The sequence below is a fragment of the Actinomadura miaoliensis genome (assembly GCF_039536785.1).
Taxonomy (GTDB): Bacteria; Actinomycetota; Actinomycetes; order Streptosporangiales; family Streptosporangiaceae; genus Spirillospora; species Spirillospora miaoliensis.
Genome location: NZ_BAAAZG010000051.1, coordinates 1 through 55,964, shown reverse-complemented (window position 1 = coordinate 55,964; position 55,964 = coordinate 1). Strand labels below are relative to the sequence as shown.

The 55,964-nt window shown below is 73.2% G+C and carries 55 protein-coding genes and 1 riboswitch; of the genes, 14 read left to right on the top strand and 41 right to left on the bottom strand.

Going from position 1 to position 55,964, the window contains the following annotated elements; all coding sequences use genetic code 11:
• Positions 1-7 precede the first annotated feature (7 nt).
• From ABD811_RS32220 to ABD811_RS32195, 6 genes are all read right to left on the bottom strand, one after another.
• The gene (locus tag ABD811_RS32220; RefSeq protein ID WP_344955325.1) at positions 8-523 is read right to left on the bottom strand and encodes an SCO6045 C-terminal-like domain-containing protein; all 516 of its coding nucleotides are present in this window, start codon (positions 521-523) and stop codon (positions 8-10) included.
• A complete protein-coding gene (locus ABD811_RS32215) occupies positions 520-1,344 on the bottom strand; it encodes an MbnB/TglH/ChrH family RiPP precursor modification enzyme (protein WP_344955323.1) in 825 nt (274 codons plus the stop codon). The genes ABD811_RS32220 and ABD811_RS32215 overlap by 4 nt, the downstream gene beginning before the upstream one ends.
• Positions 1,341-2,285, bottom strand: a complete 945-nt coding sequence (locus ABD811_RS32210; RefSeq protein ID WP_344955321.1) for a TIGR04222 domain-containing membrane protein — start codon at positions 2,283-2,285, stop codon at positions 1,341-1,343. Before ABD811_RS32210 ends, ABD811_RS32215 begins: the two co-directional genes overlap by 4 nt.
• Positions 2,286-2,404: 119 nt before the next feature.
• Complete coding sequence (locus tag ABD811_RS32205) at positions 2,405-3,043, bottom strand: response regulator (RefSeq protein WP_344955553.1); 639 nt, start codon at positions 3,041-3,043, stop codon at positions 2,405-2,407.
• Positions 3,044-3,131: 88 nt separating this feature from the next.
• On the bottom strand, positions 3,132-4,304 hold the full coding sequence (gene macS / locus ABD811_RS32200) for a MacS family sensor histidine kinase (protein ID WP_344955319.1): 1,173 nt from the start codon (positions 4,302-4,304) through the stop codon (positions 3,132-3,134).
• Between the two features lie 23 nt (positions 4,305-4,327).
• A complete protein-coding gene (locus ABD811_RS32195; protein ID WP_344955317.1) occupies positions 4,328-5,044 on the bottom strand; it encodes a lysophospholipid acyltransferase family protein in 717 nt (238 codons plus the stop codon).
• A gap of 330 nt (positions 5,045-5,374) precedes the next feature.
• On the opposite strand from ABD811_RS32195, the gene ABD811_RS32190 reads away from it, so the two are divergent.
• On the top strand, positions 5,375-6,265 hold the full coding sequence (locus ABD811_RS32190; protein WP_344955315.1) for a hypothetical protein: 891 nt from the start codon (positions 5,375-5,377) through the stop codon (positions 6,263-6,265).
• Positions 6,266-6,311: 46 nt separating this feature from the next.
• On the opposite strand, the gene ABD811_RS32185 is transcribed toward ABD811_RS32190, so the two are convergent.
• The 6 genes from ABD811_RS32185 to ABD811_RS32160 form a co-directional block, all read right to left on the bottom strand.
• The gene (locus ABD811_RS32185; protein ID WP_344955313.1) at positions 6,312-7,022 is read right to left on the bottom strand and encodes an endonuclease/exonuclease/phosphatase family protein; all 711 of its coding nucleotides are present in this window, start codon (positions 7,020-7,022) and stop codon (positions 6,312-6,314) included.
• Positions 7,019-7,972: an ROK family glucokinase gene (locus ABD811_RS32180; RefSeq protein ID WP_344955311.1), complete on the bottom strand. Its 954-nt coding sequence runs from the start codon at positions 7,970-7,972 to the stop codon at positions 7,019-7,021. Before ABD811_RS32180 ends, ABD811_RS32185 begins: the two co-directional genes overlap by 4 nt.
• A gap of 50 nt (positions 7,973-8,022) precedes the next feature.
• The gene (locus ABD811_RS32175; RefSeq protein ID WP_344955309.1) at positions 8,023-8,490 is read right to left on the bottom strand and encodes a hypothetical protein; all 468 of its coding nucleotides are present in this window, start codon (positions 8,488-8,490) and stop codon (positions 8,023-8,025) included.
• 72 nt (positions 8,491-8,562) lie between these two features.
• On the bottom strand, positions 8,563-8,997 hold the full coding sequence (locus tag ABD811_RS32170) for an SRPBCC family protein (RefSeq protein ID WP_344955307.1): 435 nt from the start codon (positions 8,995-8,997) through the stop codon (positions 8,563-8,565).
• 63 nt (positions 8,998-9,060) lie between these two features.
• Entirely contained in the window at positions 9,061-9,828 is a 768-nt protein-coding gene (locus ABD811_RS32165) for a metallophosphoesterase family protein (RefSeq protein ID WP_344955305.1), read from the bottom strand.
• A 57-nt stretch (positions 9,829-9,885) separates the two neighbouring features.
• Positions 9,886-10,590: a copper homeostasis protein CutC gene (locus ABD811_RS32160; RefSeq protein ID WP_344955303.1), complete on the bottom strand. Its 705-nt coding sequence runs from the start codon at positions 10,588-10,590 to the stop codon at positions 9,886-9,888.
• Positions 10,591-10,915: 325 nt separating this feature from the next.
• On the opposite strand from ABD811_RS32160, the gene ABD811_RS32155 reads away from it, so the two are divergent.
• Positions 10,916-12,709: an AMP-dependent synthetase/ligase gene (locus ABD811_RS32155; RefSeq protein WP_344955301.1), complete on the top strand. Its 1,794-nt coding sequence runs from the start codon at positions 10,916-10,918 to the stop codon at positions 12,707-12,709.
• 9 nt (positions 12,710-12,718) lie between these two features.
• Here the strand turns inward: ABD811_RS32155 and ABD811_RS32150 are convergent, their stop codons facing one another.
• From ABD811_RS32150 to ABD811_RS32115, 8 genes are all read right to left on the bottom strand, one after another.
• A complete protein-coding gene (locus tag ABD811_RS32150; RefSeq protein WP_344955299.1) occupies positions 12,719-13,333 on the bottom strand; it encodes a GNAT family N-acetyltransferase in 615 nt (204 codons plus the stop codon).
• A 53-nt stretch (positions 13,334-13,386) separates the two neighbouring features.
• A complete protein-coding gene (locus ABD811_RS32145; protein WP_344955297.1) occupies positions 13,387-14,040 on the bottom strand; it encodes an SDR family oxidoreductase in 654 nt (217 codons plus the stop codon).
• Between the two features lie 149 nt (positions 14,041-14,189).
• Positions 14,190-15,482: a DUF1996 domain-containing protein gene (locus tag ABD811_RS32140; protein WP_344955295.1), complete on the bottom strand. Its 1,293-nt coding sequence runs from the start codon at positions 15,480-15,482 to the stop codon at positions 14,190-14,192.
• Positions 15,483-15,514: 32 nt separating this feature from the next.
• Complete coding sequence (locus tag ABD811_RS32135) at positions 15,515-16,165, bottom strand: DUF4142 domain-containing protein (RefSeq protein ID WP_344955293.1); 651 nt, start codon at positions 16,163-16,165, stop codon at positions 15,515-15,517.
• 244 nt (positions 16,166-16,409) lie between these two features.
• Positions 16,410-17,903, bottom strand: coding sequence for a ferredoxin (locus ABD811_RS32130; RefSeq protein ID WP_344955291.1), 1,494 nt, complete (start codon positions 17,901-17,903; stop codon positions 16,410-16,412).
• Positions 17,900-18,691 carry a hypothetical protein gene (locus ABD811_RS32125; RefSeq protein WP_344955289.1) on the bottom strand — a complete coding sequence of 264 codons (792 nt, stop codon included), beginning with the start codon at positions 18,689-18,691 and terminating at the stop codon, positions 17,900-17,902. The genes ABD811_RS32130 and ABD811_RS32125 overlap by 4 nt, the downstream gene beginning before the upstream one ends.
• On the bottom strand, positions 18,675-20,714 hold the full coding sequence (locus ABD811_RS32120; protein WP_344955287.1) for a hypothetical protein: 2,040 nt from the start codon (positions 20,712-20,714) through the stop codon (positions 18,675-18,677). Before ABD811_RS32120 ends, ABD811_RS32125 begins: the two co-directional genes overlap by 17 nt.
• 219 nt (positions 20,715-20,933) lie before the next feature.
• Positions 20,934-21,566 carry a TetR/AcrR family transcriptional regulator gene (locus ABD811_RS32115; protein WP_344955285.1) on the bottom strand — a complete coding sequence of 211 codons (633 nt, stop codon included), beginning with the start codon at positions 21,564-21,566 and terminating at the stop codon, positions 20,934-20,936.
• A gap of 76 nt (positions 21,567-21,642) precedes the next feature.
• On the opposite strand from ABD811_RS32115, the gene ABD811_RS32110 reads away from it, so the two are divergent.
• Entirely contained in the window at positions 21,643-22,845 is a 1,203-nt protein-coding gene (locus ABD811_RS32110; RefSeq protein ID WP_344955284.1) for an MFS transporter, read from the top strand.
• A 573-nt stretch (positions 22,846-23,418) separates the two neighbouring features.
• Here ABD811_RS32110 and ABD811_RS32105 read toward each other — a convergent pair.
• The 5 genes from ABD811_RS32105 to ctaE form a co-directional block, all read right to left on the bottom strand.
• Positions 23,419-24,552, bottom strand: a complete 1,134-nt coding sequence (locus ABD811_RS32105) for a glycosyltransferase family 4 protein (protein WP_344955282.1) — start codon at positions 24,550-24,552, stop codon at positions 23,419-23,421.
• Positions 24,553-24,633: 81 nt separating this feature from the next.
• Positions 24,634-26,292, bottom strand: coding sequence for a cytochrome bc1 complex cytochrome b subunit (qcrB, locus tag ABD811_RS32100; RefSeq protein ID WP_344955280.1), 1,659 nt, complete (start codon positions 26,290-26,292; stop codon positions 24,634-24,636).
• Entirely contained in the window at positions 26,289-27,401 is a 1,113-nt protein-coding gene (gene qcrA / locus ABD811_RS32095; protein ID WP_344955278.1) for a cytochrome bc1 complex Rieske iron-sulfur subunit, read from the bottom strand. The genes qcrB and qcrA overlap by 4 nt, the downstream gene beginning before the upstream one ends.
• Positions 27,398-28,309, bottom strand: coding sequence for a cytochrome bc1 complex diheme cytochrome c subunit (gene qcrC / locus ABD811_RS32090; RefSeq protein WP_344955276.1), 912 nt, complete (start codon positions 28,307-28,309; stop codon positions 27,398-27,400). The genes qcrA and qcrC overlap by 4 nt, the downstream gene beginning before the upstream one ends.
• Positions 28,310-28,355: 46 nt before the next feature.
• Entirely contained in the window at positions 28,356-29,015 is a 660-nt protein-coding gene (gene ctaE, locus ABD811_RS32085) for an aa3-type cytochrome oxidase subunit III (protein WP_344955274.1), read from the bottom strand.
• 208 nt (positions 29,016-29,223) lie between these two features.
• On the opposite strand from ctaE, the gene ABD811_RS32080 reads away from it, so the two are divergent.
• Together ABD811_RS32080 and trpD are read left to right on the top strand one after the other, a co-directional pair.
• Entirely contained in the window at positions 29,224-29,646 is a 423-nt protein-coding gene (locus tag ABD811_RS32080) for a hypothetical protein (RefSeq protein WP_344955272.1), read from the top strand.
• An 86-nt stretch (positions 29,647-29,732) separates the two neighbouring features.
• Entirely contained in the window at positions 29,733-30,782 is a 1,050-nt protein-coding gene (gene trpD, locus ABD811_RS32075; protein ID WP_344955271.1) for an anthranilate phosphoribosyltransferase, read from the top strand.
• Positions 30,783-30,824: 42 nt separating this feature from the next.
• Here trpD and ABD811_RS32070 read toward each other — a convergent pair whose 3' ends face one another.
• The 3 genes from ABD811_RS32070 to ABD811_RS32060 all read right to left on the bottom strand — a co-directional run bounded on the left by ABD811_RS32070 (position 30,825) and on the right by ABD811_RS32060 (position 33,763).
• Positions 30,825-31,112 carry an Lrp/AsnC family transcriptional regulator gene (locus ABD811_RS32070; RefSeq protein ID WP_344955269.1) on the bottom strand — a complete coding sequence of 96 codons (288 nt, stop codon included), beginning with the start codon at positions 31,110-31,112 and terminating at the stop codon, positions 30,825-30,827.
• A 41-nt stretch (positions 31,113-31,153) separates the two neighbouring features.
• Positions 31,154-31,900, bottom strand: coding sequence for a rhomboid family intramembrane serine protease (locus tag ABD811_RS32065; protein WP_344955267.1), 747 nt, complete (start codon positions 31,898-31,900; stop codon positions 31,154-31,156).
• 72 nt (positions 31,901-31,972) lie between these two features.
• Entirely contained in the window at positions 31,973-33,763 is a 1,791-nt protein-coding gene (locus ABD811_RS32060; RefSeq protein ID WP_344955265.1) for a DEDD exonuclease domain-containing protein, read from the bottom strand.
• A gap of 191 nt (positions 33,764-33,954) precedes the next feature.
• Between ABD811_RS32060 and ABD811_RS32055 the strand changes: the two genes are divergently transcribed.
• The 4 genes from ABD811_RS32055 to ABD811_RS32040 all read left to right on the top strand — a co-directional run bounded on the left by ABD811_RS32055 (position 33,955) and on the right by ABD811_RS32040 (position 40,118).
• A complete protein-coding gene (locus tag ABD811_RS32055) occupies positions 33,955-35,349 on the top strand; it encodes an NYN domain-containing protein (protein WP_344955263.1) in 1,395 nt (464 codons plus the stop codon).
• A 271-nt stretch (positions 35,350-35,620) separates the two neighbouring features.
• Positions 35,621-36,532 carry a C40 family peptidase gene (locus ABD811_RS32050; RefSeq protein WP_344955261.1) on the top strand — a complete coding sequence of 304 codons (912 nt, stop codon included), beginning with the start codon at positions 35,621-35,623 and terminating at the stop codon, positions 36,530-36,532.
• 406 nt (positions 36,533-36,938) lie between these two features.
• A riboswitch (cyclic di-AMP (ydaO/yuaA leader) is annotated at positions 36,939-37,152 on the top strand.
• A 199-nt stretch (positions 37,153-37,351) separates the two neighbouring features.
• The gene (locus ABD811_RS32045) at positions 37,352-38,620 is read left to right on the top strand and encodes a hypothetical protein (RefSeq protein ID WP_344955259.1); all 1,269 of its coding nucleotides are present in this window, start codon (positions 37,352-37,354) and stop codon (positions 38,618-38,620) included.
• A 100-nt stretch (positions 38,621-38,720) separates the two neighbouring features.
• Positions 38,721-40,118: a M48 family metallopeptidase gene (locus ABD811_RS32040; RefSeq protein ID WP_344955258.1), complete on the top strand. Its 1,398-nt coding sequence runs from the start codon at positions 38,721-38,723 to the stop codon at positions 40,116-40,118.
• Here the strand turns inward: ABD811_RS32040 and ABD811_RS32035 are convergent.
• The 4 genes from ABD811_RS32035 to ctaC form a co-directional block, all read right to left on the bottom strand.
• On the bottom strand, positions 40,105-41,472 hold the full coding sequence (locus ABD811_RS32035; RefSeq protein WP_344955257.1) for a L,D-transpeptidase: 1,368 nt from the start codon (positions 41,470-41,472) through the stop codon (positions 40,105-40,107). The genes ABD811_RS32040 and ABD811_RS32035 overlap by 14 nt on opposite strands.
• A gap of 207 nt (positions 41,473-41,679) precedes the next feature.
• Positions 41,680-42,090 carry a cytochrome c oxidase subunit 4 gene (locus ABD811_RS32030; RefSeq protein WP_344955255.1) on the bottom strand — a complete coding sequence of 137 codons (411 nt, stop codon included), beginning with the start codon at positions 42,088-42,090 and terminating at the stop codon, positions 41,680-41,682.
• Between the two features lie 6 nt (positions 42,091-42,096).
• Positions 42,097-43,761, bottom strand: a complete 1,665-nt coding sequence (ctaD, locus tag ABD811_RS32025) for an aa3-type cytochrome oxidase subunit I (RefSeq protein WP_344955253.1) — start codon at positions 43,759-43,761, stop codon at positions 42,097-42,099.
• The gene (ctaC, locus tag ABD811_RS32020; RefSeq protein ID WP_344955251.1) at positions 43,758-44,543 is read right to left on the bottom strand and encodes an aa3-type cytochrome oxidase subunit II; all 786 of its coding nucleotides are present in this window, start codon (positions 44,541-44,543) and stop codon (positions 43,758-43,760) included. Before ctaC ends, ctaD begins: the two co-directional genes overlap by 4 nt.
• A 207-nt stretch (positions 44,544-44,750) precedes the next feature.
• Between ctaC and ABD811_RS32015 the strand changes: the two genes are divergently transcribed.
• Together ABD811_RS32015 and ABD811_RS32010 are read left to right on the top strand one after the other, a co-directional pair.
• Positions 44,751-45,917 carry a cysteine desulfurase family protein gene (locus tag ABD811_RS32015; protein ID WP_344955551.1) on the top strand — a complete coding sequence of 389 codons (1,167 nt, stop codon included), beginning with the start codon at positions 44,751-44,753 and terminating at the stop codon, positions 45,915-45,917.
• A 160-nt stretch (positions 45,918-46,077) separates the two neighbouring features.
• Positions 46,078-46,296 (top strand): sulfurtransferase TusA family protein, encoded by a 219-nt coding sequence (locus ABD811_RS32010; RefSeq protein ID WP_425549485.1) that lies wholly within the window; start codon positions 46,078-46,080, stop codon positions 46,294-46,296.
• A gap of 161 nt (positions 46,297-46,457) precedes the next feature.
• Here ABD811_RS32010 and ABD811_RS32005 read toward each other — a convergent pair whose 3' ends face one another.
• Positions 46,458-47,444 (bottom strand): carbohydrate kinase family protein, encoded by a 987-nt coding sequence (locus ABD811_RS32005; protein ID WP_344955247.1) that lies wholly within the window; start codon positions 47,442-47,444, stop codon positions 46,458-46,460.
• A 238-nt stretch (positions 47,445-47,682) separates the two neighbouring features.
• Entirely contained in the window at positions 47,683-48,045 is a 363-nt protein-coding gene (locus ABD811_RS32000) for a HesB/IscA family protein (RefSeq protein ID WP_344955246.1), read from the bottom strand.
• Between the two features lie 273 nt (positions 48,046-48,318).
• Here ABD811_RS32000 and nadA point away from each other — a divergent pair, with 273 nt between their 5' ends.
• On the top strand, positions 48,319-49,473 hold the full coding sequence (gene nadA, locus ABD811_RS31995; RefSeq protein ID WP_344955244.1) for a quinolinate synthase NadA: 1,155 nt from the start codon (positions 48,319-48,321) through the stop codon (positions 49,471-49,473).
• A 57-nt stretch (positions 49,474-49,530) separates the two neighbouring features.
• On the opposite strand, the gene ABD811_RS31990 is transcribed toward nadA, so the two are convergent.
• From ABD811_RS31990 to ABD811_RS31970, 5 genes are all read right to left on the bottom strand, one after another.
• Positions 49,531-50,301: a maleylpyruvate isomerase family mycothiol-dependent enzyme gene (locus tag ABD811_RS31990; protein ID WP_344955242.1), complete on the bottom strand. Its 771-nt coding sequence runs from the start codon at positions 50,299-50,301 to the stop codon at positions 49,531-49,533.
• 69 nt (positions 50,302-50,370) lie between these two features.
• Positions 50,371-50,940, bottom strand: coding sequence for a PspA-associated protein PspAB (gene pspAB, locus ABD811_RS31985; protein ID WP_344955240.1), 570 nt, complete (start codon positions 50,938-50,940; stop codon positions 50,371-50,373).
• Positions 50,941-50,942: 2 nt separating this feature from the next.
• A complete protein-coding gene (gene htpX, locus ABD811_RS31980) occupies positions 50,943-51,860 on the bottom strand; it encodes a zinc metalloprotease HtpX (protein ID WP_344955238.1) in 918 nt (305 codons plus the stop codon).
• Between the two features lie 175 nt (positions 51,861-52,035).
• Positions 52,036-52,314 (bottom strand): PspA-associated protein PspAA, encoded by a 279-nt coding sequence (gene pspAA / locus ABD811_RS31975; RefSeq protein WP_344955236.1) that lies wholly within the window; start codon positions 52,312-52,314, stop codon positions 52,036-52,038.
• Entirely contained in the window at positions 52,311-53,135 is an 825-nt protein-coding gene (locus ABD811_RS31970) for a PspA/IM30 family protein (protein ID WP_344955234.1), read from the bottom strand. Before ABD811_RS31970 ends, pspAA begins: the two co-directional genes overlap by 4 nt.
• A gap of 133 nt (positions 53,136-53,268) precedes the next feature.
• Here ABD811_RS31970 and ABD811_RS31965 point away from each other — a divergent pair, with 133 nt between their 5' ends.
• Positions 53,269-53,841 (top strand): DUF3043 domain-containing protein, encoded by a 573-nt coding sequence (locus ABD811_RS31965; RefSeq protein ID WP_344955232.1) that lies wholly within the window; start codon positions 53,269-53,271, stop codon positions 53,839-53,841.
• 112 nt (positions 53,842-53,953) lie between these two features.
• Positions 53,954-54,955, top strand: a complete 1,002-nt coding sequence (locus ABD811_RS31960; protein ID WP_344955230.1) for an aldo/keto reductase family protein — start codon at positions 53,954-53,956, stop codon at positions 54,953-54,955.
• A 52-nt stretch (positions 54,956-55,007) separates the two neighbouring features.
• Here ABD811_RS31960 and ABD811_RS31955 read toward each other — a convergent pair whose 3' ends face one another.
• Together ABD811_RS31955 and ABD811_RS31950 are read right to left on the bottom strand one after the other, a co-directional pair.
• Entirely contained in the window at positions 55,008-55,208 is a 201-nt protein-coding gene (locus ABD811_RS31955; protein WP_344955228.1) for a hypothetical protein, read from the bottom strand.
• Positions 55,209-55,249: 41 nt separating this feature from the next.
• Positions 55,250-55,964: DsbA family protein (locus tag ABD811_RS31950; RefSeq protein ID WP_344955226.1), on the bottom strand; the 715-nt coding region annotated here is incomplete at its 5' end.

Below are 55,964 nucleotides of genomic sequence, written 5' to 3'. Positions count from 1 at the left end.
CGCCGGATCACCGGCGCGTACCTCTGCCCAGCACCCTCACCCGCCCCAGGAGCTGCACCGCGACGCCTCCGGGGACGCGCCGCACGGCGGCCCGGCGGCGCCTCGGCTCGCCCTGCCCGTCGTAGGCCCAGCGGGCCTCGGCGAGGGCCAGGTCGAGGGCCGCCTCCGGCGGCAGCTCGGCGCGGTGGGCGAGGGCGAAGTCCCACGCGTCGCGGACCGAGCCCCGGGTGGGACGCCCGGCCGCCCACGCGGCGAACACGCGCGGCCAGTCCGTCCCGTACGAGGCTGCCAGGATCGGCCACACCCGCGCCACTTCCCCCGCCCGTTTGCGCAGGATTCCATCGGCGGCGGCGCGGACGGCGGCGGCGTCGAAGCCGCCGGGGACGGGCGCGCCGGCGGTCATGGCGCGCACCAGAGCCTCCTGGGCCGCCGCCAGCGCCGGATCGAAGTCCCCGGCCCCTCCGGGGTGACCGGCGGGCTCGGCGGGCTCTGGGTGGCCGGCGGGTTCGGCCTGACGGGTCACGTGACGCGCTCCATCCCGGCGGCGTCGGCGATCGCGTCCAGCTCGGCGCGCAGCTCGGCGGCCGGCGGGTAGCGGCCGTCGCGTTCCAGCAGCAGGCCGGGCGGGCGGTGCCGGGCGCACAGCTCGGCCACCAGGTCGACGACCTCGCCGGGCACCGGCGCGGTGTGGGTGTCGTGGTAGCGGCCGTCGTGCTCGGCGCCGCCCGCGACGTGGCAGTACGCGACGCGTTCGAGGGGCAGCCGATCGAACAGCGCGACGGGGTCCTCGCCGCGGTTGCGGGCGTTGGCGTAGACGTTGGCGACGTCGAGCAGCAGCAGGACGCCGGTGCGCTCCACCAGCTCGGTGAGGAAGGCGCCCTCGTCGTACTCGGCGTCCGGCCAGTCGAACAGCGCGGCGATCGGCTCGACGGCCAGCGGCACGGGCAGTTCGGCGCGGGTGCGCCGGATGTTGGCGGTGAGGGCGTCCAGTGCGGCGCGGGTGCGCGGCACCGGCAGCAGGTGGCCCGCCTCGATGCCGCCCGCGCGCACGAACGCCACGTGCTCGCTGACCAGCGGGGACCCGAGGGCCTCGGCGCACGCGGCCAGGTGCGCGACGCGTTCGGGCGCGACGGGCTCGGCGCCGCCGAGCGACAGCTTCACCCCGTGCGGGACGACGGCCACGCCGCGCTCGCGCAGGTCGAGCAGGTCACGGGGCGGATGCGCCGGGTGGACGCCCTCGGCGATCACTTCGGTGAAACGCAGCCCGGGAAGCTCCCGGACGAACGCGGTGATCTCGGGCCGCCAGCCGATGCCGACGCCCAGCGTGGTCAGGGCGGTGCTCATCCCCCGCATCCTCCGCAGCCGCCGCCGCAGCCGCCTCCACCGCAGCTGCTGCCGCCTCCACAGCTGCTGCTGCCCCCGCTACAGCCGCTGCCACCGCCGCCACCGCCCGCGGCGGCGCTCGTGCCGCTGCTCCGGACGATCTCCTCGGCGGTGGCGGCCTCCAGGAACCCGGGGGCCATGCCCACCAGCAGCACCGGGCCGAAGATCGCTACGCCGTAGGCCGCGGCCATGGAGCCGTAGGTGTCCCAGGCCGGGGACTGGGCCGGGTGCAGGTGCGCGTGACGCGCGGACGCCTCGGTCACCGCGCGCGCCCCGGCCCCCGTCCGGGTCAGCCGGTTGCGCGCGGCGGACAGCAGCACGACGATGAGGACGCCGAGCACGCTCAGCGTGAACAGCAGGAACAGGAACGGCTTGCCGTCGGCCATCCCCTGCGCCAGCCTCACCACACCGAGCCCCCACAGCAGGACCAGCGGCAGCACCGCCGCCCTGCGCAGCCGCCGCTCGCGGCGCCCGAGCAGCAGGCCGTCCCGGACGAGCCCGTCGGCCAGCGCGTCGACGGCGGCGGACACCCGCGGCTCGTACGGCAGGCTCCTCCAGCGCTGCACGCCGTCCTTGCCCTGGACCGTCTCGTACACGGCGTCGTCGAGCGGCGTGCCGTCGACCGGAGGACCGGCGATCCGCAGCCTGCCCTCCTCGGTCACCGCGATCGCGCCCTCGGCGTGCAGCCTGGCCAGCGCCGCCGTCGCCGCGCGCGAGCGGCCCTCGACCAGATACGCCACCTCGTAGGGGTGCGGGTCGCGCTCCGGTTCGCGGCCCCTCGCCAGCATCGAGCGAACGCACACGACGATGATGAACACCACGACCGTGGCGGGCAGGTACATCCCCCACAGGAAGACCGGCCCGGAAATCCCCCACGTGTCGCCTGCCGCAGTCAAGGGCACGTCACCCTCCCCTCGCCCCCGGGGCCACGCCCCTGGGAACCTCTGCCTCTATTGATGCGGCAAAGAGCGATTCGGTTTCGGGTCACGGGACACATTCGCGTGCCGTTTCGCCGCGGATGTCAGTCGTCCTGGTCCAGCCCCTTCTCGATGGCGTAGCGGACCAGCTCCACGCGGTTGTGCAGTTGCAGCTTGCCCAGGGTGTTCTGGACGTGGTTCTGCACCGTGCGGTGCGACAGGACGAGCCGCTGGGCGATCTGCTTGTACGTCAGCCCCTTGGCGACCAGCCGCAGCACCTCGGTCTCGCGTTCGGTCAGCCGGGGCGCGCCGTCGTCGGCGCGCCGGGCCGCGGACGCCAGGCGGCGGTACTCGCCCAGCACCAGCCCGGCCAGGCCGGGGGTGAACACCGCGTCGCCGTCGCCGGTGCGGCGCACCGCGTCCAGGAACTCCTCGCGCGCGGCGGACTTCAGCAGGTAGCCGGTGGCCCCGGCCTTGACCGCCTCCAGCACGTCCTGCTGCTCGCCGCTGGCCGACAGCACCAGGACCCGGACGGGCGGGTCGGCGGCGGCCAGGTGCCGGGTCACCTCGACGCCGCTGATGTCGGGCAGCTGCAGGTCGACCACCGCCACGTCCGGGCGGGCCGCGGCGGCGACGCGCACCGCGGTGCGGCCCTCCCCCGCCGTGGCGACCACGTCGTGACCGGCCTCGGCGAGGTCGCGGGCGACCGCGTCGCGCCACATCGGGTGGTCGTCGACGACCATCACCCGCAGCGGCCGGGGGGCGTCGGCGCCGTCGCCGGAGGGAACGGCGGGGGGAACGGCAGGGGGAACGTCGCTCACGCAGGCCACCCTACGGCCGGGGCCGCCGGTCCGGGGCGCGGGGAACGGTCATCTCGATCTCGGTGCCCTCGCCGGGCGCGGTGACGATGGCGACGGTGCCGCCCAGGTCGCGCACGCGTCCGCGGATGGACTGGGCGACGCCGAGACGGCCGTCGGCGGCGGCCCGCTCCAGCCGTCCCTCGGGGATGCCGGGGCCGTCGTCGCGGACGCTCACGGTCACCTCGTCGTCGCCGTCCTCCACCAGGACCCAGGCGCGCACGCCGTCGCCGCCGTGCCGGCGGACGTTGTCCAGCGCCGCCGCGACGGCCGCCTCGATCTCGTGCGCGGCGTGCGCGGCCAGCGGCACGGGCGTGGCCGGGGTGGACACGGTGACCGACGCCGCCGAGTGCGCGGTCAGCAGCGGGCGCAGATCCGTCTGCTCGCCCCGGTGCCCGGTCTCGGCCGCGGGCGGGGAGACGCCGATCAGCGCGCGCAGGGCGGCCTCCTGCTCGCCGGCCAGCCGTCCCAGCTCGGCGGCCTCCCCGCCGAGCTCGCCGCCGCGGCGCTTGACCATCGCCAGGACCTGCAGCACCGAGTCGTGGATGCGGCGGGCGAGCCGTTCCCGCTCGCGCGTGGCGGCCTCCATCTCCACCGCGCGGGCCAGCCGCGCCTCGGCGTCGCGGGCCAGCTTCACCACGTGCCCGACGACGAGCCCGGCCATGAGCAGCAGCACGATGCCGTTGAACGTCCGGTCGCCGAGCCCGCCGGCCGTCCCGGCCAGCACGTGGATCAGCAGGTCGCCGACGCCGAGCGCGACGGCCGCGGTCAGCCCCAGCCGCTTGCCGCCCCGCACGGCCCACGACAGCACCGCCGCCGCGACCCACGAGACCGGGAGGGTGGGACGGCCCGCGGCGATGCCCTCGGGGCTCTCCACCCACACGGTCGCCAGCAGGCATCCCATCGCCACCGCCAGGTCGGCGGCCAGAAGCGGCCAGCCGCGGCGCCGGGGGTCGGCGAAGGCGAACGTGGCCCACGCCGTCCAGGCGGCCATCACCGCCAGCACCGCCCAGCCGCCCAGCGGACGCGCGTAGCCGCCCGAGTTCATGGCGATCAGCGTCGCGGCGTAGGCCAGCGCCAGCGCCCGGTAGACGGCGACCGCGCGCCACAGCGCGACCTCCAGGTCCACGGCGCGCCGGCCCGTCACCGCGCGTCGCTCCGCACCGCTCGTCACTCGTCGTCGTCTTCGGGACGCGGCGTCTTCCCGGCCATCTCCGCCTTGACCTCGGCGGCGTACCGGTCGACGTACTCCTGCCCGGACAGCTCCCGGATCGCCTGCATGATCTCGTCGGTGACCTTGCGCAGCACCTTCGGGTCGTCCTCGCCGCCGTAGTAGCGCGACAGGTCCAGCGGCTCGCCGAACCGCACGCCCGGGCGCACGCCCAGCCGCGGGTACGGCTGGCCGGACGGCATCAGCTCGAACGTGTTGATCATCGCCATGGGGATCACCGGCACCCGGGCCTGCAGCGCCAGCCGCGCCACGCCCGTCTTGCCCTTGTAGAGCCGGTTGTCGGGAGCCCGGGTGCCCTCGGGGTAGATGCCGAGCAGCTTGCCCTCGCGCAGGATGCGCAGCCCCGTCTGCAGGGCCTCCTCGGCGGCGCTGCCGCCGGTGCGGTCCACCGGCACCACCCCGACGCCGGTGAAGAAGCCCTTACTGATCAGGCCCTTGACGCCCTTGCCGGTGAAGTACTCGCGCTTGCCGATGAAGTAGATGGGACGCATCAGCGGCAGCGGGCCGAAGAAGTGGTCGGCGAACGACAGGTGGTTGGACACCAGCAGCGCGGGGCCGCGCTTGGGGACGTTGCGCATGCCCGAGTTCCTCGGCCGCCACACCAGGTACAGGATGGGCGAGAGCACGATCCTCAGCAGGATCCAGAACCAGAGCATGCCGCCACCTTCCTCCGGGACGGGTGCGCCGCCGCGCGGGCGCACCGGTCCGACCGACCGGGGATGATGCGACATCTTCCCATTCCCCGCGAGGGCTGCCCACACCGTCACCGCCTGCCCGGATCCTCGTGGCGGCGCGTAGTCTCGGCCGAGGAAATCCCGCCCGGGGGCTTGTCCGGCGCGGCGCAGCGAATACCGTGGGACACACGTTTCAAGGCGTCCGGACGCGCCGCCACCCCCGCGGGCGGTGCCGCCGGACACTCGTCACTGGGGGAGCGGAGGCCGTATGCCGGTGCCGTCGGTCACGCCGGAGTCCAAGGAGCCTGCCCCGTGAATCGCCGTGGCAATGGACTGTCAGCGGACGCCTACGCTCCGCTGGTCGATCTGGCCCCGCATCTGGCCGACGCGATGCTGACGGCGCTGCGGGAGGCCGGCGTGGCGGCGTACGCGGCCTCGGCGGCCCCGCCCGGCGAGCCCGCGGCCGAGCCCGCCGACCTGGACGGCCGGCTCGGCCGGGACGTGCTCGACCGGCTGTACGTGGACGTCGACATGAAGCCGACCGCCGAGACCGTGCTGCAGGCGCACCTGACCCGGCTGCGGGACGCGGGCGCCCGCGGCGACGGCGGCGACGGCCGTGAACCCGACGACCCGTCCCCCGGCGCGGCGCCGGGCGCCGCGGGCAAGGGCGGGGCGGGCGGCGGCACGCCGACCGCCACCGGCGACGCCCGCCCGGGCACGACCGCCGAACGCGACGAGGACGCCATCTGGGCCGAGATCGTCGCGGGCTTCGACACCGGTCCCGAGGACGGCACGACCCCCTGGCCCGAGCAGGAGGACATCCGCGACGAGCGCGCCGGCCCGCCCGCCGAGCCGGGCGAGGGCGACGACCGCACCGGACGGCTGCCGCGCGCCCGCGTGATCAAGGCCGCGGACGTGACCGAACCGGCGGCCGGCGGTTCCGCCGCCCCGAACCCCGACGACGAGGGGCACTTCGTCCCGCCGCCCCCGCCGCCGCTGCCCAACCCCGACCCGCTCACCAAGGGCGCCTGGGCGGCGCTGGTCGGCGGCCCGCTCTACCTGCTGGTCACGGTGGTGATGGACTGGCAGGTGCCCGGCTGGGCGGCGTTCCTGGCGGTGGCGGCGTTCATCGGCGGGTTCGTGACCCTGGTGCTGCGCATGGGCGACGAGCCCCGCGACCCCGACGACGGCGCCGTTGTCTGAAAGGCCCCCCGCGGCCGCCGTCGCGGCGGTGGTCGCGGCGGCGGGTTCAGACGAGGCGTAGTTCGGCGAGGACGGGGCGGTGGTCGGTGGCCGCGGCGTAGTCGGCGGTGACCGCCGGGTCGTCCGGGACGCCGCACGACACGACCTCGACGCCCGGGTCGGTGAACACGCCGTCGATGCGCCTGCGGGGCGAGCGCGCCGAGAAGGTGAGCTCCTCCCCCTTGGGCGCGGCGGCGTAGGCGTCCTGGAACGCGCCGGTGAGCAGGTTCCAGGACGCGCCGCCGGGCTCCTCGTTGATGTCGCCGGCCAGCACCACGGGCGCGTCGTAGCGTCGCCGGGCACGTTCCAGCAGCGTCAGCACCTCGGCCGTGTGCACGCGGCGCGGCTCGTCCGCCAGGTCCAGATGCGTGCTGGCGGCGATGAGCCGCCCGCCGGACCCGACCTCCAGCACCGCCACCGCCAGCCCGCGCCGGTGCAGGCCCGGCACGGGCGACAGCAGGTGGTGCTCCCCGCGCACGACCCGCGCGCGGGGCCCGGCCAGCACCGCCAGGCCGGCGGGACGCCGCCCCGCCGCGACGGTCAGCCCGCAGCCGCGGGCCAGGCGCCGCCGCTTGCCTCGCCACCCCCAGAACCGCGGCACCTCCTGCAGGCACGCCGCGTCCGGCTCCAGGGCGCGCACGACCCGCGTCACGGCGGCGGGGTCGTCGCGCAGCGAGCGAATGTTGTAGCTGAGGATCCGGACCGTTCCGACGCTCACAGGGGGTCGGTACGGGCGAGGTCGGCGGCGCCGACGATGCCCGCCGCCGACCCCAGCTCGGCGATGCGGATGTCGGGCAGCGGGCGGTGGCCGCGCCCGGTCAGCGCGTTCTGGAACGCCTCCCGGGTCGGGTCCAGCAGCAGGTCGCCCGCGTCCGACAGGCCGCCGCCGATGATGAACGCACCCGGGTCGAGGATGGCGGACAGGTCGGCCAGGCCCTGACCCGCCCACCTGGCGACGGTGCGGAAGCACTCCAGCGCCGCCTTGTCGCCCTCCCGCGCCGCCTGGGTGATCTCCGGGCCGCTGATGCCCTCCGGGCTGCCCTCGCCGAGCTCCAGCAGCCGCCCGGCCATCGCCGGGGCGACCCGGGCCAGCTCGCGGGCCTCGTGCACCAGCGCGTTGCCGCTGGCGTACTGCTCCCAGCAGCCGCGGTTGCCGCAGCCGCAGCGGCGCCCGTCCGGCACCACCCGGAAGTGCCCGACCTCGGCGCCGATACCGAAGCGGCCCCGGTACAGCTCGCCGTTGAAGATGATGCCGCCGCCGATGCCGGTGCCCAGCGTGATCAGGACGATGAAGTCGTGCCCGCGCCCGGCGCCGTACCGGGCCTCGCCCCAGGCGGTGGCGTTGCCGTCGTTCTCCACCACCACCGGCAGCCCGACCAGGTTCTCGACCTTGTCCTTGATGGGCTCGTCGCGCCAGGCCAGGTTCGGCGCGAACAGCACGGTCGAGCGGGTCTCGTCGACGAAGCCCGCCGTGCCGAGGCCCACCGCCCGGACGTCCTCGAACTTGCCCTTCAGCAGGTCGACGACCTCGGCGATGACGTCGGCGATCTCCTTGGGGTCGGTGGAGGGGGTGGGTCGCCGCACCTTCTCCAGGATCCGCCCCCCGTCGTCGACCACCCCGGCGGCGACCTTCGTCCCGCCCACATCCACGCCGATGGTCAGGGCCATCTACCCTTCCTCCTCCTCGCGGCGCCCCGGACGGGGAGCCCGTCCGCGCCCTAGCCGATGTCGATGGGGTCCGCGGCGGCGCCGCGCCCCGACCCGCGGGCGTCCGGGCCCGTCCGCCCGCCGCGGGTGCGTTCGAACGCCGCCAGCACGTCCAGCGCCGCGGCCATCAGGGAGCGGCCCGCCTCCCGCACGTGCTCGGCCACGTCCGGGCCGGATTCGCGGGCCAGCGCGATGGCGCGGCAGACCGGGCAATCCTGGCACTCCGGAGCGCCGGTGGCGATCCGCGGGGGCCGGTGCGGCGCGTGCCGCTCCTCCTCCCGCGCCTCGGCGGTGGCGCGGGCCCACACGTCCCCGCCGTCACCGCTGTCGTCGCCGTGGTCGCTGTGATCGGGGCGGACGTCGCGGCGGTCGTCGCGGGGCGCGCCGCCGAACACGTCACCGAACCCGCCGACCCGCCTGCGCAGCGCGTCGAAGAGCCGCACCGCCTCGTCGAGGACGTCGCCTGGCTGCTCGTTCATGACTGACATTTTCCACGGTCGCCGGACGTGAACGCATCGCCGTCCCGTCCGGGACGGCGATGCGCCTCCGGGTCAGCCCTCCACGTGCCGCTTGAGGCCCTTGAGCGCCGAGTCGATGATCCGCTTCTCGGCCTTGCGCCGCACCATGCCGATCATCGGTACCCGCACGTCGACGGCCAGTTCGTAGGTGACCTCGGTGCCGCCGTCCTCCTCGGTGAGCAGGTACGAGCCGTGCAGCCCGGTGACCACGCCGCCCTGCTCCACCAGCTCCCAGCGCACCCGCTCGTCGCCCTCCCACCGGTAGGACAGGCCGACGGTGTCGCTGAACGGGCCGCCGTCGAAGGTCAGCCGGGCCAGGCTCGCCCGCCCGTCCGGCCCGGTCTCCTGCACCGTGAACTCGCGGATGCCGCTCGCCCAGCGCGGATAGGACTCCAGATCGGCGATCACCGCCATGACCTCGGCCCGGTCGGCCTTGATCGTGATGGAAGAACTCGTCCGGTCCGCCATCGCTGTCTTCCTCCGCCTCGTCAGCCGCGGGGCCCCCGCCCGCGGGTCCACCGAAAGTATCCGTCACACCGACAGCGCGTAGGGCACCCCGCTGGCCCGGAAGTGACCGACGTTGACGCACTCGGTGCGGCCCACGCGGATGCGCCGCGCGAGCGGCTGGTGAACGTGCCCGAACAGAACGTAGCGCGGCTGGGTGTCCCTGATCAGCTCGAGGACGGCCTCGCTGCCGCGTTCGAACCGGCGGGCCACGGTGTCGTACAGCAGCTCCGGCACCGCCGGGGGGATGTGGCAGCACAGCACGTCCACCTGCCCCACCGCGGCGACCTTGGCGGCGTAGGCGTCGTCGTCCAGCTCGTAGGGGGTGCGGTACTCGGTGCGCAGCCCGCCCCCGACGAACCCGAACCGCAGCCCGCCGATCTCCACGGTCTCCCCGTCCAGCACCCGGTGCCCGTCGCGCGCGTACTCGGCCCACATGTGCGGCAGGTCGACGTTGCCGTAGGTGAGGTAGGCGGGCGTCGGCATGGCCGCGAACAGCTCGGCGTACTGCCTGCGGACGGCGCGTTCGATGTGCGGCCAGGCGCCGCCGTCCAGGGAGTCCCACATCGTCCGGGAGAACGCCCGCGCCTCGTCGAAGCGCTTCTGCGTGCGCAGCGCGATGAGGTGGTCGGCGTTGCGCCGGCCGAACAGCTCCGCGAAGATGCCCTGCGCGTGGTCGGAGTAGTCGATGAACAGGATCAGATCGCCGAGGCAGATGAGCGCGTCCGCGCCGTCCCCCGCGCGTCTGAGGGCGTCCGCGCGGCCGTGGACGTCGCTCACCACGTGGATCCGCATGAGCCGACTTTAGAGGCGCCGCCGTCCGCGCGCGAGACGGGATCATGCTCTCCCGGATCACGCGTCCCGGGGGCGCGCCGCGGACACCAGGGCGCGCCACTCGGCGACCAGGCCGGGGTCGACGGGACGGTCCCAGGACCCGTCGGGCCGCACCGCGGTGCCCACGTGGAAGGCGGTGACGCCCGCGGCGGCCAGCGGGGCGACGTGCCGGCGGCGCAGCCCGCCGCCCGCCATGATCAGGGACGCGGCGTCCGGGCCCTCGGCGGCCCGCCGCACCAGCACGTCCAGCCCGGCGTCCACGCCGCGGGGCGAGCCCGCGGTCAGCACCGTGTCCGGCCCGCCGTGCGCCTCCCGCAGCGTCCGCCAGGCCGCGGCCGGGTCGGCGGCGTGGTCGATCGCGCGGTGGAACGTCCAGGGCAGCGGGCCCGCGGCCGCCGCCAGCTTGCCGGTCGCTCCCAGGTCGAGGTGGCCGAACGGGTCGAGGAACCCCAGCACGAAGCCGTCGGCGCCGCAGTCGCGCAGCCGCCGCGCGGTCTCCACCAGCCGCGACAGCTCGCGTCCGGTGGTGCCGAACCCGGCGTTGGCGCGCAGCATCACCCGCATCGGCAGGGTCGTGGCGCGCCGCGCCTCGGCCACGACGTGAGGATCGGGGGTCAGGCCGTCGGCGGCCATGTCGGCCACCATCTCGACGCGGTCGGCGCCGCCCTCCTGCGCGGCGCGCGCGTCGGCCGCGGTCAGTGCGATCACTTCGAGCAGCGCCATCGCCCCGCCCCCGTCCCGGCTTGCGTGCGGTCGCGTCTCACCTGGTCAGCGTAGGCGAGCGAAGATGCGCGCGAACGGCGTGCGGCGCGGCCTTTGCCGGTCTGTTAACCACGGCCCCGCCGGACCCGGCGCCGCGCTTACGGCACCTCGAACGAAGGGTGACGTGCGCCTCGACGGGCGTTTTCCTACTCGCGGGTATCCTTTGGGTCGGTCAAGCCTGTACCGTCGTGCCCGCCGACCCGCAGAATTCCGACCCGCGAACACCTTCGATCCGAGCGGATCGATCCGCACCAACGCACCCGCACAGTTCGACCGAGGAGTGGCCGTGCGCGAGTTCAGCGTCCCCGCGATGGTGGAGGTCCCCGGCTCCACCAACCTGACCGACGCACCGTTCTCCCGGGCCGCCGAGCGGCCCGGCCAGATCATGCTCCGGCGCAGGGACGGCGCGTCCTGGCGCGCGGTCACCGCCCGGGAGTTCGCCGACGAGGTGACCCGGCTCGCCAAGGGCCTGGTGGCGGCGGGCGTGGAGCCCGGCGACCGGGTGGCGCTGATGTCGCGCACCCGCTACGAGTGGACGCTGATCGACTACGCCGTCTGGGCGGCGGGCGCGGTGACCGTGCCGATCTACGAGACGTCCTCCGCCGAACAGGTCGAGTGGATCGTCGGCGACTCGGGCGCCGTCTGCGTGTTCGCCGAGACCGACGCCCACCGCGCGACGATCGAGGAGGTCCGGGACCGGCTCCCGGGCCTCTCGCACGTCTGGGTGATCGACGACGGCGGCGTCGACGCCGTGGCCGCGCTGGGCGAGGACGTCGACGACGCGGTGGTCGAGGAGCGCCGCCGGTCCCGCACGTCCGACGACGTGGCCACCCTCGTCTACACCTCCGGCACCACCGGCCGTCCCAAGGGCTGCGAGCTGACCCACGGCAACCTGGTGCTGACCGCGCGCAACGCCGTGCAGGGCGCGATCTCCGAGATCACCGTGGCCGGCAGCTCGACGCTGCTGTTCCTGCCGCTGGCGCACGTGTTCGCCCGGCTGATCCAGGTCGCCACCATCGAGGGCGGGATCGTCCTCGGGCACAGCGACATCGCGGGCCTGCTGCCCGACCTGGCCTCGTTCCAGCCGACGTTCCTGCTGGCCGTGCCGCGCGTGTTCGAGAAGGTCTACAACGGCGCCGAGCAGAAGGCCATCGCCGAGGGCAAGGGGAAGATCTTCAAGGCGGCCGCCGACACCGCCATCGCCTACAGCCGGGCGCTGCAGGACGGCGGCGCGCCCGGGCTGGGCCTGCGGCTGCGGCACAAGGTGTTCGACGTGCTGGTGTACGGCAAGCTGCGGGCGGCCGTCGGCGGCAGGGTGCAGTACGCCGTGTCCGGCGGCGCCGCCCTCGGCGAACGGCTCGGCCACTTCTTCCGCGGGGTGGGCATCACCATCCTGGAGGGCTACGGCCTGACCGAGACCACCGCGCCCGCGACGGTCAACCGGCCCACCGCGTTGCGCGTCGGCACGGTCGGGCAGCCGATCCCCGGCGTCACGGTCCGCATCGCCGACGACGGCGAGGTGCTGGTCAAGGGCGTCAACATCCTGCACGGCTACTGGAACAACGAGGCCGCCACCAAGGAGGCCCTGGACGACGGCTGGTTCCACACCGGCGACCTGGGCGCGCTCGACGACGACGGCTTCCTGCGCATCACCGGCCGCAAGAAGGAGATCCTGGTGACCGCGGCGGGCAAGAACGTCGCGCCCGCCCCGCTGGAGGACCGGCTGCGCGCGCATCCGCTGGTCAGCCAGTGCCTGGTGGTCGGCGACGGCCGCAAGTTCATCAGCGCGCTGATCACGCTGGACGAGGAGGCGCTCGGCCCCTGGAAGGAGCGGCACGGCAAGCCCGCGGGCATGACGCTGGACGAGCTGCGCCGCGACCCCGACGTGATCGCCGAGATCGACGCGGCGGTCGCCGAGGCCAACAAGGCCGTCTCGCACGCCGAGGCGATCAAGAAGTACCGCATCCTCGGCGTCGACTTCACCGAGGAGGCCGGGCACATGACGCCCAGCCTCAAGGTCCGCCGCCACGCCGTGATGAAGGACTTCGCCCAGGAGATCGACGCCCTCTACGGCGGCTGATCCGGTCGCTCAGCCGGTGCCGCGGCCGAGGTAGGTCAGCGGCCCCGGGTCGGCGATCGGGATCTCGTGGAATCCGAGCCGGTCGTAGAAGGCGCGGGCCGCGGTGTTGGCCGTGACCATCCCCAGGTGGACGGCCGGGACGTTCCGGCGTCGCAGCGCGTCCAGGAAGGCGCGCATCAGGGCGCGGCCGTGCCCCTGCCGCTGGTGATCGGGCAGCAGGTCGATGTGCAGGTGGGCCGGATAGGCCTCCAGTCCGGGCACCAGCATGCGCTCGGGGTCGTGCATCAGCTCGATCATGGCGTCGCTGGGCGTCACCGGCGGCCCGCTGGGGGCGGGGTAGCGCTCCACCAGCGTCGGCAGCCACGAGGCCCGGTACTCCTTGACGAACGCGGCGGTGTCGGCCGTGCCGACGATGTAGCCGACCGCGCGTTCGCCGTCGTCCAGCACGAAGGCCAGCTCCGGTTCGAGGTGCACGTACGGGCCGGCGAAGATGCTCGGCATCAGTTCGAGGTCGGGGTAGACGTGCCGCGAATCCCCTCCCTCGTGGGCGGTGCGCACGCAGACGTCGTAGACGGCGTCGCGGTCGCCGGGGCGGTAGGGCCGGATGACGGGTGTAGGGCTCACGGCCCCATCATGGAGCGCGTGGGAGCGCTCCCACAAGTCTCTTCCGCCCGCTGTCACAAGGCGGCGACGGCTTCGGCGACGGGGACGTCGCCGCCCACCAGCTCCAGGGTGCGGTGGTTGACGGACGGGGCGTCCAGCAGCGCCACGATCACGGCGGCGACGTCGTCGCGGGTGACGTCGCCGCGGCCGACGGGCGGCTCGGCCAGGGTGACGCGGCCGGTGCCGGGGTCGTCGGTGAGCCGTCCTGGACGCAGGATCACCCAGTCCAGGTCGCGGGCGCGCAGGTCGTCCTCGGCCTCCCCCTTGGCCCTGACGTAGGCGGCCCAGACCTCGTCGGTGCCCGGACGCGGCGGCTGCCCCGCCCCCATCGAGGAGATCTGGACGAACCGGCGGATCCCCATGCGCTCGGCGGCGTCGGCCATCAGGACCGAGGCGGCCCGGTCGACGGTGTCCTTGCGGGCGGCGCCGCTGCCCGGCCCGGCCCCGGCGGCGAACACGACCGCGTCGGCGCCGTCGGCGCGGCGGGCGACCTCCGCCGCGCCCGCGTGCTCCAGGTCGCACACGACGGGTTCGGCGCCCGCGGCCTGCACGTCGCCGGCGTGGTCGGGGTTGCGGATCAGGGACCGCACCCGGTCCCCCCGCGCGGCCAGCAGCCGCGCCAGCCGCAGTGCGATCTTCCCGTGGCCTCCCGCGATCACAACGTCCATGTCGCCGATCCTAAGGCGGGCGCGCCCGCCGCACCCCCGGCGCCCCGGACCGGCCGCGCCTCGCCGCGCCCGTACAACGCGGGCACGGCCGGTGAGGGTGCGCCGGAAGACCTGTCCCCACCGGCCGTGCGTCCGGGGGCGGACGCCGGCTAGGAGCAGTTGCGTCCGCTGTTGATGCAGTTGACGACGGTCCGCATCAGGTTGTCGGGCATGACGTTGGCGAAGTCGGCGTGGTCGGTCACCGGATCGTGGGCCTGCTCGGGGAACGAGTCCACGGCGAACGCCTCCGCCCGGTTGGGCAGGTCGTACCGCAGCGTCATGCGCAGCTGCGGGATGGCCCGGGTGCCGGGCGGGCAGGCGCCGGCCTGGTCGGGGAACACCACGTGCGTGCGGTGGTTGGCGCTGTCGGTGTTCTGGCCGTCCCAGCAGCTGGGGAACTCCAGGATGCGGGTCACCTGGCTGTCGCCGGGGCACAGCGGGTACTTGTCGGTGAACGCGCGGTTCTCCTGGCCGGAGCAGGTCCACAGGGCGCGGGCGTTGGCGGTGCCGTTGGTGCCCGCCTTGGCGTCGCCGGTGATGATCCGCAGGAAGCGCGGCATGGCGACGACCCTGCTGCGCGCGTTGCCGCGGAACTCCATCCGCGCCTGCGCCGGCCGGACGATCCTGCCCAGGTTGCCGTCGGCGGTGCTCTGCGCCGCGGTCGGAGAGTCGTCCTGCTGGGCGCGGTCGCGCATCACGGGCCAGAAGTAGGTGGACTTGTCTCCCCGGGCGCAGGTGGTGCCCGCCGCGGCCAGGCTCTCGTCGGTCGACTGCCCGTCGGTCGACAGGTTGCCCACGTAGTCGTGGGTGTGCTGGGCGCCGTTCTGCACGCCGGGCGCCACGATGAAGTTGTCGGGGTTGTGGTGGTTGTTCTGGTTGGTTCCGCAGCGCGACACGAACGTCCCACGCGAGCCGTTGCGTCCGGCACGGGGCTGGGCGCGTCGCGGCGCCTGCGCGATCGGGACGAAGTCGTCGGCGTTCGGCCCCGGGACGACGCCCTGCTGCTGCCCCTGCCCCTGGTTCTGGCCCTGCCCCTGGTTCTGGCCCTGCCCCTGGTTCTGGCCTTGACCTTGGTCCTGGCCGCCCTGCTGCTGGCCCTGGCCGCCTTGGTTCTGGCCTTGGCCGTCCTGGCCTTGGCCGTCCTGGCCCTGCCCACCTTGCTCCTGGCCGTCCTGGCCGCCCGGAGCCTGGCCGCCCGGAGCCTGCTGTCCCGGGGCCTGCGGCCCGGGGGGCCGGCCGCCGCCGGTTCCGGCGTCGCCGTTCCCCTGGCCGTCTCCGGGGTCGCCGGGCGCGGCCGCGGCGAGGGGTTCGGCGGGCGCCGCCCAGGCCGCGGGCTGGGCGACCGAGGCCGCCACCAGCAGGGCGGCCGGGACGACCACGGCGATGCCTTTCTTCTTGCGCATTAGAGATCTCCCTTGGAAGCGGGGTCGGGGACCTACTTGGAAACGAGGGACTCCTGTGTGGCCAGACCCGTGCTCTCCAGCAAGGTCATATGGGTGTTCACATAGCGCAGCGCGCGTTCGGCGAAGGCGCGGACCTCGGTGTTGCGGCTTTCTGAGCGAACCTGCGCGATCACCGGGAAGACCTTTCCGTGCGCGGCGCGCAGCCGCAGCACGAACGTCCGGTCGAAGTCGGCGCCGGTCGCCCCGGACATCTCCCGCAGCCAGCCCTGCTGGTCGGAGTTGGGCTGGCTGGGCAGCATCACGCCGAGGCGCCGGGCGGTGGTGCGGGTGTCGGCGTCCAGCTGCGCGTGCTGCTCGGCGATCATCTGGCCGACCTCCTTGACCCGGGCGCTGCCCGACCGCTCCTGGGCCATCTGGCCCGCGGGCATCTCCCACAGCCCGGCCAGGCGGACCTTGGTCAGCAGGTCACGGTCGAGAGGGCCCAGCGGACCCCACCGGGTCTCGGTCGTGGTCCCGGTGAGCGAGCCGCCGGACGCCCCGTTGGCCACCGACCGGCCCGGGGGGCTGAGCACCACGAACAGCGCCGCCCCCACCGCGACGACCGCGACCGCGACCAGAAGCATCTGGCTGCGCCCGAAACGTCGCAGCACGCGCATCTCCGCCGCTCCATAAGACTTTCCCACGCGATATCATTCCCCTTTCCGTGATCGCGTCGGCCGACCCGACGGGGGTCGCCGGTGAATACGCGCCGGAACCGTTCCCCGGTTCATTCGGATCACCTTTTTCCGCGTTTTCTCCGCGGCTTTTCGCGGGCAGCTTCGAACGCGCACGCCGGTGCCCGGCGCGCGTTTTCCGGAGGCGTTTTTCACCGCGGCGGCGCCGCGGGCGGCGCGGCGGCCCGGCGCCGGCCGTGCCGCCCGCCGCCGGTCATGCCGTGGTGACCCGCAGGGCCAGGGCGGGGCACATCGCGATGGCGCGCTGCACGTCGCGCTCCATCCAGGACGGGATCTCGGTGCCCAGCACCTGCGGGAACCCGTACCGGTCGAGCTGGATCAGCTCCGGCAGCAGGTACGCGCACAGGCCGTGCCCGTCGCAGCGCCCCCAGTCGATGGCGACCTTGCCTTCGGAGCCCTTGGGCACGGGCAGCGGCAGCACGCCGAACGTCTTCATGCCGCAGTCGCCGCCGCGCATGTGCAGGTCGATGTCGGCGCCGAAGGTGTCGAGCGCCGACACGACGAACTTGGCGGTGCCGTCGGGGTGCGAGCAGGCGCCCCGGCCGCGTCCGATCCCGGCGGCGCGCCGCACGTCGTCGGGGATGGCGGCCCCGCCCTTCAGCGCGTTCAGCGTGCGCACGATCTCCGGCAGGCCCAGGCGGCACGGGCCGCACTGCCCCGCCGAGTCGCGCGCCAGGTACGACACGATGCGGGTGACCTCGCCGAGCGGGCACGTCCCCTGGGTGAGGGGCACGATGATGCCCGCGCCGACCGTCCCGCCGACCTTGCGCATCCCCTTGCGGGACAGCACCGCCATGCTCACCTTCCGCGGGTCCAGCCACAGGCCGTGGTAGCCGCCGACGAGCACGGCCGGGCCGGGCGGGACGTCGCAGTGGTCCAGGACGGTCCGCAGCGGGGTGCCGAGCGGCGCCTCGACGACCTTGGTGCCGCCGATGGTCAGCAGTGTCGTGCCGGGCTCGTCGTCGGTGCCCGCCGACGCGTACAGGTCGGGGCCCAGCGACGTCAGCACGGCCAGCTGGGCGAACGTCTCGGTGTTGGACAGCAGGGTGGGGCAGCCGTCGACGCCGCGTTCGGCGGCGCGGACCTTGCGGGTCGGCGGCACCGGCAGCTCGCCGTTGATGGCGTTGATGACCGCGCCGGCCTGCCCGGAGATGAACCGTTCGGCCAGCAGCACCACCCGGGCGGGCATGCGCCGCTCGGTGATGGCGGCCCGGATCGAACGGGCGGCCTCCTCGCTCTCCACGGCCACCACGATGCGGCGGGTGCCGAGCGCGGTGGCGGCGATCTCGGCGCCGTCCAGCACCAGGTGCGGGGCCCGGGTGAGCAGCACCTTGTCCTTGAAGCTGGCGGGCTCTCCCTCGGCGCCGTTGACCACGACCACCGCGTCCTCGCTGTCGCGGCGGTCGTCGCGCTCCTCGCCGGGCAGCAGGTCGGTCTGGTCGGCCGAGGGGTACCGGATCCGCGCCGCCACCGCCATGATCTTGCGGGCGAACGGGAAGCCCGCGCCGCCGCGGCCGCGCAGGTCGACCTGCTCGCACATCTTGACCACGTCCTCCAGCACCGGCGTGTGCAGCTTGCCGTGCACGGCCAGGTGCCGGTTGAGGTCCAGGCGCTCGAAGCGGTCGAAGCCGAGCGTCAGCCGGGGTCCGCCGATGTTGCCGACGGTGATCGCGGAGGTGGACGTCATCGCACCACCTCACCGCCGCGGGCGCCCCCCTGCGGCGCGGACAGCGGGTCGGCCAGCGGATCGGCCGGCAGGTCGGCCAGGCCGGGCGCCTGGACGACGGTGCGCGGCGCCACGGTGGCCGGGTCGGTCATGCCCTGGCCGACGTAGCGGATCTCGCGTGGTTTGCCCGCCGTGAACAGCCGCGTGACCAGGGCCAGGAAGACCGCGCCCGCGCACAGGATGTAGCTGAGGTTCACCCAGTTCGCCGCGGCGCGTCCGGCGGTGAGCCCGTGCACCAGGGCCAGCGGCCAGGCGACGTAGGCGATCGCGTGCATGGACCGCCACAGCCACGGCGCGCCGCCGCGGAAGGCGAACCGGACGCGCAGCAGCCCGGTCAGCCCGAGGAAGATCATCATCTCGAAGGCGAGGGTGCCGAGCCCGACCGGGCCGAAGCTGGGAACGACGATCTGCGCCGGGGCGGCAAGCCCGCCCAGCACCTTGACGATGACGTGCGCGACCACGCACGTCACCGACAGCAGGGACGCGGCCCGGTGCGCGCCCTGGACCAGCACGCGGTGGCGGATGTGCAGGATGAACCGGTCGGTGGCCAGCAGGCCGCTGACCACGGCGGCGGTCAGCGTCAGCAGCGTGAACACGCCCACGTAGTAGTTCAGGAACGCCTGCACCTGGCCGGCCGCGGCGGCGCCCGGCGGGGTGGCCGCTCCCACCAGCACCAGCACCGAGGCGAGCGCGATGGCCCACAGCGCCCAGGACGGCAGGACGGGCTCGTCGCTACTGCGGATCTTCACTGGTCGAACTCCTATCCGGTGTTGCGGGAGGCGCGGGGTTTTCCTTTCCGGCTCCGGTCCCGGCACCGTTGCCGCCGTTGCCGTTGCCGTTGCCCTTTCCGTTGCCGTTGCCGCGTCCGGGCGCGTCGTCGCCGCCCTGGCCCGGAGGCGCGGTGTCGTCGGCGGGGGCCACCGGCCCGAGGTTGGCCAGCAACCCGCCGGGAAGCACCTGCATCAGCCCGCGCTGGGCGAACCCCAGCAGCGGGTTGGCCTGCTCGCGGAACGTCCATCCGCCGATCCGCGCGCCCTCCAGTGGCACCCCTTCGGCGCCGCGGCGCAAACCGAACTGCACCTCGGCGCGCGGGGCGGGCGCGCCGCCACAGGGCCGCGCCGTGCCGGTGCGTCCGAGCAGGTCGCCGCGCCGTACCACGCTGCCGTCCCGCAGCGCGGCGACCCCCCGCATCCGGTAGTAGGCGCTGGCCAGGCCGCTGTCGTGCAGCACCATGACCAGCGCGTTGCCCGCCCCGTCGCGGCAGAAGCGGTAGAACCGGCCGTCGCCCGCGGCCAGCACGCGCCCGTCCCCGCCGGAGAACGCCAGCGTGCCGAGCGGCCGGCCCGGCTGCGCCCCGCCCTCGGCGGCCGTGCCCATCGACCAGATCTCGCCGACCTTCCAGGGCAGCATGAGCCGGTCGCCGACGCGGGACCCGTTGGTCGCGGTGGCGGCCTGCTGGGCGGTGACGGAGCTGAAGCGGGCCAGCACCCTGGCCTCGTCCGCCGACATCACCCCGGCGGGCACCCGGCCGAGCTGGGCGGCGAACGCGCTGGAGCCCGACAGCGCGGTCTGCCAGCGTCCCAGCGACCAGCGCGCCACGAAGAACGCCACCTCGGGCATCGCCGAGCGGCCGTCCGGCACCGGGATCGCGGTGGTGCCGAACGCCCAGGTGCGGTCGGCGCTCATCCGGACGGTCGCGACGACGGGCTGCGCGGCCGGCTCCGCTCCGTACGCCTGCCGGGCCGCCGGGCCGCGCTGCAGCAGGGTGACGCGGCGGATCTGCGCGGTCAGCGTCTCGACGTCGGGCGCGGTCGGCGTGGACGCGCCGGGGTTCTGCGCGGGACGCGCCGGGGACTCGCCGCGCCGCGGCGTGGCCGACCGGTCGCGCGCCGGGGGCAGCGCGCCCGCGGACCCGGCCTGCTGCGGCGTGCCGATGGGGCCGCCCTCCAGGACGGCGCGTTCCACGACCGCGAGCAACGCCAGGCCGACGACGATGGACAGCGTCAGCGCGCCCGCGCTCAGCCGGTCGGTCTGGCCGAGCTTGATCCGCGGACGCGGCGCCGCCGCCGGGGCGCCGTCATCCCGCCGCCTCGGCCGGTCCGGTGTCCGCCCGTCCTCCTTGCCGCGCCGCTCCCTACCGCCGCGCCGCCTGCGCCCGTCCGCCCGCTCACGCCCCGTCCGGGCGGGCGGGCGCCCCTCGGCCCCGAGCCCGCGGGGGCCGGCCCGGAGACCTCGCGGGTCGTAGGCCAGGTCGGGGGACGTGGAGGTGAGATCCGGGGGCGCCCCTTCTCCCACGGCCGGGGTCCCGGGCGCGGGGAACCGGCCGCCCGCCGGGAACCGCGCGCTGGGATGCTGCTCGGGAGAGCGCCGTTCGCTGAGGGGACGCACGAGTGCGCTCCGGTCGCGTCCGGGCGGCTCGTACCGCCGCGTGGAGCGTCGCCGGGGAAGCTCGGGCGGCTCGGGCTGCGGCTCGGCGAAGGCCGATCCGGGCGGTCCCCCGGGAAGAGGCTCGTCCGGTGGGCGTTCGCCGAACAGCCATTCCTCGGCCACCCCGGCCGCGCGGGAACGCTGCCGCTTCTGTGGCCGCTGCCGCCGGTTACGGGACCGCCGGCGTGCGCCCGGCCGGTCCTCCCAGAAGCGCGCGTACGTCTCCGCCTGTGCGTACGCGTCCTCCTGCGAATTCGCAGAGGTCTCCTGCGGAGACACGTGTGTCGTCTGCGGCGACGCATAGGTGAAGCCCTGAGACGCATGCCTGCCGTCGCGTTGCGCCATGCCCCTCTCCTGTGGAAGGAGGCGGAGCGCTCGGCGAACGTGGGCATCGGCCCCTTACCGCGCCAGGCCCGCTCATACCCGGCGCCGGTTCCCTGAGACAGTGCGGCCGCCACGCCGGGAGCCCGCTCTGCTCCCGTGGCGTCCGGGGGCGTTCCCCTCATCGGGGTCGGCCCGCACCCACGGAGCATACGCCCCATGGGCCACCCGGATGTGCGCTGGTTACAAAAAATCCGTGTTCGCCAGTGCCATACGTACGAAGGCGGTCAGATGTTCACGCATCTCGGCGGCCGCTTCCGGACCGTCCAGGGGAGTGCGGAACAGCTCGGCGAGCTGCGGAAACGCCACGGGCGTCAGCGCCAGGCCGGTCAGCACGAGCAGCAGCCGCCCGATCTCGGGCGACGGCTCGCGGCCCAGGTTCGCGGCCAGCGAGGCGACCTTGTCCTGGCAGTGCGCGACCCGCCGCCGCTGCTCGGGCAGGCTCTCGGTGCGGCCGTACAGGCCCTCCCACAGCAGCAGCCGCGCCAGGTCGGGGTGGTCGCGGTAGTAGTCGAACATCCGCCCCACCCACCCGGCCGGGTCGTCGCCCGGCAGCGCGGTGACCTCGATCAGCTCGTCCAGCGCGGTCTCGATCACGGCGTCGAACAGCTTCTCCTTGTTGCCGAAGTAGCCGTAGATCCGCTCCTTGTTGACGCCGGCCCGGCGCGCGATGCGGTCCACCCGGGCCCCGGCGATGCCGTGTTCGGCGAACTCCTCGCGGGCGGCGGCGAGCAGCGCCAGCCGGGTCGACTCGGCGCGCGGGGAGGCGGCCCTGCCGGGCCCGGACGAGGTGGACGGGACGTCATCGCTGGGCATGGGCCACATGATAGCCACCACCGCCACCAACCGGTTGGTTGACTTCCAACCGGTTGGTTGGCTACTGTCGCCGACCATGGAGCGCACCACGTCCCCGCCGAAGACATCCGCCGCCTCCGCCGACCAGGCCCCCTCCTACGCGCCGACCGTCAGCACGGCGGCGGTCCTGGGCCTCACGGCGCTGCTGGCCACCTCGCAGCTGTACGCGATGATCCCGCTGCTCGGCCCCGCCGCCGCGGACTGGCACACCGGCGCGGCCTCGCTGACCTGGCTGGTCAGCGCGTTCGGGCTCGGGTACGCGGCCGGTTTCCTGCTGTTCGGCCCGCTGTCGGACCGGTTCGGGCGCCGCCGCGTCATCGTCGCCGGCATCGCCGCCACGGCCGTCACCACGGGGCTGGTGGCGGCGGCCCCCGGCCCGCACGCCGCGCTGGCCCTGCGCGTGCTGCAGGGCGTGACGACCGGCGCGTTCCCGCCCGTGGCCATGGCCTACATCGCCGAACGCGTCGCTCCCCGCCACCGGCTCACCACCGTGACCCTGCTGACCACCGGCTTCCTGTCGGCCGCGGTGGTCGGGCAGCTCGTCGCGCAGGGGCTGGCCGCGGCGCTGGACTGGCGCGCGTTCTTCGTCGTCGGCGCCGCCGCGTTCGTCCTGCTCGCCCTCGTCCTGCTGCGGGTGCTGCTGCCGGACGAGCCCCGTACCGACGGCTCCCCGCTGGACGCCTACCGCGCCATGCCGCCGTTGCTGGTCAGGCGCGACCTGCTGCCGCTCTACCTGGCCACGACCACGGTGCTGGCCGCGTTCGTCGCGATCTACACCGGGCTGCAGCTGACCGGCACGACCGGGCTGCTCGGGCTGCGGGCGAGCGCGCTGCCGGTGATCCTGGCCGTGCCGCTCCTCTCGTCGCGGCTGGCGCGCGTGCCCGCCCGCGCGCGGCTGGCCTTGGCCCTGGCCACGGCGGCGGCGGGCGTGGCCCTGGTCGGCCTGCTGCACCCCGGCACGCTCGGCCTGGCGCTGCTGCTCATGCTGGTCACCGCGGGAATCGCGGTCGCCATCCCCACCCTGATCGACACGATCGGGTCCCGGGCCGGCGCCGCCCGCGCGCCCGCCGTCTCGTTGTACTCGGCGCTGCTGTTCGCCGGGGCCAGCCTGGGCCCGCAGATCGCCGGAACGCTGGCCGCGCACGGCCTGGCCGCGCTCGGCTTCGCCCTGGCCGCCCTGCTCGCGGCGGGCGCGGTGCTACCGCTGGCCGGCCCGCGCGCCGCCCGTTCCGGCCGGTGACCAAGGCCTTAGCGCCGTCTGATTTGTCCCTTAAGTCGGCCCTAACGGGGTTCGCGGCGCCGCCCGCCCGCCCTAACGTCGAGGACGTCATCGGTCGCCGGCGCAACCGGAGGAGGTGCCCCGATGAACGATCACCGCAGCGGGGCGGCCCACCCCTTCTCCCGTCCAGCGGCGGCCGCATGCCGGGGTCGCGCCCCGGTCTCCCGTCCGCGCACACCCGATCCCGCCGGACCGGTCCGTCCGCACCGGGCGCCCGCCTCCAGGTTCTCCCCCACCCAGGGCGCCGAGGACGGCACCGCCGGGATCATCCGCCCTCCTCGACAGGGGCCGCGTGGACCTGGTCAACGGGAGCCGGGGCGTCCCCACCCGCGCACCGCCGGCGCTTCGCCGCGGTCACCTGACCGGCCGGTTCCGTGACGGACGCCCCGCCGACGGCGCGGTGGTAGGGAACCCCGCGGAACCGGCCCCCTGTCCCCCGGCCGAGCACCGTCTCTGGGCGAGCACGGCCCCCGGCACCGCCGCGTCATGACTCGTGGGGCCGCCCGCCGGCGCGCGGCGGGCGGCCCCACGTGACTACGGGCTGATCAGCGCGTCGAGACGGGCGGCCTGCACTTCCCAGCGCCACTCGCTCTCCACCCAGGCGCGTCCCCGCTGCCCCATCTCACGGGCCTTCCCCGGGTCGCGGAGCAGGCCGGCCAAGGCGGCGGCCACCGCGGGCACCGAACGCCCCTGCACCACCACGCCCGTCTCGCCGTCCAGCACGGCGTCGGGCGCGCCACCGGAATCCCCCGCGACGACGGGCAACCCCGTGGCGGACGCCTCCAGATAGACGATGCCGAGCCCTTCGACGTCCAGCCCTCTACGGCGTGTACGGCACGGCATGGCGAACACGTCGCCCGCGTCGTAGTGGGCGGGCAGTTCCTCCCACGGCACGCTGCCGGTGAACACCACCGCGTCGGCCACGCCCAGCGAAGCGGCCATGCGCTCAAGCTGGGGACGGTACGGCCCCCCGCCCACGAGCAGCAACGCCGCGTCCGGCACCTCCCGCTTCACGCGGGGCCAGGCGTGGATGAGCGCGTCCTGCCCCTTACGCGGCACCAACCGCGACACGCACACCACCACGGGACGGCCCGTCAGCCCGTACCGTTCCCGGATCTGCTCGCCCCCCGCCCCGGGGAAGAAGACCTTCTCGTCCACCCCCGGCGCGAGACGGGACATGCGCGCGGCGGCAGAAGGCGACAACGCCCTCGCCATACGCGACCGGGTGTACTCCCCCAGGTACGTCAGCACGTCCACGGTGTCGCCGATACGGCGCAACACCCGACGCGCCACCGGCAGCGACGCCCATCCGGCCTCGTGCCCGTGGGTGACGCCGACGAACCGCTCCACCCCGTACCGGCGCAACGGCGCGGCGAGCAGTCCCAGCGGGGCGGCGGCCCCGAACAGCACCGAGTCGCACCCCTCCGACCGGGCGATGTCACCCGCGCGGCGCAGCACGGTCGGCTCGGGCAGCATCAGCGACGTGGGATGCCGCACCACCGGGAACGGCTGCGCGGCGTCGAACGCCGCCGCTCCCTTCCAGGCGGGCGCGTACACCACGACGGAACCGGCCGGGCGCCGCAACGCCAGGTTGTGCACGAACGCCTGGATGCCGCCCGGTCGCGGCGGGAAGTCGTTGGTGACGACGAGGGTACGCGTGGGGTTCATGGACCTGTCAGTCAGTCGGATGACGCGAGGGCCCGTCACCGTACGCGGTGACGGGCCCTCGTCGTGGTGATACAGCGGATGCTAGCGGCTGAGCTCCTTCTTCTCGGCGCCGCCGTGCTCCCCGCTCTCGAGCTCGTGGTGCTCGCCGTGGTGGCCCTTGTCCTCGACGGGGATGTCGTCGAAGGTCCAGGCCCGCTGGAGCCGCGAGCGCAGGAAGCCCATCGGGCCCTTGGTCCCCGGCGCGGGGACGCCGCCGGCGTCCACCGCGGGAGCCTCGGGCTTGGCGTTCTCCTTGCTGAGGATGACGGTCTTGTCGTCCTCGCCGACCGGCACGTGCCGCTCGCTGAACTTGCCCTCGGGCGACATCACGATGATGCCGCTCTCCACGCCGTGGTCCATCACCGCCGCGTCCTTGCGCTGCAGGCCCAGGCAGATCCGCTTGGTGACGATGTACGCCACGACCGGCCCGACGAAGATGGCGAACCGGAAGAACCACGTGGTCGCGAACAGCGAGACGTGGAACCGCTCGGCGAGCACGTCGTTGGCGCCCGCCAGCCACAGCAGCCCGTAGAAGGTGACGGCCGCCATGCCCACGCCGGTGCGGACCGGGGCGTTGCGCGGACGCTCGTTGACGTGGTGGCTGCGGTTGTCGCCGGTCACCCACCGTTCGATGAACGGCCACGCCGCCGCGCCGCCGAAGACGATGCCCAGCGGCACCAGCGCGGGGATCAGCACGTTCAGGCTGAGCGTGTGGCCCCAGGCGGTGATCTCCCAGTTGGGCATGATGCGCAGCGAGCCCTCGAGCACGCCCATGTAGAAGTCGGGCTGCGAACCCGCCGAGATGGCGCCCGGGTCGTACGGCCCGAACAGCCAGATCGGGTTGATCTGGGTGAACGTCGACAGCAGCGCCAGCACCCCGAAGGTGAACAGGAAGTAGGCGCCCGTCTTGGCCATGAACACCGGGTAGAACGGGTAGCCGTAGACCTGCTTCTCGGTCTGGTTGCGGGTCGGCATCGCGGTGTGCTTCTGATGCCACATGATCATCATGTGGGCCGTCACCAGCGCCAGGATGATGCCCGGGATCAGCAGCACGTGCAGGGTGAACAGACGCGGGATCAGGTCTCCGTTGTCCCCCTCGGGGAACTCCCCGCCGAACAGGAACATGTACCCGTAGGTACCGACGAGCGGGATCGCCTCGAGCACACCCTGGGTGATGCGCAGGCCGGTGCCCGACAGCAGGTCGTCCGGCAGCGAGTAGCCGAACAGGCCCTCGATCATGCCCAGCGTGAACATGCCGATGCCGATCAGCCAGTTCAGCTCGCGCGGCTTGCGGTAGGCGCCGGTGAAGAACACCCGCAGCATGTGCGCCATGATCGACGCCATGAACAGGATGGCGGCCCAGTGGTGCAGCTGCCGCATGAGCAGGCCGCCGCGCACGTCGAAGCTGATGTGCAGCGCCGAGGCGTACGCCTCGGACATCTTCACGCCGTTGAGCTTGGTGTACGAGCCGTCGTAGATCACCTCGTGCATGCTCGGCTTGAACCACAGCGTGAGGAACGTGCCGGTCAGCAGGAGGATGATGAACGAGTAGAGGGCGATCTCGCCCAGCATGAACGACCAGTGGTCGGGGAACACCTTGCGCGCGTTGCGCTTGAAGAAGGTGGTGGACCCCAGGCGGTCGTCGAGGAAGTTCAGCGACCCCTCGACCGCCTTCGGCGCGGCCGGTGCGGTCTGGCTCATCCGCGCTCCCAGAAGCTCGGCCCGATGGGCTCGGGGAAGTCGCCGGTGGCCACCAGGTAACCGTCCTCCTCGGCCAGCGGCAGCTGCGGCAGCGGCCGCGCCGCCGGGCCGAAGATGACCTTGGCCCCCTCCGTGGCGTCGAAGGTCGACTGGTGGCACGGACACAGGATGTGGTGGGTGGTCTGCTCGTACAGCGCCGCCGGGCAGCCCACGTGCGTGCAGATCTTCGAGTACGCCACGATCCCGTTGACGTGCCAGTTCTCGCGTCCCTTGACGGGCTTGAACTGGTCCGCCGGGATGTTGATGAGGATCGTGACCGCCTTGGCGACCTCGTTCAGCGGGTGCTCGGTGTGCTCCTCGATGCCCTCCGGCAGCACGGTGATCATGCCGCCGGGGGTGGCGAAGTCACTGACCTTCAGCGGCTTGTTGGTGCCGTCCACCACCAGGCGCACGCCCTTCTTGCCCTGCGCCTGGGCCTTGCGGACGGCCTCGCCCCACCAGGTGTGGCGCAGCCGCTTCTCCGGCAGCGGGCCGAGGTCGCGCAGCAGCACCAGCGGCGCCAGGCCCAGCGGCGCGGCCGCCAGCAGCAGCGTGCGGCGCAGCAGCGGGCGCTTGGTGATGCCGCTCTCCTGGGCGCCGTCCAGGAACGTCTTGCTGAACGCCTCCCGGGTGGCGTCGTCGGCGCGCAGCTCGTGCCGCTCCTGCACGATCGGCTTGCTGGTCATCAGGCGCCGCACCCAGATGGTGACGCCGATGGCCATGGCGAGGAACGCCAGCGTCATCGTGCCGCCGAGCCACAGGTTGGACTCGCGGGCCCGGTCGATGCCGTGCATGCCGCCGTGGCGGCCGCTCCATCCGATGTAGTAGGCGATGAACGCCACGCTGGCGGCGAAGGCGAGCAGGAAGAACGCGGCCACCACGCGCTCGGCGCGCTTGGCCGACTGCTCGTCGAGCTCCTCGCCCGCGCCCTCGGGGGCGGAGATGTCGCCCTCGGGCAGCAGCCGCCGCTCGGCGGCGGGGGACGGCGTGCCGACCACGCGTCCGGGCGCGCCGCCCTCCTCCCGCGGCCGCTGCGCGCCGCCGGTGCCTTGGTCCTTGTTCTCGCTCATGACTTCTTCAGCTTCTTCGGCTTCTTCGCGGTGATCCACATCGCCGCCAGGACGAGCAGGCCGAGCCCGATCAGCCAGCCCGCCAGGCCCTCGGAGACCGGGCCGACGCGGCCCAGGCCGTTACCGCCCGGGTTGGGCTCCTCGCGCGTCTGCACCAGGTAGGCGATGATGTCCCGCTTGTTCTCGGGCGTCAGCGTGGTGTCGTTGAACACCGGCATGGCCTGCGGGCCGGTCAGCATGGCCTCGTAGATCTGGGTCGGCGTCACGTCGCTCTTGTCCAGCGGCGGGGCGTACTTGCCGCCGGTCAGCGCGCCGCCCGACCCCACGAAGTTGTGGCACTGGGCGCAGTTGGTCCGGAACAGCTTGCCGCCGAGCGCGGCGTCGCCCTTGGCCGGGTCGACCTGCTCGGCGCCGGGAACGGCCGGGCCGCCGCCCAGCGAGGCGATGTAGTTGCGCAGGTCGGCCAGGTTCTTCTCGGCCTGGGCCTTCTGCTTCTCGGCGGCCTCGCGCTTCTCCGGCTCGTGGTAGTCGGTCTTGACGTCGACGTTGAACTCGGGGATCGGCCGTTTGCGCGGCATCTGCGCGCCCGGGTTCATCGCCGGCATGCGGCCCGTGCTGACCTGGAAGTCGACCGAGGCGGCGCCGACACCGAGCAGGCTCGGCGCGATCGGCTTGCCGTTGGCGTCCTTGGTGCCCTCGCCGTTCTGGCCGTGGCAGCTGGCGCAGTTCTTGTTGTACAGCTGCCGGCCGTTCTGCAGATCCTCTGCTGCCTGGGCGTTACCGGCCGCCTCGGCGCGGTCGTTCTGCGGCGTGAAGCCGGCATAGAGGACGCCGATCGCCGCCAGGGCCGCCAGGACGACGGCGTAGCCCGCCCATGGGCGCCGTCGCCATGCGGTGAACCTTTTCACGGAAATCCCCGTTCGGGTCATGATCGTCGGTACGAGGGTTGGAACGTCAGATGTCGAGCAGATAGATCGCGCCGAACAGGCCGATCCACACCACGTCGACGAAGTGCCAGTAGTACGACACCACGATCGCGCTCGTCGCCTGCTCGTGGGTCCAGCGCTTCGCGGCGTAGGTGCGGCCCAGCACGAACAGGAACGCGATCAGCCCACCGGTCACGTGCAGACCGTGGAAGCCCGTGGTCAGGTAGAAGACCGACCCGTAAGCCGAGGAGGACAGGGTCAGGCCGTCCTTGGTGACCAGGTTGTAGTACTCGTAGCACTGGCCGGCCACGAAGTACGCGCCCATCAGGAACGACAGCACGTACCACTCGCGCAGACCCCAGCCGCGCACGTTCAGCAGGCTACCGGAGCGGCCGACCTTGCCGGCCTCGGCCTTGAACACGCCCATCTGGCAGGTCACTGACGAAAGCACCAGAATCGTGGTGTTGACCGCCGACAGCGGCAGGTCGAGTGGGGCGCCGGGCCACGCGCCGTGCCCCTCCTGGCCGATCGTCACGGAGCGGATCGTGAAGAACATCGCGAACAGAGCCGCGAAGAACATCAGCTCGGACGACAGCCAGACGATCGTCCCCACGCTGACGAGGTTGGGACGGTTCGCCCGAGCGTGAGGTGTTGTCTCTATCGCGGTTGCTGTTGCCACGGGCAGCATTATTACGTCACCTGTCCGCCGACCCGTGCATGACCCCCCATCAGCGGCTCGTGGAGGTGTTCACACGGCGACTCCACGGCACCGCCGCCCCCATGACGCACAACCCGTCCCACGAGGCCGGCGCCGGGGGCCTGCTTGGGGGAACGTCCGGACGCGGCGGGTCGGCCGCCTCGCTCCCGCGCGGGCGGAACGGGTAGCCTTCTCTGCCATGAGCACCGCGCCGGAGAGCCCCGTGAAGGTTCTCATCTACAGCGACGACGCCGGCACCCGCGCCCAGATCAAGATGGCGATCGGCCGCCGTCCCGCCGCCGACCTGCCGAAGGTGGAGTACGTCGAGATCGCCACCCAGCCCGCCGTGGTGGAACGGCTGGACCGCGGCGACATCGACGTCCTGGTGGTCGACGCCGAGGCGCAGCCCGCCGGGGGCCTCGGGGTCTGCCGGCAGGCCAAGGACGAGGTCTACGACTGCCCGCCGGTGCTCGCCGTCATCGCCCGGCGCGACGACGGCTGGCTGGCGACCTGGTCGCGGGCCGACGCCGTGGTGAGCCTGCCGCTGGACCCGATGGCGGTGGCCCGCGCGGTGGCCGACCTGGTGCGCATGCGCACCGCCGACCGCCTCCCGGCCGTCTAGCCGGCGAGCCGTACCCGACCGCTTCACCCGCTCCGCCCGGCCGCCGGCCGGTCGAGCCGGGCCGACCCGCCCCTCGGGGGAACACCATGGATCCGCGCACCACCTGGCCGGCGCTGCTGGGCGCCCTGCTCGACGGAGAGTCGCTGTCCAGCGAGGAGACCGCCTGGGCCATGAACACGATCATGGCCGGGGAGGCGACCGACGTGCAGATCGCCGGGTTCGCGGTGGCCATGCGCGCCAAGGGCGAGACGGTGGCGGAGGTGGCCGGGCTGGCCGACGGCATGCTGGCCAACGCCACCGCGATCGCGGTGCCCGGCCGCATCGCCGACCTGGTCGGCACCGGCGGCGACCGCGCCCACACCGTCAACATCTCCACGATGGCGGCGGTGGTGGCGGCCGCGGCGGGCGTGCGGGTGGTCAAGCACGGCAACCGGGCGGCGTCGTCGTCGTGCGGCGCGGCCGACCTGCTGGAGGCGCTCGGCGTGGCCATCGACCTGCCGCCCGCGCGCAACGCCCGGGTGGCCGAGGAGCTGGGGATCACGTTCTGCTTCGCGCCGCTGTACCACCCGGCGTTCAAGTACGTGTCCAAGCCGCGCCGCGAGCTGGGCACCCCCACGGTGTTCAACTTCCTGGGGCCGCTGACCAACCCGGCCCGCCCCACCTGCCAGGCGGTGGGCGTGTTCCACCCGCGCATGGCGGGCGTCATCGCGGGCGTGTTCGCCGAACGGGGCTGCTCGTCGCTGGTGTTCCGCGGCGACGACGGGCTCGACGAGCTGACCACCACCGGCACGTCCACGGTGTGGGTGGTGCGCGACGGCGCGGTCACCGAGACCACCTTCGACCCGGCCGAGCTGGGCATCCCCCGGGCCAAGCCGGAGGACCTGCGCGGCGCCGACGCCGCCTACAACGCGGGCGTGGCCCGCGCGGTGTTCGCCGGTGAGCGCGGCCCGGTCCGCGACATGGTGCTGCTGAACGCGGCGGCGCTGATGGTGGCCTACGACGGCGTCCCGGCCGCGAGCGGGCTCACCGCGGCGCTGGGCGAGGCGCAGTCCCGTGCCGCCGAGGCCGTCGACTCCGGCGCCGCCGCCACGCTCCTCGACCGCTGGGCCGCCACCTCCCAGTCCCTCAAGAACTGACGCTGCCTACAGGGAGGGGGCGCCCCCCTTCACCCCCGAAGCTCAGTCGGCGTCGGGGAGGCCGAGGGAGAAGGCCGCCTCCAGGTCGTGCTGGGAGTAGGTGCGAAAGGCGATGTGGGTCTCGGTGTCCAGGATGCCGGGGACCTTGTTGAGACGGCCCGGGATGACGTCGTTCAGCTCCTCGTGGCGGCGCACCCGCACCATGGCGATCAGGTCGTACTCGCCGGTCACCGAGTAGACCTCGCTGACGTTCTCCAGCGCGGCGACCGCCTCGGCCACCTCGTGGATGCGCGCCACGTCGGTCTTGACGAACACGATGGCGGTGACCACCGCAACCTCCCCAGCCTCTGGTACGACTCCGTCGCCCGACTCTACCCGCGGCTGAGCGCGGCGATCTTGCGGGCCGGGCCCGCGCGCCGGGCCAGCAGCGCGAACAGCATGCCCGCCACGAAGCCGTAGATGTGCGCGACGTAGGCGACGTTGCTCTCGTCGTCGCCCGTCGACAGCCACTGGATGATGAACCAGTAGCCCAGCACGGTCCACACCGGCAGGCGGATCACCACGGGCATGAGCAGGCTGACGATGCGGCCGCGGGGGTTGAGCACCAGGTAGGCGCCCAGCACCCCGGCGATGGCGCCGGACGCGCCGATGAGCGGCGTGCCGGTGTCGGCGGAGGTGTAGGCGTACCCGTACACCGCGACCAGGCCGAACGCCAGGTAGCTGAGCAGGTACCGCCAGCGGCCGAGGCGGTCCTCCACGCCCTGCCCGACGACGAACAGGGCGACCAGGTTGCCGATCAGGTGCAGGGCCCCCGAGTGCAGGAACATCGAGGTGAACGCCGACAGCCACGGGGTCTTGTCGTAGGTCACCGGGCCGCAGCGGCGGACGATCGACTCCGGCGGCGGCAGCTGCCGGCCGGTGGTCAGCTCCTCGGGCACGGCACCGTGCTCCAGGACGAACTCGGCCGCGCGGCACTCGCGCGCCCGGCCCTCCCCGTACCAGGTGGCGAAGTTCGCCATGGGGGTGAGCAGGTACACCACGACGTTCACCGCCACCAGCGTGTAGGTGACCCAGGGCACCCTCCGGGTCGGCTGGCTGTCGTACAGCGGCAGGGCCATGCGCGGGGGGATCCCTTCCGGAGGACGGTGGAGCGCCGGGTCAGTCCGTCACCCTAGCGGGCCGCGGCGCCGTCAGCGCAGGGGGCGCCGGGCCCCGTGGTCCTCGGGGTCGGGCGTCACGTAGGCGGCCTCGATCCAGCGGCGCAGGCCCTCGGCGCCGTGCACGGGACAGCTCCACTCCCCCCGCACCTCGGCCAGGCGGGCGCCGGGCGAGTCGAGCCAGCGCAGCACGCACTCCATCTCCTCGGCGCCGGCGGCGCCCGCCGGACCTGGCCCGGGGAACACGGTCTCGGCGGTGGCGACGAGGGCGTCGACGTACGGGCGCGGGTGGGCGTGCGGGGGGATCGTCCCGGCCGCGGCGAGCCTGCCGTAGCGCACCACGGCCAGCTCCCAGCCGCCGTCGAACGCGGGACGCGCGCCCACCAGCTGGGAGCAGCGGGCGAGCGCGGCCAGGCGCTGGCTGCGCGCCGCGGCGCGGACGAACGCGGCGAGCCGGTCGCGTTGGACGGCGGCCTCCTCGTAGCGCAGCTCGGCGGCGAGGCGGTCGATGCGCACCTGCGCCGCGGCGACGACGGGACGCACGTCGCCCGCCATGACCGACCGGGCGGTGTCGGCGTGGCCGGCGTAGGCGTCGGCGCTCTGGCGGCCCTCGCACGGGGCGCCGCAGCGGCCGAGGTCGGCGAGCACGCAGGTGCGGGCCCGTCCGGCGGCGATGAGCCGGGGGGTGAGCCGCTGGGTGCACTGGCGCAGCGGGACGGCCTCGTGCAGCGCGGCGCGGGCCTCCTCGGCCTGCCGCCGCGAGGCCATCGGCCCCAGGTAGGCGGCGCCGTCGTCGCGGCATTCGCGCACGATCGACAGCCGCGGGAACGGCTCAACGGTCAGCTTCAGCCACAGCGACCGTTCGGGGAACTTGGAGCGGCGGTTGTAGCGGGGCTTGTGCTCGGCGATGAGCCGCAGCTCGCGGACCTCGGCCTCCAGGCCGGTGGCGCACACGATGGTGCGGACGCGTTCGGCCAGGCCGACCATCTCGCGCACGCGCAGCCGGGTCTCCGAGCCGGTGAAGTAGCTGCGCACGCGCGAGCGCAGGTCGCCGCTCTTGCCGACGTACAGGACCTCGCCGCGGGCGTCCTCGAACAGGTAGACGCCGGGGGCGCTGGGCACGTCGGCGGCCAGGTGGCGTTTGCGGCGCTGCTCGGGGGTGGGCGCCTTGGCGAACCCGCGCAGCTCCTCCAGCGAGTGCACGCCGAACGAGCCGAGCCGTTCGATGAGCCCGTGCAGCACGTCGACGGTGGCGCGGGCGTCGGCGAGCGCGCGGTGGCAGGGCGCGGTGCCGGTGCGGAAGAACCGCGCCAGGGTGTCGAGCTTGCAGTTGGGCACCTCGTCGCGGGTCAGCACGCGGCGGGCCAGGTCGACGGTGTCGACGACGGGGAACGCGGGCCAGGCGTAGCCGTGGGCGGCGCAGGCGGCCTTGAGGAAGGAGATGTCGAACCCGGCGTTGTGCGCCACCAGCACGGCGCCTCGGGCGAACTCCAGGAACGCCGGGAGCACCGCCTCGATGCGGGGGGCGGCGGTCACCATGGCCTGGGTGATGCCGGTGAGCGCGGTGATGAACGGCGGGATGGGGCCGCCCGGGTCGACGAGTGTGCCGAACTCCCCCAGCGGTTCGCCGCCGCGGACCTTGACCGCGCCGATCTCGGTGATGGCCGAGTCGGCGGGCGAGCCGCCGGTGGTCTCCAGGTCGACCACGACGAAGGTGACCTCGCCGAGGGGCGTGCCGAGGTCGTCGAGGGTGCCCTGGACGCCGTGGAGTGGGGCGGGTCCGCCGCGGGAGGCGTGACCGCGATGGCCGGGCACAGCAGTCATGCTGGCGACCGTAGAGGACGCCACCGACAGTGCCGGGGCCGCTAGTGTGGACATCGCCGGAACGCACCGTGTGGCCGCTGTGCCCTCGGGGGGCGGGCGCGAACCGGCCGAACCCTTGCCGGGGGGGGACGACCCCCCAGCCCCCCGGGGTGGCAAGGGGGTCGGGGGATCACGCGTTCGCGCTGGTTAAGGTGCATGACGCCCGGGAACAGACAGCGCACCGGGGGTCATTTCGGCCTGGGAGGAGCAGGACCATCGACAGCGGCCCGGATCCGGACGAGCGGCTCGCCCGTCCCCTCCCCGAGGCGGTCCGGCAGCACGTCGTCGAGGCCGCCGCGGAACTGATCGGCGCCCTCCCGCCCGACGAGGTGCCCGTTCCGCTGCGCCCGTTCGCCCGTTTCGAGCGGCGCAAGCGCGCCAAGTTCGCCGCGCAGCACATCGCGGCGCTGCTGGAGAAGGACGAGGCGTTCCGGCGCCGCGTCGCCGAGCCGCTGCGCGCCGGGCAGGCCGAGCTGGCCGAGGCGCTGGAGGCGGGGCAGGTGCCGCCCGCCGCCGACCCGGTGCGGGTGGCGGCGCTGGCGTACCTGCTGCGGCCGGACGGCTGGACGCGGCAGGTGGAGGCGGCGCGCGAGGACCTGGAGCGGTCGGCCACCGCCTCGGAGGAGGCCGCCGCCGAGCGCCGCGTCGCGGCCCTGCGCGAGGAGCTGGCGGCCGTGCGCGCGACGCGTTCGGCCGAGGCGGACAAGCTGCGGGCCGAACTGCGCGAGGCCAAGGCCGAGATCGCCGATCTGCGGCGCAAGCTGCACGAGGCGCGCGCGAAGGCGCGCACGGTGCGCGAGCACGCCGAGGCGACGGTGGCCGCGGCCGAGCGGCGGCTGGCGGCGGCGCTGGAGTCGGCGGCGGCCGACTCCAAGGAGCTGCGGCGGCTGCGCGCCCGGCTGGGGCAGGCCGAGGCGAACGCCGAGGCGGCCCGCCGCGCCGCGCGGGAGGGCCGCAACATCGACGACGTGCGGCTGCGCATGCTGCTGGACGCGCTGGTGGACGCCGCGCAGGGGGTGCGGCGGGAGCTGGCGCTGCCGTCCACGATCGGCCGCCCGGCCGACGCGGTCGGCGGGGTGGCGCCGGACCGGCAGGCGCTGCGGGCGCTGCCCGGCCGGTCGCTGTCGGACGACGACCCGCAGCTGCTGGACCGGCTGCTGACGCTGCCGCAGGTGCATCTGGTCGTGGACGGCTACAACGTCACCAAGACCGGCTACGGGGAGCTGCCGCTGTCGGACCAGCGGATCCGGCTGCTGTCGGGGCTGGGCGGCCTGGCGGCGCAGACCCGCGCCGAGGTGACGTGCGTGTTCGACGGCGCCGACCTGGACGCCCCGGTGGCGATCAACCCGCCGCGCGGGGTGCGGGTGCTGTTCAGCCGTCCCGGGCAGACCGCCGACGAGCTGATCGGCGAGCTGGTGCGGGCCGAGCCGTCGGGCCGGGCGATCGTGGTGGTGTCGTCCGACCGGGAGGTGGCCGACGCGGCCCGCCGCGCGGGGGCCCGTCCCGCTCCGTCGACCCTGCTGCTGCGCCGTCTGGGCCGCTCCTGAGCGCTCGGCGATCATGCCGTGACACAGCGTGGCCATGTGCCAAACAAGCAGTGCAAGTAGTGACGAATCGGTTGTGACTGGTGTGACCCCTCGCTAGTGTCGTCCGCTGATGTCATGGACGAGAGGGGCATAACCGACCGTGACCAGTCATTTGACCGGGGCTCCCGCGGCGGACTCGCGAGGCCCACGGAGTCTCTTCGGGGGGCACCTCGCCCCCCGGCGCCTGGTGGCGACCGCCTGCCTCACCCTGGCGGCGTCCCTGACGGTGCCCATGGCGGCGGCGAATGCCGAGCCGACGCCGAGCGCGGCCGACGCCCGCAAGAAGCTGACCAAGCTCAACGAGCAGGTCGAGCAGCTGGTCGAGAAGTACAACCAGGTCGGCGAGGACCTGAAGATCGCCAAGCGCAAGCTGCAGGCGACCAAGAGGGCCGGCGCGGACGAGCAGAAGACCTTCAACGAGCTGCGCCGCAAGATCGCCGAGATGGCGGCCACCGCGTACAAGAACGGTGACACCGGCGACGTCGTCGGGTTCGCCGGCGCGGAGGACCCGCAGAAGATCCTCGACCAGTCCGCGGTGATCTCGCACCTGTCGCGCAACCGCAGTTCGGAGCTGGACCAGTTCCTGGCCTCCACGCAGCGGCTGCGCCGGGAGCAGGCGCAGGCCCAGGCGGCCTACGACGAGGTCGCCAAGAAGGCCAAGGAGCTGCGGGAGAAGAAGGCCGAGGTCGACAAGTCGATCGCGGCGCAGAAGAAGCTGCTGCGCAGGCTCGGCGAGCGCGACGACAAGCCCGGCGCGGGCGGCGGGGCCACCTACAACGGCCCGGCCAGCGGGTCGGCGCGCACGGCGATCAACTTCGCCTACGCGCAGCTCGGCAAGCCGTACGTGTACGGCGCCGAGGGGCCGAACGGCTACGACTGCTCGGGGCTGACCATGCGCGCCTGGGGTGCGGCCGGGGTGAACCTGCCGCGCGTCACCAACAGCCAGTACGCCGCGACCCGCCGCGTGTCGTTCGACGCGCTGCAGCCCGGCGACCTGGTGTTCTTCAACAGCCTCGGGCACGTGGGGCTGTACATCGGCGGCGGCAAGATGATCCACGCGCCGCGCACCGGCAAGAACGTGGAGATCGTCTCGATCACCTCGGGCTACTACCGGACGAACTTCTACGGCGCCGGACGGGTCTGACGGCCCGCGCTCCCCTCGCCCCCGCCCCGTTTTCGCGACTACGGTCCAGGTCAGATGCGCTCTGACCTGGACCGTAGATCTTTTTGTCGGGTATTTGCCTATCCGTCGCTCTTTGGTACTTTGTGATCGCTTGCGACGCCCGCCAGGCGCCGTACCAGCGGCGACGTCTCCCAGGCGTCGCCCCCGCGGCACCCGCCAGGTGCCGCGCCCCGCAGCGGCACACCGTGCCGCGTCATCCCCGCGGCATCCGCCAGATGCCGTCCCCCGCTCGCCGGTCCCAGGCCGCACGTGCGCACGCCTCGGTGTGCATGGCGCCGTGAGCGCGTCACGGAGGCCCATCGGGCCCGGCCGGACGGATCCCGCACCCGGGACCGTCCTTCAGCAAGTCCAGCCGAACAAGTTCATCGCCGCTTGGCCGCCGAGTCCGCCCCGAACACGCGGGGTGGAGCCGGGGACCCACCGAGCCGGCCGTCGCGGACCCGTCCGTACGGGCCGTCGCCGGCTCCGGGGTGAATCGGCGCCCATGTCTCGCACCCGGAGTAGTCGGGACATGTGCGCCGTAGGTCGACTTCCACGACCGAACCCGTCAGCTAACCCGGTAGGCGTCTGGAAGGAGTGAGCGCCACCTGAGAACTCTTTCTGAGAACACGGACCGCCAGCCCGGTATTCCGGCGGTCTCCATCTTCCGGGGTCCATGACGGACCGAACCACAGTCTCTGCCGCGGCGTGGCCGCCCCCTGACGGGCGGCCACGCCGTTCTGTCTTTCCATCCCGGTCACGCCGCATGGGCGGCACCGCTCCCCGCATAGGATCGCGCGCATGATGGACGACGACGGTCGCCCCGAGACGGACGGGACACCGGCCCGCCGGGTCTCGCGCCGCGCGGCCGTCATCGCGACCGTGGTCGCCCTGGCGGGATGCCTGCTGACGGGCCTCGGCCTGACCGCCGCCGGGTCCGACTCGCCCGCCCGCACCACGGCCTCCGCGACGCCCACCGCCGTGCCCGACGCGCGCGCGGTCGCGGCCGTCCTGGCCAACCGGACGCGCGCCGTACGCGAACGCGACCGCACCGCCTTCATGGCCACGGTCGCCACCGCCCCGGCCCCGTACCGCGACGCCCAGGGCCGCCTGTTCGACAACCTGCTCCGGCTTCCGCTGGCGTCGTGGAGCGAGACGCTCGACCGCGTCGAACCCGGCTCCGCCGTGGCCCGCGTGCGGCTGAGCTACCGTCTGCGCGGCTTCGACGACGCATCCGTCGTCCGCATCCGCTACCTGACGTTCGCGCCGCGTGCGGGCTTCTGGACGGTCGTGGGCGACGGCTCCGCGCGCGGCCTGGCCGACGACGGCGACGTCTTCGACGGCGGCCCGCTCACCGTGGTGCGGGGCCGCCACACCCTCGTGGTGGGCGACGGGCCGCGCCTGGAAGAGATCGCCCGCCGCCTGGACGCGGCCGTGCCCGTCGTCGCCGGCGTGACCGGCGACGGCCGGCGGCCGCGCACCGTCGCGCTCGTGCCCGCCGAAGCCCGGCTGGCCGCCGCGCTGGCCGGGCCGTCGCAGAACCTCGACCAGATCGCCGCCGTCGCCACCGTGGCGCCCACCGCCGAGGGCCCCGGCGCCGACCGCGTGGTCGTCTCCCCCACCGCGTTCGCCCGCCTCAACGAGCTGGGCCGCGACGTCGTGCTGACGCACGAGCTGACCCACGTGGCCACCGGCGGCGCACGCGACGGCCGCACCCCGCTGTGGCTGATCGAGGGCCTGGCCGACTACGTCGGCTACCTGCGGGCAGACGTCGGCGTCCGGTCGGCGGCCCGCGAGCTGCGCGCCGAGGTCGCCGCCGGGCGGCTGCCCGCCCGGCTCCCCGGCCGCGCCGACTTCGACGGCTCCTCGCCGCGGCTGTCGCAGGCGTACCAGGGGGCGTGGCTGGCGTGCCGGATGATCGCTGAGCGGTACGGTGAGGCCACGCTGGTCCGGCTCTACCGGGCCGCGGGCCGCATGCCGGAGGACACCGCGCTGCGCGGGACACTGGGCGTCGGCCCGAACCGTTTCACCGCGCTGTGGCGCGACTATCTGCGCGAGGAGCTGGGCTGACGAGACGGGCGGCAGGGCCGGGTGACGACACCGGGCCGACGGCACCGGGCCGGCGACGAGACGAGCCGGACGGCGGGACGGCGTGTGCGGAGGCGAGGCAGTGAGCGGCGAGCGCGGCGAGAACACGGCGGACGCTCCGGTGAGCGCCGCCCGGGCGAGCAACCCACCGCCCCAGCCGGAGCAGGCCCCACGGGGGCGTGCCAGGCCACGGGTGGCGGCGGCGGTCGCGTCGGTGGTGCTGTTCGCGGCCGTGGGCGTCGTGCTGGCGGTCACCACGCCGTGGAACCCGCTGCCCGGACGCGTCCCCGGCGGGCACGTCGCCCCCGACCCGGCCCTCGACTTCACCCCCGCCCAGATCGAACGGTCGCGGGCGTTCGACGCGGCCCTGGCCCCGCCCGCGTACGCGGGGCTGCTCATCGGCCTGGCCCTCGTGCTCGTCCTGGGGCTGACGCCCCTGGGGGCGCGGTTCGTGGGCTGGGCGACGGCCCGGGTGCGGTGGTGGCCGCTGCGCGTGGCCGTGGCGGCGCTGCTGCTCACCGCGGTCGTGCGGGTGGCGGGGCTGCCCTTCGACGCGTGGAGCGAGTCGGTGCTGCGCCGCTACGGGCTGTCCACCCAGTCGTGGGCGTCGTGGCTGACCGACCAGCTCAAGTCCTTGGGCATCACCTGGGTGATCTGGACGGTGGCGCTGGCACTGCTGTACGTGCTGGTGCGGCGCCTCCCCCGCTGGTGGTGGGCCGGGGCCGCGGCGGGCGGGTTCCTCCTGGTCGTCGCCGCGTCGTTCGCCTACCCGGTGGCGGTCGAGCCGCTGTTCAACCGGTTCCACTCGCTGCCCGCCGGCCCGCTGCGCAGCGAACTGCTGGCGATGGCCGAGCGCGACGGAGTCCCGGTGACGGACGTGCTGGTCGCCGACGCGTCACGGCGCACCACCGCGCTCAACGCCTACGTCTCCGGGTTCGGGTCCACGCGGCGCATCGTCGTCTACGACACCCTGCTGAAGAACACCCCGCCCGAGCGGGTCGAGTCGATCGTGGCGCACGAGCTGGGGCACGCCAAGAACGACGACGTGCTCCACGGCACGCTCATCGGCGCGCTGGCCGTCTCCGGGGGGATCTGCCTGCTCTACGTGCTGCTGACCTCGCCCCGGCTGCAAAGACGCGCGGGCGTCGACGGCGGCGGCGTGGGGGCCGCCCGTTCGGCCGCGCTCGTGCTGGCCCTGGTGACGGTGGCCACCCAGGTGGGCGCCCCCGTGCAGAACCTCATCAGCAGGCACATCGAGGCCCGCGCCGACGCGCACTCCCTCGACCTGACCCGCGACCCGGTCACGTTCGTGTCGATGCAGCACGAACTGTCGGTGCGCAACATCTCCGACCTGCGTCCCGACCCGGTGGAGTACGTGCTGTGGCGGACGCACCCCGCCGGCCCTCAGCGCATCGCCATGGCCCGCGACTGGGCGCGCATGCACGGCGTGCCTGAGCCGCCCCCGCTCAATCGCCGCTAGCTCCCCCGTCGCCGTTGGGCGTGCCCTGGGACGAGCGCGGACCGGCCTGGCTGGGCGCCTGCACGGCGCTCCGCGCGGAGGTGCTGCCGTTCGGCCCCACCAGCAGCGACCGGTTCAACGCGCTGCCCTTCACCCAGTCGTCCCACTTCATCTGCCAGTACCCCCAGCCGTTGTTGGGCTCCAGCTCGCGTGAGCTGCCCGTCACCGTCAGCGGGTCGCCCCGGTAGACGAAGTCGTAGAACCAGCGCGCGTTCTCGGGGCTGGCGTTGACGCACCCGTGGCTGACGTTCTCCGACCCCTGCGAGCCCACGGACCAGGGGGCGCTGTGCACGTACTCGCCGCTGTTGGAGATGCGGACGGCGTAGTAGACGATCTGGCGGTAGTAGTCGGGGCATCCGGGTCCGCAGCCCACCGTGGCCGAGTCCATGATGACCGGGTTGCCCTTCTCCATGGTCAGATGCACGCCGTTGGTGGTGGTGTACTTCTCGATGCCGCCGCGCCCCATGCTGATGGGGATGGTGCGCACGAGACGGCCGTTGTGCGTCACCCACATCTGGTGGCTGTCCTCGTCGGCCCTGATGATGTGCTGGTCGCCCACGCGGAAGCGCACGTCGAAGTTCCTGGTGCCGTACAGCCCGGTGCCGGCGCGCACGCCGCTCAGGTGCGCACGGAACCTCACGTCGGTCTGGGTGGGCCAGTAGTTCCTGGTGCGGAACACCAGGCTCTGGTCGTCGAACCAGTGCCAGGCGCCCTCCACCGGTTTGGACGAGCTCAGCTCCAGCGCGCGTTCCACTGCGGCGCGGTCGGTCACCTCCTGCCCGAAGCGCAGCACGATGGGCATGCCGACGCCCACGGTCTCCCTGTCGTCGGGCCCGTCGAGGGTCGCCTCCAGGATCCGCTCGGGCCTGGCGGTGCCGAAGACGCTGGTGACCGTGCGCGTCCTGCCGTCACGGCCGAGCGCGGTCGCGACGACGGTGTAGTCGGTGTCCGGGTCGAGCGTCCAGCGGGACCGCCAGCGGTCGCGCTGGAGGTTCAGCCCGCCCTCGACGCGGGTGCCCTTCGTCGTCACCGTGACGTTCTCGATGGTGCCGTTGCGGGCCCGCACGTCGATCGCCCTGTCGGGCCGCGCCAGCGCGGTGCCGTCCCTGGGGGTCACCTCCAGGCGCACCGCGTCGCGCGGGTCCGGTCTGCGTCCGCCGCTGTCGTCGCAGGCGGCCGCGCCGCCCGTGACCGCGAGCGCCGCGCCGAGCAGCAGCGCCCCCCGCCGCCGGCGCGGGCCCGCCGGGCCGCACCGCCGCCGGACGGTCGCGGCGGGCCGTCCGCCGCCCCTCGTGCCCCAGATCCCGACGCGCACCGTGACCCCCCGATCGCATGTCACCGTCGGCAAACATTCCTCACGAAACGTGCACGACGATCATTATGCGGAGGGCCGGGACCCATCCGGTAGACGGGTCCCGGCCCTCGACGGCTTTCTTTGCCGACCGCTGGGGCGATCAGCACGCCGCCCTTGCGGGGGACGGAACGGGAGTTGACGCCCGTCCCCCGGCGGGTGCGGCGGGGATCAGTGCGAGAAGTGGCCCCGGTAGTACTCGAACACCAGGCCGATCGTGCTGAGCAGCGTCGCGGCCACCCCGAGGATCACCAGCCACCAGCCGAACACGAAGCCCAGCGCGACCGCCGCGGCCGACAGCGCCAGGAACAGCGGCCACCAGCTGTGCGGGCTGAAGAAGCCCAGCTCGCCCGCGGCGTCGGCGATCTCGCCCTCCGGGTCGTCCTCGTACAGCGGACCGCCGTTGGCCTTCTCCAGCCGCCGGACCGTGAAGTGGATGTAGAACCCGATCAGGCCCGCCAGGCCGATGGACAGGGCCAGCGCCGTGGTGCCGGTCCAGTCCTTGGACCACAGCCAGTAGACGACGTCGGAGGCGAGGAAGAAGACCGCGCATCCGTAGAACATGAACGCCTGTACGCGCATCGCCGGTTATCCCTTCGTCCCGGTGAGCTCGCCCTTGGCGCCGACGTGCGGGTGGTGCAGGTCGAACGCGGGCCGCTCGGAACGGATCCGGGGAATCGAGTTGAAGTTGTGCCGCGGCGGCGGGCACGACGTCGCCCACTCCAGCGAGTTGCCGTAGCCCCACGGGTCGTCCACATCGACCCGCTTGCCCTTCTTCCAGGTGATGTACACGTTGTAGAAGAACGGCAGCAGCGACAGGCCGAGCACCAGCGAGAAGGCGCTGGACACCATGTTCAGCCCGGTGAACTCCTCGGCGTAGTCGGAGTACCGGCGCGGCATGCCCGCGGCGCCCAGCCAGTGCTGCACCAGGAAGGTGCCGTGGAAGCCGATGAACAGCAGCCAGAAGTGCACCTTGCCGAGCCGGTCGTTCAGCATCTTGCCGGTCCACTTCGGCCACCAGAAGTAGAACCCGGCGAACATCGCGAACACCACGGTGCCGAACACCACGTAGTGGAAGTGCGCCACCACGAAGTAGGAGTCGCTGAGCTGGAAGTCCATCGGCGGCGAGGCGAGGATGACGCCGGTCAGCCCGCCGAACAGGAACGTCACCAGGAAGCCCAGCGACCACAGCATCGGCGACTCGAACGTGAGCTGCCCCCGCCATATGGTGCCGACCCAGTTGAAGAACTTCACCCCGGTGGGCACCGCGATCAGGAACGTCATGAACGAGAAGAACGGCAGCAGCACCTGGCCGGTGACGTACATGTGGTGCGCCCACACCGTGATCGACAGGCCGGCGATGCCGATGGTCGCGAACACCAGGCCGATGTAGCCGAAGACGGGCTTGCGGCTGAACACCGGCAGAATCTCGGTCACGATGCCGAAGAACGGCAACGCGATGATGTAGACCTCCGGGTGCCCGAAGAACCAGAACAGGTGCTGCCACAGCAGCGCCCCGCCGTGCGAGGCGTCGAAGATGTGCGCGCCGAACTTGCGGTCGGCCTCCAGCGCCAGCAGCGCCGCGGCCAGGACCGGGAACGCCAGCAGCACCAGGATCGAGGTGAGCAGCACGTTCCAGGTGAAGATCGGCATGCGGAACATCGTCATGCCGGGGGCGCGCATGCACAGGATCGTGGTGATGAAGTTGACCGCGCCCATGATGGTGCCGAAGCCCGACATGGCCAGGCCCATCACCCACATGTCACCGCCGATGCCCGGCGAGCGCACCGCGTCCGACAGCGGCGCGTAGGCGAACCACCCGAAGCTGGCCGCGCCGCCCGGGGTGAGGAACCCGGCCAGCACGATGAGGCTGCCGAACAGGAACAGCCAGTACGCCAGCATGTTCATGCGCGGGAACGCCACGTCCGGCGAGCCGATCTGCAGCGGCATGATGACGTTGGCGAACCCGGCGAACAGCGGGGTGGCGAACATCAGCAGCATGACCGTGCCGTGCATGGTGAACAGCTGGTTGAACTGCTCGTTGCTGACCACCTGCAGACCCGGCTTGAACAGCTCGGCCCGCATCACCAGGGCCATCACGCCGCCGATGAGGAACATGGCGAACGAGGTGATCAGGTACAGGTAGCCGATCACCTTGTGGTCGGTGCTGGACAGCCAGGACGCGATGATGCGTCCCTTGCTCGTGCGCGCCGCGGCGATCTGCGCGCGCGGTGCGTCGCTGACGGTGGTCACTGCTTGGCTCCCTGCGCCGCCTTGGCCTTGGCCTGGGCGATGAACTGGTCGTACTGCTGGGGCGTGACGACCCGCATCTGGAACAGCATGCGGCTGTGGTCGACGCCGCACAGCTCGGCGCACCGGCCCTCGTAGGTGCCGGTCTTGGTGGCGGTGAACTCGAACTCGTTGGTGTAGCCCGGCATGACGTCCTTCTTGTAGAGGAGCGCCGGGACCCAGAACGAGTGGATCACGTCGTTGGAGTGCAGCCGGATGCGCACACGCTCACCCGACGGGACGGTCAGCACCGGCTTGGCCCCGGACGGGGCGTCGGGGGCGACCGGCACGCCGACCACGGAGGCGACGGTCCGCTCGCGGCCGGAGGCGTCCTTCTCCTTGTAGTCGAACTGCCAGCTCCACTGGAAGCCGATGACGTCGACCGTGACCGCCGGCGGGGTCTTGTTGTCGATCTTCTCGACGTAGTCCTGGTCGCGGGCGGTGAAGTAGAACAGCACGCCGATGATGACGAACGGGACCGCCGTGTAGAGGATCTCGATCGGCAGGTTGTAGCGCACCTGCGGCGGCAGGTCGTCGGAGCGCTTGCGGTGGAACAGCACCGCCCAGATGATCAGGCCCCAGACGACGCCGCCGACGGCGAACGCCGCGATCCAGGAGCCCTGCCACAGCGTGAGCATGCGCTCGGCCTGCTCGCTGATCGGTTCGGGCATGCCCAGGCGCTTGGCCTCGCCACTGCATGCCGAGGCGGTCAACGCCAGCAGGCCCAGGGCCCCTGCGCTTTTCAACGCGCGGCGACCGCGCACAGGCGTACGCCGCTCCCTAGAGCGGGTCGGACTCACGGATTGCCTTCCCCACAGATGAAGCCCGGTCCTCCGGGCGGTCAGGTCAGTTGTCACACGTGCGATGGACAGATTAGCGCGAGGGTCGCACCAACCCCCGATCGGGTGCCCGGTTACGCTCCTGGAGTGGCCGAATCCGACGTGGGCACCGACGTGGGCACCTTCGAAACGGCCCCGCGCGACAGGGTCTATTTCGACGCCGCGTCCAGCGAGCCGCTGCACCCGGCGGCGCGCGAGGCGCTGCTGGGCGCGCTCGACTCGGGATGGGCGGATCCGGCGCGCCTGTACGGCGCGGCGCGCTCCTCGCGGATGCTGCTCGACCGGGCGCGCGCGCAGGTCGCGTCCGTGCTCGGCGTGCGCCCGGACGAGGTGTCGTTCACCGCGTCCGGCACGCAGGCGGTGCACCTGGCGGTTCTCGGCACGCTGCGGGCGCGCCGCCGCACCGGCCGCCACCTGGTGGTGAGCGCGGTGGAGCACTCCAGCGTCCTGCACGCGGCCGAGTCGCACGAACGCGACGGCGGCGAGGTCACCGTCGTGGGCGTGGACCGGCACGGCCGCGTCGACCCGGAGGAGTTCGCCGCGGCGCTGCGCCCGGACACCGCCCTGGCCTGCCTGCAATCGGCCAACCACGAGGTCGGCACGGTGCAGCCGGTCGCCGAGGCCGCCGAGGCGTGCCGCGCCGCCGGGGTGCCGCTGTTCGTGGACGCGGCGCAATCGGCCGGCCGCGTCGACGTGCCGGAGGGGTGGTCGCTGCTGGCCGCCGGCGCGCACAAGTGGGGCGGGCCGCCCGGCGTGGGCGTGCTCGTCGTCCGCAAGGGCACGCGGTGGCGTTCACCGCTGCCGGAGGACGAGCGCGAGCGGCGGCGCGTGCCCGGGTTCGAGAACGTGCCGGGCGCGGTGGCGGCGGCGGCCGCGCTGGCGGCGCTGCGCGCCGAGATGACCGCCGAGGCGCCCCGTCTTTCCGCGCTGATCGGCCGTATCCGGGACCGGGTGCCGCGTACGATCGAAGACGTACAGGTGGTGGGCGACCCGGAGCGGCGGCTGCCGCATCTGGTGACGTTCTCCTGCCTGTACGTGCCGGGCGAGGCGCTGCTGACCGAACTGGACCGCCTGGGTTTCGCGGTCTCGTCGGGAAGCTCGTGCACGGCCGATACGCTGCGTCCCAGCCATGTCCTGGAGGCGATGGGAGTGATCACCCATGGCAACGTGCGGGTGTCGCTGCCCCGCGACGCGCGCGCGGCCGACGTCGACCGGTTCCTACATGTGCTGCCCGACGCGGTCGCCCGGCTGCGCCGGGCCGCCGGAGCAAGCGTGGAGTGACGCCCATGACCCCGCACCCGCCCCCTTCGCCCCCTTCGCCCGCGACCACGACAGTGAGGCGGACGCTCCCATGAGGTTCCTGGGCCGTTCCCGCCGCGCCGCCGAGCGCGCTCCGCAGCCCCCCGCCGCGCCGGCCGCCCCCGCCGGGCCCCCGCCCGCGCTGGTCATCGACGCGCTGGGCCGCAAGTGCCCCATCCCGATCATCATGCTGGCCGAGCGGATCCGCGAGGTCCCGGTCGGCGAGATCATCGCGGTGCTCGCCGACGACGTGGCCGCCCGCACCGACGTGCCCGCCTGGTGCCGCATGAAGTCGCAGGAGTTCGTCCGCGAGGAGACCCTCCAGCGCGGCTGGGCCTTCCACATCCGCCGCTCGTACTGATCAACCGCGCTCGCGCGGCCCCACCCATGGCCGCGCTCGCGCGGCCCCACCTATGACCGCGCTCGCGCGGCGGCGAGCGGGCTCTTTCTCGCGACGCCTTCCGTAGATGCGAAACAGCGGCCCTTCCGTGAGGGAGGGCCGCTGTTCGTCGGTGCGGCGTCTTACGGGTTCGGGCAGCTGAGGTGGGGGCGGACGTCGTCGGCGGCGGGGTCGCCGTAGGTCTGGGCCAGGCGGTCCAGGAAGGCGGAGGTCGACAGGGAGTACTCCTGCGGGCCCGCGGCCTCGAGGACGTAGGCGGCGATGACGTTGCCGACCTGGGCCGCGCGTTCCAGCGGCAGGCCCCAGGCGGTGGCCGTGAGGAATCCGGCGCGGAAGGCGTCGCCCACGCCGGTGGGGTCGACGACCTTGGCGACGGGGGTGGCGGGCACGTGCAGGCCCTCCTCGCCCTTGCGGTCGATGACCGCGCCCTTGGGGCCGAGGGTGGTCACCCGGATCGCGACCCGGTCCAGGAACTCCTGCTCCGACCAGCCGGTCTTCTCCTCGGCCAGGGCCTTCTCGTACTCGTTGCTGAACAGGTACGCGGCGCCGTCGATGAGCCTGCGCACGTCCGCGCCGTCCATGCGGGCCAGCTGCTGGGACGGGTCGGCGGCGAACGGGATGCCGCGGGCGCGGCACTCGTCGGTGTGCCGCAGCATCGCCTCGGGGTCGTTCGGGCTGACCACCACCAGGTCCAGGCCGCCGACCCGGTCGGCGACCGGCCGCAGCTCGATGGAGCGCGCCTCGCTCATCGCGCCGGCGTAGAAGGTGGCGATCTGGTTCTGGTCCTGGTCGGTGGTGCACAGGAAGCGGGCGGTGTGGTGCAGCTCGGATATGTGCACCGAGGCGGTGTCCACACCGTGCCGGTCGAGCCAGGACCGGTAGTCGGCGAAGTCGTCGCCGACCGAGCCCACCAGGATCGACTCCTTGCCCAGGCTGCCCATGCCGAAGCAGATGTTGGCGGCGATGCCGCCCCGCCTGATCTCCAGCTCGTCCACCAGGAACGACAGCGACACCCGATCGAGCTGATCGGGTAGCAGCTGGTCGGTGAAGCGCCCGGGGAAGGTCATCAGATGGTCGGTCGCGATGGAGCCTGTCACGGCGATGCGCACGGCGTCGCTCTCCTCGTGGTGTCGTCCGGCTGTGTGTCCGGCTGTCGTCAACCCCATGGGGGATCGCGGGACGGTCAAGACTACTGCCCATGGCATCACGAGATCGGCTCGCGCCACAGTCCCGGGACGCGGACGCCGCACGGCCGAAGACGCGAGGGCCCGGACGACGTGGCCGTCCGGGCCCTCGGGAGAGCGTGCGCGAACCGCGGCCGCGCTCCGTGCGGCCGGAGGGCGGCTCCTAGTTGAAGGAGTCGCCGCAGGCGCAGGAGCCCGACGCGTTCGGGTTGTCGATCGTGAACCCCTGCTTCTCGATCGTGTCGACGAAGTCGATGGTGGCGCCGGTCAGGTACGGGGCGCTCATCCGGTCGACCCGCACCGCCAGACCGTTGAAGTCCTGGACCAGGTCGCCGTCCATCTGCCGCTCGTCGAAGAACAGCTGGTAGATCAGGCCCGAGCAGCCGCCCGGCTGCACGGCGACACGCAGCGCCAGGTCGTCACGGCCCTCCTGCTCGAGCAGGCTCTTGGCCTTCTCGGCGGCGGAGTCGGTGAGGATGACGCCCTGCTGCGTGGTCTCCTGCGTGGTCTCGCCTGAAACCGTCATGTGTGTGGCTCCCGGGTGTCGCTTCGCCGCGCCCGCGGCGCTGTCTCGCATGTCCTCGAGACGGGTCGCGTCAGTCTTCCGCGCCTCGATGTTCCTAGGACAACGTACCTCGGCCCGTAGTCATTCCGCCTGACGCCGGTGTGACACATGTCCGGCCGGCGGTTCCGGCTGCGGTCTGCGTCACACCCCGCCCCGCCCGGTTCTACTGCCCGATATCTGTGCGATTATTAGTCGTCAAAGCGACGATAAGCCCGTCGCAGGAGGGAGAGCGTCGTGACCACCCCCGTGCGTGATCTTCCGCTGCTGCTGCTGGGCCGGGGCGCGGACCCGGACAGCGAGCGCGGTGTCGACTGCCCCGGCGACCTGCCCCCCGCCTCCGATCCGGCCCTGGTGGAGCGGGCCCGGGCCGCCAAGGCGGCGCTCGGCGACCGGGTGTTCGTCCTGGGCCACCACTACCAGCGCGACGAGGTGATCCAGTTCGCCGACGTCACCGGCGACTCGTTCAAGCTGGCCCGGGAGGCGGCGGCCCGTCCGCAGGCGCCGTACGTGGTGTTCTGCGGCGTGCACTTCATGGCCGAGTCCGCCGACATCCTGACCGCCGACCACCAGCGGGTGGTGCTGCCGGACCTGGCCGCGGGCTGTTCGATGGCGGACATGGCCACGTTCGACCAGGTGGAGGAGTGCTGGGAGGTGCTGGAGGACGCCGGCGTGGCCGACGACGTCGTGCCGGTGACCTACATGAACTCCTCGGCCGACATCAAGGCGTTCGTGGGCCGCCACGGGGGCACGGTCTGCACCTCCTCCAACGCCAGGCGCGCGCTGGAATGGGCGTTCTCCAAGGGGTCGAAGGTGCTGTTCCTGCCCGACCAGCACCTGGGCCGCAACACCGCCGTGCTGGAGATGGGCCTGTCGCTGGACGACTGCGTCGTCTACAACCCGCACCGCCCGGACGGGGGGCTGACCCAGGGGCAGCTGCGCGACGCCAAGATGCTGCTGTGGCGCGGCCACTGCTCGGTGCACGGCCGGTTCAGCAAGGAGTCGGTGGACGAGGTGCGGGCCCGGGTTCCGGGCGTGAACGTGCTCGTGCACCCCGAGTGCCGGCACGAGGTCGTCCTCGGCGCCGACCTGATCGGGTCCACCGAGTACATCATCAAGACCATCGAGTCGGCCCCGTCCGGGTCGGCGTGGGCGGTCGGCACGGAGCTGAACCTGGTGCGGCGGCTGGCCGACGCGCACCCGGACAAGAACGTGATGTTCCTGGACCGCACGGTGTGCTTCTGCTCGACGATGAACCGCATCGACCTGCCGCACCTGGTGTGGGCGCTGGAGTCGCTGGCGCGGGACGAGGTCGTCAACCCCATCGAGGTCGACCCGGAGACCGCGCACTACGCCCGCGTCGCCCTCGACCAGATGCTGGCGCTGCCGTAACGCCGTTCGCGGGGGCGGGCCGGGCGGTCGCTGCGCTCCGGCCCGCGCCCGCCCCTCTCAGACCGCCGAGTTCTCCGTCCAGAGGGTCAGCAGGGCCTCGTCGCCGCGCGCCTTGATCCCCGGATCGTCGAGGCGGCGCCGGCCCCACAGGAACAAGTAGAGGTCGCCGGCGGCGCCGGAGATCTCCGCGTCGGCCCGGACGTCGTCGCCGCGGTCCGTACGGGTCCAGGCGAACCGGTCGGGCAGCAGGCGCAGCAGCATGCGGGTGCCGGTGTCGGACGCGGTGAAGGCGATCACCGTCCCGTCGCCGCGCAGATTGTCGATCTTGGGGGAGAACGCGGCGGCGCTGCGCAGGTTCGCGGCGAACTCGGTGATGCCGTCGTCGGCGACGTCCGCCGGGACGTCCGTCCCGGCGCCGAGGGCCAAGTCGGCGTCGCAGCGGTGCACGGCGGTCTCGTGCAGCATCCTCCTGCCCCAGAAGCGCACGTGCTGGTCGGCGCCCCACGCCCACATCGCCTCGTCCGGGTCGGCGGCGCGCAGCGTGCGCAGCAGCGCGGCGGCGCCCTCCTCGAACCAGGGCCGCAGCTCGGCGGGATCGTCGGGGATCACGACGCCGAGCTCGCGGGCGCCCACCCGCCGCTGGACCCGGCGTTCTACCATGCCGCCCGCCCAGCGGTGCACGCGCCCCAGGTGGCGGACGAGGTCGGCCAGCGACCAGCCGGGACAGGTCGGCACCGGAGTGTCGAGGTCGGCGTCCCGCACACGGGCGGCGAACGACTCCATCTCGTTCTGTGCGGCGTCGCAGTAGCGGATGTGGTCCCAGCGCACGGTGTCGCCCCTTCCGCCCCGGGGGTCGCGGTCACAAGCCGGAGGCGACCCGATGATAAGCCGGGCGGGTCACAGACCCGGGGCGCCCCAGAGTGGGAACCAGCGGCCCAGGTCCTGCTCGACGGGCAGGTCGGCGCCGACGGCCCCGCGCACCTGCAGTTCCAGGGCGTTGTCGCGCTTCTCGCCGGGCAGCGGGGCGAACGGGTAGAACGTGCCGCGCTTGTAGAGGTAGATCAGCGCCAGGCTCCGCCCGTCCGGGCTCCGGAACCCGGCCAGGGAGCACAGCAGGTGCGGCCCGAAGCCGTTGGCCTCCAGGGTGGAGTTGACCGCGTGCAGGTCGGTGACCAGCGCCGGCAGCTCGTCGGGGGCGTGCCGGGCCAGCATCCAGGTGTAGCCGTAGGTGTCGGTGCTCACCTCCACCCGGGGGCCCGCGTCGGCGTCGAGAAGCTCCCGCAGGTCGCTCTGCAGCCGCGCGAACGCCCCGCCCTCGGCGGCGCGGAAGCACACCGAGCCCAGCCCGGTGGGGGTGAAGCCGGCCGCCGCCTCCAGCGTGACCGCCGCGTTCGGCAGCGCGAACAGCCGGTCCAGGTCGGGCTTGACCGGCTTGGACCGGCCGAGCAGGGCGTCCAGGAACCCCATCGTCACACCCCCCTGCCGAGCTGGTCGGAGATCCGCTGCAGCTGCGCCAGCCGCCGCTCCAGCGGCGGGTGGGTGGAGAACAGCGAGGAGATGCTGAACCCCTTGGCGAAGGCGGGGGCGAAGAAGAACGCGTTGAACGGCTCGGCCGCCCGCAGGTCGCGGCTGGGGATGCGGGCCAGCTCGCCCGACACCTTGGTCAGCGCGCTGGCCAGCGCGGACGGCCGGCCGGTCAGCAGCGCCGCCGCCCGGTCGGCCGACAGCTCCCGGTAGCGCGACAGCGCCCGGGTGAGCAGGAAGCTGATCGCGTACGCCACGGCGCTGACCAGCACCACCATCAGCAGGACCAGGCCGGTGTTCTGGTCGCCGTCGCGGCGGCCGAACCCGCCCCACAGCCCCCACTCCAGCCCGAAGCGGGTGATCAGCCCGGCGCACACGCCCAGGAACGAGGCGATGGTCATGACCGCCACGTCCCGGTGCGCGATGTGCGACATCTCGTGCGCCAGCACGCCCTCCAGCTCCACGGGGTCCAGGCGGCGCAGCAGGCCGGTGGTCACGCACACCACGGCCTTCTTCTGGTTGCGGCCGGTGGCGAACGCGTTCGGCACGTCGGTGTCGGCGACGGCGACGCGCGGCTTGGGCGCGTCGGACATGGCGCAGATGCGGTCGATGACGCCGTGCAGTTCCGGCGCCTCCTGCGGGGAGACCACCCGGCCGTGCATGGCGAACATCGTCAGCCGGTCGGAGAAGAAGTACTGGGCCAGCAGGAACACGACCGCGACCACCAGCGCGACCAGTCCCCAGCTGGGCGCGATCGCGAAGAACGCCGTCACGAACGCGACGTACACCAGGCCGAGCAGGAACATCGTCACGACCATGCGTGACGTCAACCCCCGGTCGGTCGCGTAGCGGGTGCGCGCCATACGGGCCCCCTCCCGTCGTCAGCTCCCGTCGTCACGAGTGTCCCGGGCTCGCCGGAACCCCATCGTGGGAAACGTTCGACGCGGCGCATTCGTGCCCTGAGCAGGTGTGACGCCCGTCCCTCCCCGGGCCGGCGGCCCGTGGAGGACCGCGGGAGGGGCGGGCCCCGGCGCTGGGTCAGCCGGGGATGAGGCCCTCGTCGCCGAGCATGGCGCGCACCTCGTCGATGGTCGCGTCGACCGGCGGCAGCACCAGCTCCGAGGGCTCCAGGCTGTCGGCGGGCAGCGCCGTGCCGACCTTGCGGACGTTGTCCAGCAGTGAGTGCAGGGCGGCGCGGAAGGTCTCCTCGTCACCCGAATCGATCGCCGACTCCAGGCGGCTGTCGAGGTCGTTGAGCGCGGGCAGGTCGTCGTCGGCGACGTCGAGCTGTCCCTCGCCCATGATGCGGACGATCACTGCCCACCCCCGGGCTGCTGCGGGTACTGCGCCTGCTGGGGGGTCTGCTGCTGGGCCTGCTGGGGGGCGTCCTGCTGCTGCGCGGCGGGCGTGGTGCCCTGGTTCAGCTGCTTGGGCGCCGAACCCTGCCCCAGCTCGGCCTTCATCCGCTCCAGCTCCAGATCCACGCCGCTGGTGGCGCCCATGCGGTCGAGCTCGGCCTGGATGTCGTCCTTGGGACCGGAGAAGTCCTCCAGCGCGCCGGAGGCCAGCAGCTCGTCGATCGCCCCCGCGCGGGCCTTCATGGTCTCGGTCTTCTCCTCGGCGCGCTGGATGGCCAGGCCGACGTCGCCCATCTCCTCGGAGATGCCGGAGAACGCCTCGTTGATCTTGGTCTGCGCCTCGGCCGCGGTGTAGGTCGCCTTGATCGTCTCCTTGCGGGTGCGGAAGGCGTCCACCTTGGCCTGCAGCCGCTGCGAGGCGAGCGTGAGCTTCTCCTCCTCGCCCTGCAGCTGCTCGTACTGCGCGCGCAGGTCGTTCAGCTGGGAGTCCAGCCCGGCCCGCCGCTCCAGCGCGGCCCTGGCCAGATCCTCCCGGCCCACCTGCAGCGCCTTGCGGCCCTGCTCGGTGAGCTTGTTGTGCTGCTGTTCCAGCTGGTTGATCTGCAGCTCCAGCCGCTTGCGCGAGGTCGCGACGTCGGCAACACCCCGACGGACCTTCTGCAGCATCTCCAGCTGGCGCTGGTAGGAATAGTCCAGGGTCTCGCGAGGATCCTCCATACGGTCCAAAGCCTTGTTCGCCTTGGACTTGAAGATCATCGACATTCGCTTCATCACGCTCATCGCGCGGCGCCGGTCCCTTCGTGTGCTGTGCTCAGTCACAAACTGTGCTCAATGACCACTGCTGGGGTTCTTATCACCCTACGCGTTAACGCGCGAGGCAGCCACGATGTTCGCAGCCGGTAGGCTGATCCTCGTGTTCCGACGTCGTACCCAGGAAGCCCCCGAGGATCCTCCGCAGGTAGTAGTCAAGCCCGGCGGCAAGGGGCGTCCCACTCCCAAGCGCCGTGACGCCGAGAAGCGGCGCCGCCAACCGCTCACCGCCCCGGCCAACCGCAAGGAGGCCTACCGGCGGATGCGCGAGAAGCAGGCCGCCGAGCGCGCCAAGGCGCGCGAGGGCATGGCCAAGGGCGACGAGCGTTACCTGCTCAAGCGGGACAAGGGGCCGGTGCGGCGGCTCGCGCGCGACTACGTCGACTCGCGGCGCACCGTCGGCTCGTACCTGATGTACGGCATGCTGGCCATCGTCATGCTCAGCCTGGTGCCGGTGGTGTGGGCCAGGCTGCTGGTCCTGTTCGCGCCGCCGCTGCTGCTGGCGCTGGTGCTCATCGAGGGGCTCTGGCTCAGCATGCGGATCAAGAAGCTGGCCGCCGAGCGGTTCCCCGAGGAGGACCGCCGGGGCGTGGGGCTGTACGCGGCGATGCGCGCCATGCAGATCCGCCGCCTGCGCATGCCCGCCCCCCAGGTCAAGGTCGGCGACAAGGTCTGACCGGGACGAGACGGCGTTCACCGGAACCACGGCATTCACCGGGACCACGGCGTCCGCCGGGACCTCCGTCCGCCCGGCGCCGGGCGTGATCATCGGGTTTAGGGTCGGAGACATGGAGTTCCGACACCTGGGCCGCAGCGGTCTCAAGATCAGCGAAATCAGCTACGGCAACTGGCTCACCCACGGCTCCCAGGTCGAGGAGGACGCGGCGCGCGCGTGCGTGCACGCCGCCCTCGACGAGGGGATCACCACCTTCGACACCGCGGACGTGTACGCGGGCACGCGCGCCGAGGAGGTCCTCGGCCGGGCGCTGAAGGGGCAGCGCCGCGAGGGCCTGGAGATCTTCACCAAGGTCTACTGGCCGACCGGCCCCGGGCAGAACGACCGCGGGCTGTCGCGCAAGCACATCTTCGAGTCGATCCACGGGTCGCTGCGCCGCCTGCAGACCGACTACGTCGACCTGTACCAGGCGCACCGGTTCGACCACTCCACGCCGCTGGAGGAGACCCTGCGCGCGTTCGACGACCTGGTGCGGCAGGGCAAGGTGCTGTACGTCGGCGTCTCGGAGTGGCGGGCCGACGAGATCGCCCGCGCGCTGAAGATCGCCGACGAGATGGGGTTCGACCGCATCGTGTCCAACCAGCCGCAGTACTCGATGCTGTGGCGGGTCATCGAGGGCGAGATCGTGCCCCTGTGCGAGAAGGAGGGCGTCGGGCAGATCGTCTGGTCGCCGATCGCGCAGGGCGTGCTGACCGGCAAGTACCTGCCGGGGCAGCCGCCGCCGCAGGGGTCGCGCGCCACCGACGACAAGGGCGGCGCCAACTTCGTCAAGCGGCTCATGACCGACGACGTGCTGTCGCGCGTGCAGGAGCTCAAGCCGGTCGCCGCCGACCTGGGCCTGACCATGGCGCAGCTGGCGGTGGCCTGGGTGCTGCAGAACCCGAACGTGTCGTCGGCGATCGTGGGCGCCTCGCGTCCCGAGCAGGTCCGCGACAACGTGAAGGCCGCCGGGGTGAAGCTGGACGCCGACGTGCTCAAGCGCATCGACGACGTGCTCGGCCCGGTGGTCGAGCGGGACCCGGCCAAGACGGTCAGCCCGCAGACCCGTCCCTGAACCGCGCGCCGTGGCGTCGCCCCCGGGGGGCGGCGCCACGGCCCCGGTGCCGCTAGTCGGGTTCGTGCAGGCTCATCGGGCCGTAGACGACCGACTCGCCTTCCAGGAGCGTGACCTGGTCGACGCCCTCCTCGCGCAGGCCGCGCCAGGTCTCCCCCAGCCACGTCTCCGCGTCCGCCTGCGTGGTGAACGTCTCCTCCGAGCGGCCCACCTCGAGGCCGTCGGCCTTCTCCAGCCGCCAGCTCCACGCCATGTGCTCGACCTCCCTCCGCCGTGAGGAGACTAGCCGTTCGATCAGCTCGCGGCCTCGATCGCGCGCCGCAGGGAGTCGGGAGTCTGGATGTCGGTGTTGTCGAGGACACGGCCGTCCACCCGCACCGACGGGGTGCCCTGGATGCCGTGGGAGGTGGTGTAGGTGCGGCTGGCGGCCAGCACGTCCTCCGAACGCGACTGCCCGGTCACGCAGCGGCGGAACGCGTCGTCGGTCAGCCCCACCGACGCGCCGTGCGACAGCAGCTCGGAGATCTCGTAGCCCCTGCTGCTCTCCTTGGCCGGCTGGTGGTTGTAGAGGGCGTCCTGGTACGACAGCCAGCGCGAGCCGTCGCTGACGCAGCGCAGCGCGGAGGCGGCGCGCAGCGAGTTGCCGTACATGGGCTCGACGCCCCGCGTGAAGACGACCATCGGCCGGAAGACGATCTTGGCCCGCCCCGCGACCGCCAGCTGCTTGAGCATGGGGTCGTTGCTGCGGTCGAACTTGCCGCAGGGAGGGCAGGCGAAGTCCTCGTAGATCTCCACGACGGGACGCTCCACACCCGGCCGGGCCATGGTCAGGCTGCCGTCCTCGCCGATCCTGGCCTCGGCGCCGCCCTCGATCTGCCCGACGCGCAACTCCTGCCGCCCGCCGTCGCCGCGGAGCGCGACGAACACCACGACGGCCACGACCAGCACGCCCACCAGTCCCCCGGCCACCAGGCCGATCACCAGGGCGGCCCCGCCGCGCCGCGGGCCG

Coding starts and splice junctions, on each gene's coding strand:
- ABD811_RS32215 (WP_344955323.1), bottom strand. CDS start 1,344: ATGAGCACCGCCCTGACCACGCTGGGCGTCGGCATCGGCTGGCGGCCC.
- ABD811_RS32205 (WP_344955553.1), bottom strand. CDS start 3,043: ATGGTCGTCGACGACCACCCGATGTGGCGCGACGCGGTCGCCCGCGAC.
- ABD811_RS32195 (WP_344955317.1), bottom strand. CDS start 5,044: ATGCTCTGGTTCTGGATCCTGCTGAGGATCGTGCTCTCGCCCATCCTG.
- ABD811_RS32180 (WP_344955311.1), bottom strand. CDS start 7,972: ATGGCCCTGACCATCGGCGTGGATGTGGGCGGGACGAAGGTCGCCGCC.
- ABD811_RS32175 (WP_344955309.1), bottom strand. CDS start 8,490: ATGAACGAGCAGCCAGGCGACGTCCTCGACGAGGCGGTGCGGCTCTTC.
- ABD811_RS32170 (WP_344955307.1), bottom strand. CDS start 8,997: ATGGCGGACCGGACGAGTTCTTCCATCACGATCAAGGCCGACCGGGCC.
- ABD811_RS32165 (WP_344955305.1), bottom strand. CDS start 9,828: ATGCGGATCCACGTGGTGAGCGACGTCCACGGCCGCGCGGACGCCCTC.
- ABD811_RS32160 (WP_344955303.1), bottom strand. CDS start 10,590: ATGGCGCTGCTCGAAGTGATCGCACTGACCGCGGCCGACGCGCGCGCC.
- ABD811_RS32145 (WP_344955297.1), bottom strand. CDS start 14,040: ATGGACGTTGTGATCGCGGGAGGCCACGGGAAGATCGCACTGCGGCTG.
- ABD811_RS32140 (WP_344955295.1), bottom strand. CDS start 15,482: ATGCGCAAGAAGAAAGGCATCGCCGTGGTCGTCCCGGCCGCCCTGCTG.
- ABD811_RS32130 (WP_344955291.1), bottom strand. CDS start 17,903: ATGACGTCCACCTCCGCGATCACCGTCGGCAACATCGGCGGACCCCGG.
- ABD811_RS32120 (WP_344955287.1), bottom strand. CDS start 20,714: ATGGCGCAACGCGACGGCAGGCATGCGTCTCAGGGCTTCACCTATGCG.
- ABD811_RS32115 (WP_344955285.1), bottom strand. CDS start 21,566: ATGCCCAGCGATGACGTCCCGTCCACCTCGTCCGGGCCCGGCAGGGCC.
- ABD811_RS32110 (WP_344955284.1), top strand. CDS start 21,643: ATGGAGCGCACCACGTCCCCGCCGAAGACATCCGCCGCCTCCGCCGAC.
- ABD811_RS32105 (WP_344955282.1), bottom strand. CDS start 24,552: ATGAACCCCACGCGTACCCTCGTCGTCACCAACGACTTCCCGCCGCGA.
- qcrB (WP_344955280.1), bottom strand. CDS start 26,292: ATGAGCCAGACCGCACCGGCCGCGCCGAAGGCGGTCGAGGGGTCGCTG.
- qcrA (WP_344955278.1), bottom strand. CDS start 27,401: ATGAGCGAGAACAAGGACCAAGGCACCGGCGGCGCGCAGCGGCCGCGG.
- ctaE (WP_344955274.1), bottom strand. CDS start 29,015: ATGCTGCCCGTGGCAACAGCAACCGCGATAGAGACAACACCTCACGCT.
- ABD811_RS32080 (WP_344955272.1), top strand. CDS start 29,224: ATGAGCACCGCGCCGGAGAGCCCCGTGAAGGTTCTCATCTACAGCGAC.
- trpD (WP_344955271.1), top strand. CDS start 29,733: ATGGATCCGCGCACCACCTGGCCGGCGCTGCTGGGCGCCCTGCTCGAC.
- ABD811_RS32065 (WP_344955267.1), bottom strand. CDS start 31,900: ATGGCCCTGCCGCTGTACGACAGCCAGCCGACCCGGAGGGTGCCCTGG.
- ABD811_RS32060 (WP_344955265.1), bottom strand. CDS start 33,763: ATGACTGCTGTGCCCGGCCATCGCGGTCACGCCTCCCGCGGCGGACCC.
- ABD811_RS32050 (WP_344955261.1), top strand. CDS start 35,621: ATGGCGGCGGCGAATGCCGAGCCGACGCCGAGCGCGGCCGACGCCCGC.
- ABD811_RS32045 (WP_344955259.1), top strand. CDS start 37,352: ATGATGGACGACGACGGTCGCCCCGAGACGGACGGGACACCGGCCCGC.
- ABD811_RS32030 (WP_344955255.1), bottom strand. CDS start 42,090: ATGCGCGTACAGGCGTTCATGTTCTACGGATGCGCGGTCTTCTTCCTC.
- ABD811_RS32000 (WP_344955246.1), bottom strand. CDS start 48,045: ATGACGGTTTCAGGCGAGACCACGCAGGAGACCACGCAGCAGGGCGTC.
- pspAB (WP_344955240.1), bottom strand. CDS start 50,940: ATGGGGTTCCTGGACGCCCTGCTCGGCCGGTCCAAGCCGGTCAAGCCC.
- htpX (WP_344955238.1), bottom strand. CDS start 51,860: ATGGCGCGCACCCGCTACGCGACCGACCGGGGGTTGACGTCACGCATG.
- ABD811_RS31970 (WP_344955234.1), bottom strand. CDS start 53,135: ATGAGCGTGATGAAGCGAATGTCGATGATCTTCAAGTCCAAGGCGAAC.
- ABD811_RS31960 (WP_344955230.1), top strand. CDS start 53,954: ATGGAGTTCCGACACCTGGGCCGCAGCGGTCTCAAGATCAGCGAAATC.
- ABD811_RS31955 (WP_344955228.1), bottom strand. CDS start 55,208: ATGGCGTGGAGCTGGCGGCTGGAGAAGGCCGACGGCCTCGAGGTGGGC.